This is a genomic window from Pseudomonas sp. HOU2, from assembly GCF_040729435.1.
In the GTDB taxonomy this organism is placed as follows: Bacteria; Pseudomonadota; Gammaproteobacteria; order Pseudomonadales; family Pseudomonadaceae; genus Aquipseudomonas.
Map to the genome: position 1 here is coordinate 460,683 of NZ_CP160398.1, position 57,671 is coordinate 518,353.

A 57,671-nucleotide genomic window follows, 5' to 3' on the forward strand; every position below is an offset into this window, starting at 1 on the left:
CGACATGAAAGTCTCCTACACCATGACCAACCTGACGCACATCTGGGACACCGGCAAAGGCCCATGGAATTTTGCCTCGGCAATCGGCGTTCCAGTGCAGTACACCGACATTGACGCGGCGATCACCGGCCCGCGCGGACGCACCCTCGGCACCAGCGATTCCGGGACCCAGTTCGCCGACGCGCTGGTCACGCCGATTGCCGCCGGCTACCACTTCGATGAGTTGAACCACATCGCGTTCTCCCTGCCGATCTACGTGCCGACCGGCGCCTACAACGACAATCGTCTGGCCAACCCCGGGCAGAACAATTACACGTTCATGCCCACCGTGGCCTTCACTCATCTGGACGGCAAGGGGGGCGAATTCACCCTGTCCAGTGGACTGGAGTTCTACACCGAAAACACCGCCACCGATTACCGCAACGGCAACATCTTCACCCTCGACGCCTTGTGGACTCACGGCTTCGGCAGTGGCTGGAGCGCCGGCCTGGCGGCCGGCTATATCCAGCAGGTCACCGACGACAAGGGGCAGACCGCCGACAGCCTGAATGGCTTCCGTGGCCGCTCGGTCGGCGCCGGGCCGGTGGTCGCCTGGGCCGGCAAATTCGCCGACGCCCAGGCCAACATCAGCGCGCGCTGGGTGCCAGAGTTCGACACCAAGAACCGCCCCGAAGGCAACGGGATTGCCGTCAACATGACCCTGGCGTTTTTCTAGACCGGCCACAAAGGACTGTCCCATGACCGCACTCACCGACCTCAACGCCCTGCAAGCGAGCATCGCCGAAGCCGTACTCGGCCAGGATCAGGTCATTCGGCAGATCCTCCTCGGCCTGTTGGCCAACGGGCATTTGCTCCTGGAAAGTCTGCCGGGGCTGGCCAAGACGCGCACGGTCAAGGCGCTGGCCACGCACCTGGACGCGAAGATGAGCCGCATCCAGTTCACCCCCGACTTGCTGCCCTCGGACATCACCGGCGCCGAAGTGCTGCATCAGGTCGCCGGGCAAAACGAGATCCGCTTCCAGCCCGGTCCACTGTTCGGCAATCTGATCCTCGCCGACGAGATCAACCGTGCCCCGGCCAAGGTCCAGGCGGCGCTGCTGGAAGCCATGGAGGAACGGCAGATTACCGTGGCCGGCACCAGTCATGTGCTGCCGGAGCTGTTCATCGTGGTCGCCACACAGAACCCGATCGAGCAGGAAGGCACTTATCCCTTGCCGGAAGCGCAGATGGACCGGTTCCTGATGAAGGTGCTGCTGGATTACCCCAGCGCCGACAACGAAAGCCAGGTGCTGCGTCTGTTGCGCGCCGAAGAATTTGCCCAGGGCGCGAACACCGCGCCGGGCAAGGGCTTCAGCCTGTCACAGGAAGTGATCTTCGCTGCGCGCAAGGAGGTCAGCGCGGTGCACGTATCACCAGCCATCGACCGCTATCTGATCGACCTGATCAACGCCACTCGCCACCCGGCCGATTACGACGAAGACCTCGGACGCTGGATCAGCATCGGTGCCAGTCCCCGTGGCGGCATCGGCCTGGATCGTTGTGCGCGGGCCGATGCGTGGTTGCAGGGCCAGGATTTCGTCTCGCCGGATAACGTGCGCGCCGTGGTGCATCCGGTGCTGCGTCATCGCCTGCAATTGAGCTACGACGCGGTCGCGGATGGCGTGACTGCCGATCAGGTGCTCGACCGCTTGCTGGATAAAGTGGCGATTCCGGCATGAACACGGAGGGTCTGGTCTACGTGTCTCTGGCGCAATTGATGGCGCTGGAATTCAAGGCCCGTGACCTGAGTTTGCTCGCGCGTCAGCCCCAGGGCAGCATCCTGGCCGGCAAACATGCTTCGCGCCTGCGTGGCCGTGGCTTGAACTTCGATGAGTTGCGCCGCTATCAACCCGGCGACGATTTACGCCACCTCGACTGGCGCGCCTCGCTGCGCACCGGCAAACCGGTGGTACGCACTTTTACTGAAGAACGCGATCGCCCGGCGCTGATCGTGGTCGATCAGCGCATGTCGATGTTTTTCGGCTCGCAGCGCAGCTTCAAATCCGCCCTCGCCGCCGAACTCGCTGCACTGGCGGCGTGGATGGTGTTCAACGCCGGCGACCGGGTCGGCGGTCTGGTGTTCAACGATCAGCGCATCGACAGCATCGCGCCGCTGCGCAGCCGCAAACGGGTCGAAGCCTTGCTCAGCCGCGTGGCGCAACAAAATCAGACCCTGAACGCGGCCAATCCCGACGCCGAAGACGAGGATCAGTTGGACAAGGCTTTGCAGCGCTGCCTGGCACTGGCTGGTCACGACCATCTGATCTGCATCGTCAGCGACTTCGCCGGGGCGGGTGAACGCACCTTGCAACTGATGCGGCAACTGCGCGCGCACAACGACGTGATCGCCCTGCAAGTTTACGATCCACTGGCCTTGAAGCTGCCGAGCGATGGCCGGCTGCTGGTCACCCAAGGCCAATTGCAGGTGGAACTGGCTGTCGAGAAACGCAGCGTGCATCAGCCTCTGGGTGATTACCTCGGCGGCCGACTCAAGGATGTCGCCACCCTGCTGCGTCGCAGTCAAGTGCCGCTGATGATGTTCAGCACCGCCGAAGAGGCCCACGCGCAATTGCGCGCCGAGCTTGGCAAGTCTGCCGGCCCACGGCGATGAATCCGAATATCCCCGACATCAGCCAGCTCAAGGAGCTGAGCCTGCCCGCGCCGGTCAGTTATGCGCCGCAGACTTGGGGTTGGTGGCTGCTGCTGGGGCTGTTGATCGCGTTTGCGATCGTGGTTGGCGTGCGGCGTTATGTGCAGTGGCGACGGGATCAGTACCGGCGCGAAGCGCTGGTGCGATTGGCGCAGTTGCGCAGCCGCAGTGACGACCTCAATGCCCTGCGTGAGCTGCCCGAGTTGCTCAAGCGCGTGGCCCTGTCGATGCCCATACCCAACGCTCGCTGGTGGAACACAATAAATGTGGGAGCTGGCTTGCCAGCGATGAGGTCATCACCTGCAACATCCGAGCTGACTGACAGGACGCAATCGCTGGCAAGCCAGCTCCCACAGGGTCCTGCGGCGTTGGGGAGAGCGGATTGGCAGGCGTTTCTGCAGCAGCACACTAAAACCAGGCTGCCCGACGACTTCAGCGCCCAACTCGCCCAGCTCGCCTACGCTCCCGACGCCACCCTGCGCGCCCTCCCCGTCGAACAGCGTCAGGCGCTGTTCGACACCTGCCAACACTGGGTGGAGCAGCACCATGTGGCAGCTTGATTATCCGTGGTTGTTGCTCCTGCTGCCGCTGCCGTGGCTGACCTTGCGTTATCTGCCCGTGTATCAGGAAGCGCGCAGCGCCGTGCGCGTGCCGTTTTTCGGCGCCATGAGCCGTGCTGTCGGGGAAGCGCCGAGCCGGGTTGGCAATCGTCAGAACCACTGGCAACGGCTGCTGAATATGTTGGTGTGGACGTTGATCCTGCTTGCCGCCGCGCGTCCGGTGTTCGTCGAAAAACCCATCGAACGCCAGCAACCGGTGCGCGACCTGATGCTCGCCATCGACCTCTCGCAATCGATGGAAACCGCAGACTTCACCAACGCCAGCGGCCAGAAAATCAATCGCCTCGCCGCCGTCAAAGAGGTGGTGCAAGGCTTCATCGACAAGCGCAAGGACGACCGCATCGGCCTGATCGTGTTCGGCAGCGGCGCTTATCCGCAGGCGCCGCTGACCCTCGATCACGGCAGCCTCTCGCTGTTGCTGGCCGACACCGGCATCGGCATGGCCGGGCCGAACACCGCCATCGGTGATGCCATCGGTTTGAGCCTGAAGCTGCTCGACCAGGCGCACGAACAACAAAAGGTGCTGATCCTGCTCACCGACGGCAACGACACCAGCAGCGCGATCACTCCCGATCACGCCGCGGAAATGGCCGCCAACAAGGGCGTGGTCATTCACACCATCGGCATCGGCGACCCGACGGCGTCCGGCGAGGCGCAGGTCAATCTGCGCGGGCTGCAACAGATCGCCCAAACCACTGGCGGGCAGTTCTTCCGCGCCGAAGATCGTACGGCACTGGATCAGGTCTACAGCACCCTCGACCGCCTCACCCCGCATCAAGTGAAAACCCTCAGCCATCAGCCGCAACGCGAGTTGTTTCATTGGCCGCTGGGCGCGGCGCTGACGCTGTTGGCGCTGTATCACCTCGGTGCCCTGCTGCGCCCGCGCCTGGCGCTGGCCCGCCAGCGGCAGGAGGCCTGAGATGGAGATCAATCTCAGTGAGTTGCACTTTTTGCGTCCGCTGTGGCTGCTGCTCGCACTGTTCGCCGCGCTGCTGCCACTGCTCTGGCGCCGCGGCCGCGACTTGCAGCGCCGGCTGCGCAGCAACATTGCCGAACACTTGCTGCCGCACCTGCTGGTCACCCCAACGGATCAGCAGCGCCTGCGCCCGGTGCACTGGCTGTGCGCGGTATTGGCACTCGGGGCGATCGCCGCCGCCGGGCCGACCTGGGAGCAGGATCGCCCGGATTTTCTGGACAATCGTGCACCGCTGATCGTCGCCGTGGATCTGTCGCCGTCGATGGATGCCAGTGACGTACCACCGACGCGCCTGCAAGCGGTCAAAAACAAACTGCATGACCTGATCCAGCGTCGCGCCGGCGCCCGAACCGCGTTGATCGCTTATGCCGGCAGCGCGCATCTGGTGTTGCCGCCGACTGACGATCCGGCGTTGCTCGACACGTTCATTCAAGCGCTGGGCACTGGCCTCATCGACAAACCCGGCAAGGACGTTACCGCCGTCATCGAGCAGGCCAAGCGCCTGCTCAGCGCCGAGAACACTCCGGGCAGCCTGCTGTTGATCACCGACGGCGCTGACACCACGCAACTCGATGACCTCGACCAGCGACTCAAAGGCAGCAAATTACAAGTGTTGGTATTGGCGGTCGGCAACGCGGATGGCGGGGTGATTCAGGGCGCCAACGGCCAGCCGGCAGTCGACAGCAACGGGCGCCCGCTGCTCGGCCGTTTCGATCCGGCGGCACTCAAGCAATTGGCCACCGCCCTTGACGCGCCGCTGGGCAGCCTCACCCTCGACGACAATGATCTGGACTGGATCGAGTTGCACGCCCAACAACACTTCCAGAGTGCCAGCGCCGAACAACAGCAATTGCACTGGAAGGACGCCGGTTACTGGCTGTGCTGGCCGCTTCTATTGTTGGCGCTGCTCGGTGTGCGCAAGGGCTGGAGCGTCAACTGGGTACCGGCGCTGCTGTTGGCCACAAGCCTTGGCTGGCCTGCCGCCCCCGCCCAGGCCAGTGCACTGACCGACGCGTTTTTCACCCGCGATCAGCAAGGGCGCTGGGCCGCCGAGCATGAGCATTGGCCGCAAGCGGCGGCGCTGTTTGTCGATCCGTACTGGAAAGGCGTCGCGGCCTATCACGCAGCAGACTACGACCTCGCACTGGCGACCTTTGCCCGGCTGGACACGGCGCAAGCGTGGTTTTACCTGGGCAACATCTACGTGCGGCGTTTCAAGTTCGATCAGGCGATCGCCGCCTACACCCAAGCCTTGCAGCGGCAGCCGCAATTCCCCGAAGCCACGGCCAATCTGGCGCTGGCGCAGGCGTTGCTCAAGGACACCGACAGCGCCGAAAAGAACGCCCCCGAGACCAAACCGGACGAAGTGAAATTCGACAAGGCGCCGGGCAAGGGCCAGAGCAAAAAGGTCGAGACCGAACAGGCGGCTTCTGACGCGTTGTGGCTGCAGAACCTGAGCACCTCGCCGGCGAAGTTTCTCAAGCAGAAATTCAGCTTGCAGGATCAATCGGGGGCCAAACCATGAACCGGGTTGGCTTCATCGCTGGCAAGCCAGCTCCCACAAGGTTTTGCGCTGTTAACTCGATTGGCGAAAACACAGACACCCCCTGTGGGAGCTGGCTTGCCAGCGATGAGGCCAGATCTGCCAGCAAAAAAATCTGCACCTTGCTCATGACCGGCTTGCTCAGCCTGACTGCCTCTGCCGCCGAACCCCAACTGAAAATCCAGGCCCACCTGCAACCCGCCGAAGGCGCGATGGTCGGCGGGCTGGTCGAGCTGCAAGTCGACGTGCTCACCGACACCTGGTTCACCAGCGCTGCCACCCTGCCCGAGCTGAAACTCGATGGCGCCCTGGTCACGCCTCCGGACGGCCAGGCTCAACACCTGAATCAGACCATCGACGGACAATCCTTCAGCGGTTTGCGCTACAGCTACCTGATCACCCCGAATGTCGCCCGCCGCTTCGACATTCCGCCGTTGACGGTGAGTGCGACACCGGGTCAGGCCAGCACAGCGCTCAGCGCCCAAAGCCAACCGTTGCACTTCAGCGCCGCCCAGCCACCCGGCTTCAAACCCGGAGAAACGCCGCTGGTGGCCAGCGGTGTGCGCCTGAGCCAAAGCCTGATCAACTCGGCAACTCCGTTGAAAACCGGCGACAGCATCACCCGCCAACTGACCCTGCAGGCCGATGGCGCACTGGCGATGGCGCTGCCGGTTCCGCCACTGGGTGACGTGGCCGGCCTGAGTCGTTACCTGCAGGCCCCACAAATCACCCGCCTGGACGACGGTCGCGGCAACGTGCTCGGTGGTCAGCGGATCGACGCCGTCATCTACCGCATCGACAAGGCCGGCGCCTACACCCTGCCAGCCATCGCGGTGAAATGGTGGGACGTGAAAACGCAGCAGAGCCGAACTGCGCAAGTGCCGGCGGTAACCTTCGAAGCCGCAGCCAACAGCGCTTACAAACCGGTGTTTTCGATTACCGATGATCTCCGGCAGCTCGGCCGCAACAACCCGTACTTTTCCACACGCGGGCTGCTGTGGCTGGCGCTGCTCGCCGTGTGCATTGGCGTCGGTTATTGGCTGCGTCCGGCGCTGTTGCGTGCCCGACTCCAATGGCAGGCGCACAAGCACGCGCGGCAACTGGCCTGGGAGCAATCGGCGGACTTCGCCTGGCAGCAGATCAACCCGCAACTGCAGGCTCGACCGGCGCAATTGAGCGCCTTGTATCTGTGGCTGCGGCGCAGTCGGTTGGGGCTGCAACTGGTGAATACAGGCCCGCGCCTGCAAGGCTTGTTGCGCGGACTTTACGGACGTGATCCGCAGACTGCACAAACACTCGCTCAACTGCGTGAATCGTTGACTACGCTTCACAGTCAGGCCGAACAACAGGCGCACAAACCGGCGTCGGCCCTGCGCCCGCTCAACCCCGTTCATGAAAGGGATTTCCCATGACCAATCCACCGCAGCAGCGTCAACGTTTCAGCCTTGCGCTGTGGTTTGCGCTGGCATTGCCACTGCTGGCCCAGGCCAGCGAGCCACTGCCGTCATGGAATGATGGCCGGCCAAAAAACACATCATCGAGTTTGTGCAAGCCGTCACCGACCAGTCTGGCAAAGACTTCGTCAAACCCGCCGATCGCATTGCCGTGTTCGACAACGACGGCACCCTGTGGAGCGAGCAGCCGATGTATTTCGAGCTGCTGTTCGCCCTCGACGAGGTCAAGCGCAATGCGCCGCAGCACCCGGAATGGCAAACCACCCAGCCGTTCAAAGCGGTGCTGGAAAACGACCACCAGGCCCTGGCCGCTGCTGGCATGGACGGGATTATCAAGATCTTCGGCGCCACCCACACCGGCATGACCACCGAGGCTTTCGACGACTACGCCAAGACCTGGCTGAGCCAGGCACGACATCCGAAGACCGGCAAGCCCTACACCGAAATGATCTTCCAGCCGATGCTGGAAATGCTCGACTACCTGCGCAGCCAGGATTTCAAGACCTACATCGTCTCCGGCGGCGACACCGCGTTCATGCGCGCCTTCGCCGAGAAGGTCTACGGCATCCCGCCGGAACAGGTGATCGGCACCACGTTCGTCACCGCGTTCCAGTTCAAGGACGGCAAGGCCTCGATCCTGCGCACCCGAAAACTGGCACACAACGACGACGGCCCCGGCAAACCGGAGAGCATTGATGCAGTGATCGGCAAACGGCCGATCCTCGCGTTCGGCAACTCCGACGGCGACCTGCAGATGCTGCAGTGGACCGCCGCCGGCCCCGGCAAACGCTTCATGGGACTGGTGCATCACACCGATGCGCAGCGCGAGTGGGCCTATGACCGAAAATCCGATATCGGGCGACTCGACAAAGCCCTCGACGAAGCGAATTCCCGTGGCTGGACCGTGGTGGACATGGCGACCGAGTGGCGCCGGATCTACCCGTTCGATCCACCGGCAACCGGGCAGGTGCAATAAGAAAAAGCGTGATGCAGGACTGCAAGAAACGTAAGTCGCAACAACGACCCCCGCGATAAGGAGCAAGTCAGATGACTCGCATACGCAAGTGGCTACCGAAACTCGCCCTGGTGGCAACCTCGGTGATGGCGCTGTCGGCAACCGCCACAGCGGCTGAGAAACCCAACATTCTCGTCATCTTTGGTGATGACATCGGCCAGACCAATATCAGCGCCTATTCCATGGGCGTGGTCGGCTACAAGACCCCGAACATCGACCGGATTGCCAAAGAAGGCATGATGTTCACCGACTACTACGCGGAAAACAGCTGCACCGCCGGTCGATCCTCGTTCATCACCGGCCAGACGCCACTGCGTACCGGCCTGTCGAAAGTCGGCATTCCGGGTGCACCGGTCGGCCTGCAGAAACGTGACATCACCATCGCCCAGGCGCTCAAGGGCCTGGGTTATGCCACCGGGCAATTCGGCAAGAACCACCTCGGTGACCGCGACGAATACCTGCCGACCAATCATGGTTTCGACGAGTTCTTCGGCAACCTCTACCACCTCAACGCCGAGGAAGAGCCGGAACGTCCGTACTGGCCGAAAGACGACGCCGCCTTCGTCAAGGCCAACTCGCCACGCGGGGTGATCCACAGCTTCGCCGACGGCAAGATCGAAGACACCGGTGCGCTGACCACCAAGCGCATGGAAACCATCGACGACGAAACCACCGCCGCCGCACAAGCGTTCATCGAGAAACAGGCCAAGGCCGACAAGCCGTTCTTCGTCTGGATGAACACCACGCGCATGCACGTGTTCACCCACGTACGTGATTCGATGAAGGGCCAGAGCGGCATGCCCGGCAACGAATACGCCGACGGCATGCTCGAGCACGACGCCGACGTCGGCAAACTGCTGAAAACCATCGACGACCTGAAAATCGCCGACAACACGATCATCGTCTACACCACCGACAACGGCCCGAACCAGTTCTCCTGGCCGGACGCGGCAACCACGCCGTTCCGCAACGAGAAGAACTCCAACTGGGAAGGTGCGTATCGCGTACCGGCGATGATCCGCTGGCCGGGCAAGATCAAGCCGGGTGAGGTCTCCAACGAGCTGTTCTCGGGCATGGACTGGTTCCCGACCCTGCTCGCGGCGGCTGGCGAAACCGACGTGAAAGACAAGCTGCTCAAGGGCTGGGCACCGACGTCCGGCGGCACCAGCTTCAAGGTGCATCTGGACGGCTACAACCAGTTGCCCTACCTGACCGGCCAGCAGCCCAAGGGCGAGCGCAAGGAGTTCTACTACTTCAACGACGACGGCGTGCTGGTTTCGATGCGTTTCGACAACTGGAAAGTGGTGTTCTGCGAACAGCGTCAGCCTGGCGGTTTCCGGGTCTGGAGCGAACCGTTCGTGTGCCTGCGCGTACCGAAGATCCTCAACCTGAGGATGGACCCGTATGAGCGAGCGGACGTGGTGTCTGACCAGTTCTATGACTGGAACACCAAAAACGTTTATCTGGCCGGTGTCGCGGTGACCAAGTCGGCAGAGTTCCTGCAGACCTTCATCGAATACCCGCCAAGCCAGAAACCGGCGAGCTTCAGCATCGACCAGATTCGTGCGGCGGTTGACGCCAAGATCGCGGAAAAAATGAAAGCGGCTCCGGCTGCACAGTAAGACTGTTGAACCGCCGCTCGCCCTCATCGGCGGGCGGCCCTGTTTCCACCTGAGACCGCGCCAGCCCCAATCGCTGGCAAGCCAGCTCCCACAGGTATTTCTGTCGACCACAACATGAGTGTTCACTGAAAACCCCTGTGGGAGCTGGCTTGCCAGCGATGAGGCCCGCACCGTCACGAATATTGTGTGATTTGAACAAGGTCCCCCGCATGTCCTCACGTATCGCCAGCAAGCCGTCGGCCATACCCACCACCCAAGCCGCCACCCCGGCGCTGCTGATCCCCGCCCTGCTGCTGTGCATCTCCGGCGCCGCTGCGCTGGTGTATCAGGTGCTGTGGATCAAGCAGTTGTCGCTGGTGGTCGGGGTCGAGGTCTATGCCATCACCACCGGCATCAGCGCGTTTTTCGCCGGGCTGGCGATCGGTGGCTGGCTGTTCGGGCGCTGGGCTGATCGCTTGCAGCAACCGGTGCTGCTCTACGCCGGGCTGGAAGTACTGGTGGCGATTCTTGGTGTTGGCGCGACGGTTGCGATGAGCCTGGCGGCCAGCCCGTTTGCCTGGCTGCAAGGTCATGTCGGCCTGCTGGCCTGGCTGTTGCCATTCGCACTGGTGGGCATTCCGGCGGTGTTGATGGGCGGCACGCTCCCGGTATTGGTGCGCTCGCTGGCGGCGGATCCGGGCAGGGCCGGCGGTCAGCTGTATGCGGCCAACACCCTCGGCGCGATTGTCGGCACCCTGCTCGCCGCGTTCGTGCTGATCGCCACCCTCGGCGTGCGCGGCAGTGCGCTGTTTGCCGCAATGCTCAATCTGCTGGCCGCCGCCGCTGCGCTGTGGTTGCAGCGTCAACAGCCGACGTCGGTGGCGGCTGCGGTCAAACATCACACCGAGAAAGCTGCGGACCATACCGCACTGTGGCTGTACTCCATCGCCGGCGGCGTGGCGCTCGGTTATGAAGTGGTCTGGTCGCAATCGATCGTGCAGTTCATGAGCACCCGCACCTACGCGTTCGCCGTGGTGCTCGCGACGTACCTGACCGGGCTGTTCATCGGCAGCGCCCTGCTCGCCCGTCGCGTCGAGCGCATTCGCGATCCGTGGGGCGTGTTCGGTCTGTTGATTGCCGGTGCCGGGCTGATCGCCTTGCTGGAAATCGCCGTGCTCGGGCGCTGGCTGGTATTGGCCCAGAGTCAGGCCGAGAGCTGGCTGCTGGCCTTGGGCGCCAGCGAACTGGCCGGTATGAGCGCACGTTTTGCAGTGGCGGCGCTGAGCATCGTGTTCGTGCCGACGCTGTTGCTCGGCGCGGCATTTCCACTGGCCCTGCGCTTGAGTGTGGGGCGCGAGCGGGTCGGTCGCGACGTCGGTGCGGTGGTCGCGTTCAACACCCTGGGCGGGATTGTCGGGGTGATGCTCTGCGGTTTTCTGCTGATCCCGCTGCTGGGTCTGGTGCGCACGCTGGGTTTGCTGGCGATCATAGCTGCCGGCATCGGCTACGTGGCCGTCCGCAAGGGTCATCACGTCAAAAAAGGCCGGCGTCAGGCCGTGGTCGCGCTGGGGCTGCTGTCGGTCGTGCTCGCCGTGCTGACGCCAGTGGACAAACTCGCCAGTCTGCTGCCCGGTGCGCGTAACGGCACGCTGGCGTTTTATGAAGAAGGCCGTGGCGGCACCGTGGCGGTGGTCGCTCAGGGCCGTGGTGAGAACAGCTTCCACCGCTTGTACATTCAGGGCGTGTCCAATACCGGCGATGCCATGCCGTCGCTGCGCTACATGCGTATCCAGGCGCTGCTGCCGTTGCTGATCCACAACGGCACGCCGCGCTCGACGCTGGTGATCGGCTTCGGCACCGGGATCACCGCCGGCGCCCTGCTGCGCTATCCGGGGCTGGAACATCGGGTGGTCGCCGAGCTGCTGCCATCGGTGATCAAGGCTGCGCCCCTGTTCAAGGGCAACTTCAATGCCGCCAGCGATCCCGGCGTCGATGTGCGCCTGCGCGATGGCCGCCAGGAACTGCTGCGCAGTCCACAGACCTACGACCTGATCACCCTCGAACCGCCACCGCCATCGGCGGCCGGTGTGGTCAATCTGTACTCGCGGGACTTCTACCAATTGGCGGCCCGTCGCCTCGAGCAACAAGGCATCGTCGCACAGTGGCTGCCGCTGCCGACCCAGAACATCGACGACTCGCGCTCACTGGTGCGCAGCTTCCTCGACGTGTTCCCGCATGCCTCGCTGTGGACAAGCGAGTTCCACGAAATGCTGCTGGTGGGCTCGCTGCAGCCGATGGAACTGGACGCGACGAAAATCACCGAGCGCTTCCAGCAGGCCAGCGTGCGCAGCACTTTGCAGGATGTCGGGATTGGTTCGGCGGCGGCGTTGCTCGCGACCTGGGTCACCGACCGCGCAGGCCTTGAACGCTTCGCGGCAAATGCCCCGGCGGTGACGGACGATCAGCCCCGCATCGAATACGCGCCGTGGGTGCGCAGCCAGGAAATTACCCGGGTGCTGCCGGCGTTGCTGGATCTGTATGTGCCGCCGCCGCTGGTGAATGCCGATGCCGGTTTTACCGAGCGAATGGACACGCACCGCCAGCGCCTGATGCAGTTCTACCGCGCCAGCCTGCATGCGTATGACGGTGATCGGGATGCCTGGGGGCGGGATATGCGTGAAGTGATGCGTTGGGAGGGTGGCAATCCGTACTTCCGCTGGTTTACCGGGCAGTAATGCTGCCCCCTGTAGGAGCTGCCGCAGGCTGCGATCTTTTGATCTTGTTTTTACAAAATCAAAGTCAAAAGATCGTCCGATCGCGGCCCGAGCCTGCGGCAGCTCCTACAGAGGCCCCGGGTTATTTACCGGCCTTGAGCTTCACATACATCTGATGCATGTCATTCGCCCAGCCATCGATCACCGGTTTGACGTCGTTGGCGGTCATCGCCTGGGTGTCGTTTTCCAGCGGTTTGCCGGTGCCTTTGCGCACCACTTGTGCCACGACCTTGTTGGTCGCGCCATCGAGGAACACCGCTTCGGTGGCCAGGGTGGTTTCCTGATCGCGGATACCGCTGGCGGTGCTGACCGCTGCCGCGACCAGAGCGACCGGGATCACTTCATACGCGTGCAGGCCTTCGGTCTTGCTGCTCACGGCGGTGATCGCCGCCCGCACCACGATCACGCCCGGGCCTGGACCGCTGGCCAACGGCATGTCTTTGCTGATTTCACGCTTGAGGGCCTGATCGTAGTAGGAAGTGATGCCGTTGAGGGTCTGTTGGGAAATCTTTGCGGTCGGTTGCGGCTTGGGATAGAGCTGGGTCGGTTCGATGTAGGCGCTGGTGAATTTGCTGACATCCACCTTCGGATCGATCCAGCGCATCACCTCGGCACCGGAGGGCGATTTGGCCTCCTTGAGCTGGCTGTAGTCCTTGAGAAAGCCGGAATACTCATCGGGAGCGACGGTTTTGCTGGAGCAGCCCACCACGCCGAGGGTGGCGATGCAGAGGGTGCCCATCATTACTGCTAGCTTCATGCTGTAACTCCTGTCAGAAGGCCTGAATGTATTGCGTATGGGGGAGTTACAGGTATAGCTAAAACCCCGCCGATTGCGCTGCAAAACCGGAAAATTCACACAACTTCGGGGGCTGCTTCACAACCGACGTTTGACAGACGCCGGGCATCCGGCAAAGCTGCATCGAGCTTGAACGCATGCCAGCAGGCCAATGCATCTGACCACGGAAGTCGTAATGCCCAAGCATAAAAATAAAGTCGTACAGCCTGATCCTGATTCATCCCGACAGCCCCTTTCACGTTACCTGTTCCCCCTCACCATCGGCGTGCTGCTGGCCGCTGTGGCGGGGATTGGCTGGTTTCTGTTCAGCCCCGCGCCCGCGCCGTACACGGCCCCGCCGATCAGCGCGGCGGCGCCTGTCGTCGCCAGACCGCAACCTGTGGCGCAGCAGCCCGCGACCATGGTCGATGAGCAACAATGTCAGGGCTGCCACACCGAGCAGGTCAAGGACTGGCAAGGCTCGCATCACCAATTGGCGATGCAGGCCGCGAATGGCGAAACCCTGCTCGGCGACTTCAACAACGTCACCTTCAAGGCCGAAAACGAGACCACCCGCTTCTCACGCAAGGGTGATGAGTTCTGGGTCAATACGCCGGGCATCGATGGCAAGAACGCTGACTTCAAAGTTGCCTACACCTTCGGCATTGCGCCGTTGCAGCAATACCTGATCGAGGTCGGCGAAGGCCGTTTGCAAGCACTCGGCGTGGCGTGGGATACCGAGAAACACCGCTGGTTTCACCTCTACCCCGGCCAGGGCGTGAACTTCAAGAATCCGCTGCACTGGAGCAAGCCCAGTCAGAACGCCAACTTCATGTGCGTCGAGTGCCACACCACCGGGTACAAGCGCAATTTCGATGCGGCCAGCAACACCTTCAACAGTCAATGGAACAGCCTCGGCGTCGGCTGTCAGGCCTGCCACGGTCCGGCATCCAATCACCTGGAGTGGACGCAGAAAAAAGACGACCTGATCCACAAGGGTTTTGCCGTCGATCTCAAGGACAAGAACGCCAGCGTCGAAATCGAAACCTGTGCCCGCTGCCATGCGCGCCGTGCGCCGTTGGACGATGGCTACACCGTCGGTAAACGGCTGATGGACGACTACCTGCCAAGCACCCTCACCCGTGAACTGTATGCGCTGGACGGCAAGATCAAGGATGAAGTGTTCGAACACGGCTCATTCCTGCAGAGCAAAATGTTCGACAAGGGTGTGCGCTGCAGCAACTGCCACAATCCGCACAGCAGCGAACTGAAGGCACCGGGCAACGCGGTGTGCCTGCAATGCCACAACACCGCTGGCAAGACTTCGGTCGCAGGCGTCGACGGCAAGGGCCTGCAAGCGAAGAACTACGATTCCATCGAACACACGCGCCACACCATGGGCCAGCCCGGCTCACAGTGCGTGGATTGCCACATGCCCGGCAAGTTCTACATGGGCAACGACTGGCGGCATGACCACAGTTTCAGCATCCCCAACCCGGAGCGTGCGCAAAAACTCGGTACCCCGGATGCCTGTCTGAGCTGCCATCAGGGCAAGGCAGGCGACAAGGTCACTGCACAGTTCAAGTTGTGGAATGCCTCCGCCACCGCCCCGCAGGCCCCGCGTTATGACGAAAGCCTGTGGCTGATCCGCAACGGTCAACCGGGCGCTGCCAACGCCTTGTATGAGCAGCTGCAACGCAGCGATCTGCCGGCGATCCGGCGCGCGACCTTGCTGGCCGAACTGCCGTTGTACCCCAGCGATCAGGCCTTGAAACTGGCGACACTCGACCTGAAAAACCGGGAGCCGCGGGTGCGTGAAAGTGCGGTGCGCGCCATCAGTGCCTTCCTGCCGCCAGCGGAGCGCGCTGCGTTGCTGACGCCAATGCTCAACGATCCGGTGAAAGCCGTGCGCATTGTCGCCGCGCGGGACCTGCTCAACGTTGCGCGCAACAACGGCCTGGGCGCCGCGCAAACCAATTGGGACGCGGCGATTGCCGAGTACGAAGCGGTGCAGAACAGTCTCGCGGAACGGGCAGAAGCCAACCTGAATCTGGCGATGCTGTATCAAGCCAGCGGGCGTGCTTCCGAGGTTGAAGGATTGCTGCGCACGGCACTCAAGCGCGATCCGGACTTTTACCCGGCACTGGTGACGCTGGTGCAATGGCTGGAGGCCAATGGTCGTGGGCAAGAGGCGCAAACGCTGCTGGACGACAGCCTCAAGGCGTACCCGGAGGCTGCGTTGTTGCAGCACACCCGTGGCCTGTCATTGATCCGCGCCGGCAAGACGGCAGAAGCCATGACCGCCCTGCACAAAGCCGCGCAACTGGAGCCGCAGAACCCGCAGTACGGTTATGTGCTGGCGGTGGCGCTGCACGACAGTGGCAAGGTGACTGAAGCGTGTGATGAGCTGGAGCGTTTGCTCAAGATCCAACCGGCGAACCGCAATGCGCGGCTGTCGTTGATCCAGTACTACCTGGAAAACGGCCAGGAACCGAAAGCGCAGGTGCTGTTGCAGGGCTGGAAGAAGATGAACATGGGCGATCCGGCGCTGAAATAACCCTGAATACCTGTGGCGAGGGAGCTTGCTCCCGCTGGGTGGCGCAGCCACCCCAAAAACAGACATTGCGATTTATCTGGCTGACTCATCATGTCTGTTGGGGAGTGCTGCGCACTCCAGCGGGAGCAAGCTCCCTCGCCACAAAATCTGCGCTTACCAGGACGACGTCGCCCCGCTCTTCAAAGCCATCTCGCGGCGGCTGTTGGCGCGCATCGCCTTGATCAGCGATACCGAGCCCACCAGCAGAATCGCCGCGCCGAACAGGAAGTCGATGTTGTACAGCTGGAAATCCTGCACCGGCCCGACCAGCAGTACCCGCACTACGGCAATCGCCACCAGCGTCGCGAGGAAGTCGATCCCGGGTTCGTCGCGGTAGAACACATGCAGCAATGGCAGGCACAACACCAGCAGCAGCAACAGCACCACGACCTTGAACGAGCCTTTGCGCTCGACGCTGAACGCGCATTCGTGCGGGCCGTAGGCTTTGTAGTCCTCGTCGCGGATCATCGAGTTTTTCTCGTTGATGTACTCGACGCGGTTGTACTTCTGGATCGGCGTGAAGGTGTTGGACATGTCCATCAGCGTGGTGATGTTCTTGAAGCGCAGGTCGATGCGCTCGCTGCCCTTGAGGTAATACAGCACCGGTTTGTAGCCGTAGCGATAGGTGTCGAAGGGGAACTCGGTGACCTGGCCCTGCACGCCAATCGGCCGTGGCTCAAGCTCGGCGTAGGCACTTTTGGTCGGCGAGGCGAGGTTGCGGCTCAGCGGCTGAACCTTGACCTGTTCGAGGAAGATCGGCGTCACGCCGTAGGACCACTGCAAGGGTTCCAGGCGCAGACGCAGTTCGTTGCGACCCAGATCGTAGCGGTTGAAGGTGCGTTCGGAGACCACCAGCGAGCCACTGAGCATGAACTCGCCGCGCAGGTTATTGGTGACGCGCAAGGTCAGTTGATCCTTGCCCAACAGCGCCGCTTCGGTGGACGGCGGCGCGCCGCACCACGCGGTGCTTTCACCGGCGCCGCCCAACTGGCCGTCGCGGTTTTCCTTGAACACATAAAAGTAACTGGCCCACAGCGTCAGCATCAAAAGCAACGCGGTGAGGCCCAAAATCTTTTTGCCCGCACTCACTACCCAGACTCCCTTCTTCGTTCCATCGTCCAGCCGAAAACCCGCTGGCGACGGCGACTCTACCAAAAGGCCAGCATCGACCCAAGGAAAAATCCGGGAATGCTGCGGAATGTAAGGGTTTCCCTTGCATGTCACCGCAAAACACCTGTGGCGAGGGAGCTTGCTCCCGCCGGGTGGCGAAGCCGCCCCAAACCAGACAACGCGACTTATCTGTCGGATCGCATCATGCCTGTTTGGGAGTGCTGCGCACTCCAGCGGGAGCAAGCTCCCTCGCCACAGAGTCTTCAGCGTCTACGGAACAAGGGGCGTGGTTCTATCACCGAGCGCCCGTACAACACGCTCATCCCCGCCAAGCCCTTGAGCGCATCTTCAGCCGATTTGTCCTCGCGCACCGCAAAGCTGTCGAACCCGCACTGACGCATGTGGCTGAGCTGATCACGCAGCACATCGCCAATCGCCCGCAACTCGCCGGCCCAGCCAAACCGGCTGCGTAGCAGGTACGCCTGGCTGTAGGCGCGGCCGTCGCGCAAGCTCGGGAAGTCCAGGGCAATCAGCGGCAGCGAGGCCAGCCACGGCACCACGCTTTCAACTTCATCGTCCGGCCCCAGCCACACCGCGTGGGTCGAGGGCGATTGCAGCCAGTGCGCCAATGGCAGGATCAACAATCCTTGCGGCCTGCCCTGCTCCGGCTCGCGGATCAGCGTCCACGGATCGTCTTCGATCAGCCGCGCAACACCCTGCTCCAAGCGCAGCAGATTATTCATGCCGATACCTCCAGCGCTTTCGGGTAGACCCGCTCCTTGAACGGCTCCAGGCCAATGCGCGCCACGGTGTCGACAAACAGCTCCTCGCTTTCGCGGTAACGCACGAAAGTGCCAATGATCCGCTCGATCACCTGCGGCACCTCAGCCGCGCTGAAGGACGGGCCGATGACTTTGCCCAATGCGCTGTTTTTGCCCTGCGCGCCACCGAGGGTGATCTGGTACCACTCGCTGCCGTTTTTATCGACGCCGAGAATGCCGATATTGCCGATGTGGTGATGGCCGCAGGCGTTCATGCAACCGGAGATGTTCAGGCTGATGTCGCCCAGATCGTGCAGGTAATCGAGGTTGTCGAAACGCGCCTGAATCGCCTGGGCAATCGGGATCGACTTGGCGTTGGCCAGCGCACAGAAATCGCCACCCGGGCAGGCGATGATGTCGGTCAGCAGGCCGACGTTGGCGCTGCCCAGATTGCGCTCGCAGGCCAGTCGCCAGAGTTCATACAGGTCAGACTTTTGCACGTCGGGCAGGACGATGTTCTGCTCGTGGGCAATGCGAATCTCGCCGAAACCGAAGCGCTCCGCCCAGTCGGCCACCGCCAGCATTTGCAACCCGGTGACATCCCCCGGCGGTGCACTCAGTCCCGGTTTGGTCGACAGCACTACGCTGGTGTAACCGGGTTTCTTGTGGGGCTGCACGTTGCGCGCGACCCAACGGGCGAACGCCGGGCTTTCGGCCAGACGGGTGCCGAACTCCAGATCGGTGTCGGCCAGGGTGTGATAGATCGGCGGCACGAAGGCACTGGCGACCCGCTCGTATTCAGCCTCGGTCAGTTGCGCCGGGCCGTTCTTGAGGTGTTGCCATTCTTCTTCGACCTCCTTGGCGAACGCCTCGATGCCCAGCGCCTTGACCAGAATCTTGATCCGCGCCTTGTACTTGTTGTCGCGCCGGCCGTGACGGTTGTAGACCCGCAGGATCGCCTCGACATAGGACAGCAGATGCTGCCACGGCAAGCCTTCGCGAATCTGCAGACCGAGGATCGGCGTGCGCCCCAACCCGCCGCCGACCATCACCCGCAACAGCATCTGCCCGCCGCGCCCGGGGTAAAGATACAGGCCGATGTCATGCATCATGATCGCCGCACGATCCTGCTTCGCCGAGCAGATGGCGATCTTGAACTTGCGTGGCAAGAAGAGGAATTCCGGGTTGATCGTCGACCATTGCCGCAGGATCTCGGCCAACGGGCGCGGGTCGATCATTTCGTCCGCCGCGACCCCGGCGAAGGCTTCGGTGGTGATGTTGCGTACGCAGTTGCCGGAGGTCTGGATCGCGTGCATGTCGACCTGCGCCAGGCGCTCAAGGATGTCCGGCACCTGGGCCAGTTCGATCCAGTTGAATTGCAGGTTCTGCCGGGTGGTGAAGTGGCCGTAGCCGCGATCGTAATCGGCGGCGATGCTCGCCAGCGTGCGCATCTGCCCGGCACTCAGGGTGCCGTAGGGAATCGCCACCCGCAGCATGTACGCGTGCTTCTGCATATACAGACCGTTTTGCAGGCGCAGCGGCAGGAACTCTTCTTCGCTCAACTCGCCAGCCATGAAGCGCTCGACCTGATCGCGAAACTGCGCAACGCGCTCGAACACCAGTGCGCGGTCGTAATCGTCGTATTGGTACATGCAGCGGCCACCCCATCAGAATTGTGCGCAATTCCTGTAGGAGTGAGCCTGCTCGCGATTGCGGTGTGTCAGGCAACTGCTTTGTTGACTGACACACCGCAATCGCGAGCAGGCTCACTCCTACAGATTTTGCCAGCACTATGGACGAGCAGCGCAGCACGCAACAGATTCACCTGAAACGATAAAAACCGTATCAGGGCGCGGCAGAACGCCGCAGGCAGCACTCTAATCTGATCCGTACAAATCAAAGATTCCTGAGCCTGTTTTGTTTCCGGCGCTGTTCCTACAGTGCAGCTCGTGCCAGACCAGGGTGGCCTGGCAAGACTTTGCAACCGTGGATGAACTGACCATGAGCACAGCAACAATCGGACAGGCTTATAACTACAAGGTCGTCCGCCAATTCGTTATCGCGACGGTTTTCTGGGGCGTCGTGGGCATGGCGATGGGGGTCTGGATCGCCTCGCAACTGGTGTGGCCGGACATGAACCTCGACCTGCCCTGGACCACCTTCGGCCGCTTGCGGCCATTGCACACCAGCCTGGTGATTTTCGGTTTCGCCGGCAGCGCCCAATTCGCCGCCAGTTACTACGCGGTGCAGCGCACCTGCCAAGTGCGGCTGTATTCGGACAAGCTCGCGGCCTTCACTTTCTGGGGCTGGCAATCGGTGATCGTGATCATGCTGATCACCCTGCCGCTGGGCTACACCACCACCAAGGAATACGCCGAGATCGAATTCTCCGGCGCGGTGTGGATGGCGGTGGTCTGGGTCGCGTACGCCATCGTGTTTTTCACCACCGTGGTGCAGCGCAAGACCAAACACATCTACGTCGGCAACTGGTTCTTCGGCGCGTTCATTCTGGTGATCGCCATGCTGCACGTGGTCAATCACCTGTCGATCCCGGTGGACTGGTTCAAATCCTATCCGGTGTATTCCGGGGCGACCGACGCCATGGTGCAGTGGTGGTACGGGCATAACGCGGTGGGTTTCTTCCTGACCACCGGCTTCCTCGGGATGATGTATTACTTCGTGCCGAAGCAGGTCAACCGCCCGGTGTATTCGTACCGGTTGTCGATCGTGCATTTCTGGGCGCTGATCACCCTGTACATCTGGGCCGGCCCGCATCACCTGCACTACACCGCGCTGCCGGACTGGGCGCAGTCGCTGGGCATGGCAATGTCGCTGATCCTGCTGGCGCCGAGCTGGGGCGGGATGATCAACGGCATGATGACCTTGTCCGGCGCCTGGCATAAGTTGCGCACCGACCCGATTCTGCGCTTCCTGGTGCTGTCGCTGGCGTTCTACGGCATGTCGACGTTCGAAGGCCCGATGATGGCGATCAAAACCGTCAACGCCCTCTCCCACTACACCGACTGGACCATCGGCCATGTTCACGCCGGGGCCTTGGGCTGGGTGGCGATGATCACCTTCGGCGCGACGTATCACATGGTGCCGAAAGTCTTTGGCCGCGAGCAAATGTACAGCACGCCGCTGATCAACCTGCACTTCTGGCTGGCGACCATCGGCACCGTGTTGTACATCGCCTCGATGTGGGTCAACGGCATCACGCAGGGCCTTATGTGGCGCGCGATCAACGAGGACGGCACGCTGACCTACTCCTTCGTCGAAGCACTGCAGGCCAGTCATCCAGGGTTCATCGTGCGTTTTGCCGGCGGAGTGTTCTTCCTCAGCGGCATGCTGCTGATGGCCTACAACGTCTGGCGCACGGTGCGGGTCGCCGACGTGGCGCTGGCCCGCAGCCAGGCGCAGATCGCCTGAGGCAGGGAGCCGAAGAGGATGGAGATTTTCTTGAACGTGTTGGGGGTGGTGTTTCTGTGGCTGGCGGTGGAGTACTGCCTGCGCCATCAGACGACTGAAAGCCTCGATGACGCGAGCATGGTGCCGTTTGCCGATGATCCGGAGGTGGCACGGCGGGTGGAACTGGCGACGGGTAAACCCGTGAAAGCGGTGGCGCCGGAAGAGGCGAAACCGGGCTGGATCAACCTCGATATGTAACACACCGCGCCCCTTGTAGGAGCTGCCGCAGGCTGCGATCTTTTGATCTTGTTTTTAGAAAATCAAAGTCAAAAGATCGCAGCCTGCGGCAGCTCCTACATGGCAGGTCAGGCGCGATCGCGGGGAATCAGGCTCTGCAACTGCTGTGCGAGAAAATTCGCATCAAACACGAACGTGTCCGGATCCTTCAAGCCATTGGTCTTGCGCCATTGCCACTCACCACTCGCCAAGCCCACCAGCGAAATGCTGCCATAGCGCGCCGCCGTCAGGCCCATCACCGCCAGGGAAATCTGCCCGGCGCTGCCCATCACGTCCGGCACGAATTCCACCGGTTTGCCGGCGATCACGATGCTCAGTTTCTCGGTCTTGAAAGTTGAGGTTTCAACCGGCGTGCTCGGCCCGAACGCGACGTAAGCCTCGCGGCTCACCTCCAGCAGGTTCGGCGCCTGCACCGGCTCCAGCCATTGCTGGATCTGGCCGAACAGTTCGCTGATCCGTGCGGCCCAGGTCTGCGACTGGGTTTCGAACAGTTGCTTCTTGTGCGCTTCACTCTCGGCATAGTGACGAAGCATTTCGCCCAGTTGTTGTACGTCGTTCATCGGTACGTTCCTCGGGGGAGAGCCTGCGATAGTCGATAGTGACAGATCGAGGCGCCGGCGTACGTTAAACCTCGAAAACCGGCACCGGGACACTTGGCAACAGGATCAACGGTACAGTTGCTTTGTACTGGCATCCGACGTTGAACCGATGGACACTCGGCCGGAGCCCGACTTTTCCAATACGGGCCATCGTTCGAGGAATTTCAATGCGCACCATCGGCCTGATCGGCGGAATGAGCTGGGAATCCAGCGCTGAATATTATCGTCTCATCAATCAACAGATCCGCGACCGCCTCGGCTCGCTGCGCTCGGCGCAAATCCTGATGTACAGCGTCGACTTCGGCCCGGTCGAGCAGGCCCAGCACGCCGGGCGTTGGGATGATGCGGCGGCGATTCTGGTGGATGCCGCACGCAGGCTGCAGGCCGGCGGCGCCGATTGCGTGGTGCTGTGTACCAACACCATGCACAAGGTCGCAGAGCAGATTCAAACGGCGATCAGCATTCCGTTCCTGCACATCGCCGAACCCGCGGCGCAGGCAGCATTGGCGATTGATGCACGCACAGTCGGCCTGCTCGGCACGGCGTTCACCATGGAGCAGGATTTTCTCAAGCAGCGCCTGATTGCGCAGGGTTTGACGGTACTGGTGCCGGACGCCGCCGAGCGCAAGGACGTGCACCGGATCATCTATGACGAATTGTGCGTCGGGGTGATCAGTGACGAATCGCGAAAAATCTATCAACAGGTGATCGAATCACTGACCGCGCGCGGCGCCCAGGCGATCATCCTCGGCTGCACGGAAATCGGTCTGCTGGTCAAACCCGAACACAGCGCCCTGCCCCTGCTCGACACCACCGAACTGCATGCGCAGGCGGCGGTGGCGTTTGCCTTGGGCGACTGACTCCACAGAACCTGTGGGAGCGTGGCTTGCCCGCGAAGAACGATGACGCGTAATACCTGAAAACCGCGGTGAATTTGTCGAGGGCAAGCCACGATCCCGGAGGATTTTTGGTTTATCGACGACGCAGACGGGCCATGCTCAGGGTATCAACCCATTGCCCGTCGCGCACCGCGTAGTCACGGAACAGGCCTTCGGTCTCGAAGCCGAACTTGCGGTACAGACCGATGGCCGCCTCGTTGTCGGCGTACACCGAAAGTTCGACCCGGTGCAGGTTCATCCAGTTGTCGGCGACGTCCAGCGCCGCCGCCAGCAGCTTCGACCCGACACCCTTGCCCTGCCAGGCCACAGCGACGGCCATGCCGACACTGCCGGCGTGGGCGCGGCGGATCCGTGAATAGTTTTCCAGCCCGAGATGACCGACCACCACGCCCTGATGCAGCGCCACCAGTTTGACCATCCGCTCGTTCTCCGCCAGCAACCGCTGGCGCCAGATCTCAGTGGACTGAAACGGCATCTGCAGCACCTGGCGAGTCACGGCCGGATCGTTGTACAGCGCGGTGACGGCCTCGATATGGGATTCGTTGAAGCGTTCGAGGGTGATGGCGGGGTTGTGGTCGGGCATGGCGGATCCTTCCTGGATCGATGTGTGGCCTGACACTCTAAACTGCTTGTTCAAACACGTACAAACTGTAGGAGCTGCCGCAGGCTCGGGCCGCGATCGGACGATCTTTTGATCTTGCTTCTAAAAATCAAAGTCAAAAGATCGCAGCCTGCGGCAGCTCCTACAGGGGATGGCGTACGCAGGTCAGGTCTGGAACCATTCCTGGCGTTCGTTGAAGGTGTGGTGGATGAGTTCGACCAGTGTGCGGACTTCTTCTATCGCCTGGGATTCAACGTTGACCGCCAGCCATGCCTGCAACTGCATCGGCTCGTCAAACAGCCCCGGCAGCGCAATCAGCCCGCGATCGAAGCGGCTCATGTACGCCGGCAGCAAACCGATACAGGCGCTGCAGCGGATCATTTCCAGCATCAGCTCATAGGACTGCATCTGCACCACGCCGGCCAGACGCTGTTCGACCAGGTGATTCCACGGCCGGAAGCTGTCGATGTGCCGATCGTGCTGCCATTGCACCAGCATGAAATCGCTGAGGTCGTCGGCACTCGCCGGGCGCGCGGTGACGCGGGAATAGCGTTTGGCGATATGCGGCAGATAGTCCAGGCGCGCCAGCGCCTGCGGCTGGCTGGTGGCGAAGGTCGGGCCGGGGCTCGGGGTGTCGCCATGGGCCAGCCACAGCACCACGTCGGCACTGACGGCGCGCAATGAAAGTTCACTGTCCAGCGCAATGATCTCCAGACGCACGCTGGCATTGCGCCGCAACAGGGCGATCAGGTCGCGACCGAGGATGTCATGCAGAATCGACTCGGCAACCGCCAGGCGAATCAACGGCTGCTCGACCACCGGCAGTTTGCGCTCGTGGGCCAGAGCGACCAGTTGCGCCTGCAACTGCTGACCCTCGCGGGTCAGGCTCAGGGCGCTGCCCTGAAAGCTGAACAGCGAGTGCTGCAGTTCCTGCTCAAGCTGCGCCAACTGCTTGCGCAACAAGGTCGAGCGCACGTTGAGGCTGCGCGCCGCCTGCATGAAACAGCCGCAACGGGCACTGACCAGAAAGTATTGCGCGACGTCGGCATCGATGGTCGCGGCTTGCGCCAGCCACGGCTCGCGCTCGCCCTGTGCCCAGCGGTAATCGGGGCTACCCTGTCGTCCTGCAGGTTCGGTGAATGACATCGATGACTCCCTGTCGATCTTTGTTGGTGATGGCTTCCAGCGCGGTATGAAACTTCTGAACCTGTGAAGATCCTGTGGGAGCTGGCTTGCCAGCGATAGGGCACTCACATCCAGCCCCTGTGTTGTCTGACACTCCGCCATCGCTGGCAAGCCAGCTCCCACAGGGTTATTGGTTGGTTTCGAGGACCTTGTTCAGCTCGGCCCCATCAATACTCAGCGTTGCGGTATTGAGCATCCCGTCCAGATACGCCTGGGCAATCTGCTCCTGGCGTTGCGCACGCAAGGCCTGGGTCAGTTGATCGCGCAGTTCGTCGAGCGTCGCGGTACGTGCCGGTTGCTGTTCAGTGAGTTTGATCACATGGAAGCCAGCCGCGCCTTGCACTGGATCAGACACCGCGCCGACCTTCAACTTCGCCACCGCACCCCGTACCTCCGGCACCAGTTGCTGCAGTGGTTGCAGCCCGGTGTCGCCGCCGCGTTCGGCGGTCAGACGATCCTGCGAATACTGAGTCGCCAGTGCGGCAAAATCCGCCGGCGTGCTCTGGGCTTTCTTGCTCAGCTCGGTCGCCTGTTTGCGCACGCTTTCCAGGCTTTGCGCATCCGGCACCGCGAGGAAAATCTGGCTCACCCGATACAACGCCGGAGTCTGCCAGTTGGCCTTGCCAGCGTCGTACGCCTGTTGCAGCTCGGCCGCACTCGGGTAGTCCGCCGGCACGCTGCTGACCGAACGCAGGTAATCGCGAAACACGATTTGTTCGCTGGCCGCGCGGGTTTGCCGCACCACGTCCGGGCGCTGCGCCCAGCCCTGAGCATCGGCCTGTTCCAGCACGGCTTTCTCCGCCAACCGCGCACGAATCCAGCGTTCCAGCGCTTCACGGTTGCCGCGCAGTTGCTCGCGAGTCGCCGGCGGGACGGTCGCCAGCAGCGCCTGCAACTCCTGCGGCGTCACCTGCTGATTGCCCAAGCGCGCCACTGCCGGCCCCGCAGCAACCGCCGCCAACGGCGACGATTGTTGCGCTGCGACCGGGTCAGCACCCGGTCGCAGCACCAGCGCCACGGCTACCACCAACAGCGCCACTGCCCCGGCGCCGATCACCATGGCAGGTTTTTTCACAGCGCGACTTCCTCTTGCTCAGCGGTAGCGACTTTGGCCGTCGAGGCTTGCGCGGCCTGGCTGAAATCACGCAGGTAGACGATGAACTCCTGCAACAGGCGATCCCACAACTCCAGATTGCCGCGCAGGTGATCGTTGCTCACACCGGCCGCCAGCACCACGTCCATTTCCATCACCAGAAACTCGCCCTGCAACGACAACCGCGCAAAACGCCGGGTGGCGTTCCACTGTTCGGCCACACCTTGTGGCAACTCACCTTGCACCCGCAGCGCACAGCTGAACGTGAAGTCGACGTAGCTGCCCTGCTCCACCGCCGGGTTGCCGAAACGCACGGCATAACCGATGCCCTGACTGGCGCTGAGCAACTGGACGATGCCGTTCTGTTCGGTCTGGTTGACGCGATAACCGGCGGCTTGCAGGACTTCGGTCAGGGATTGTGGGGACACATGGCTGATCAATTGAGTCATTATTTCTTCCTTGTTTATCAGTGCGCGAGCGCAGCTTGCGGCGCGTCGAATTGAGTCTTGTAAAGCTCGTCACCAAACCCCTGGGCCAGTTCATCGAACTTGACCCGGGCGCTGCCCGCGAAGGGCTGGCGGATCTTCATCACCTCGGCGACATCGATGTTTTCGTAGGCGGTGAGGATCTGCTTGGCGACGCCGTACATCTGCTGATTCTTGACTGAACATTGCTGCACTTGTGTGTCACGTTCAGCCAATTGCGCTTGAAGCTTAGACCGTTCTGCCTCTTTGGCACGGGCCATGACCAGCAACTCGTCGTAGGCCTTCTTGAACTTGCCGACCTGCTCGTTGCTGGCGGCCACTTGCGCCTGGGCCTGGCTGTGCAGATTCTGCTGCTGGCCGGCCAACTGCTCGGCGAGGCCTTTGGCCTTGGCCAGTTCGGCGCTCAATTGCTTGATCTGCGCCTGCGCGGCCTTGGCCTCGTTCTGCGCCGCCAGTTGCGCGGCGCTGGCCTGAGCCTGCTGACTCTGCAGGGCCTGCAACTGCTGAGTGGTGCTGCGCAACTGGGTACGCAGACGCTCTTCCATGCCTTCGGCATGCGCGCCATGTGCGATGAAAAAACTCAGCCCCAACAGTAAAACTCGTGCGTGCATGACCGTACTCCCGGCGCCTTAGAAGCGCGTGTTGATCTCAAGCTGCAAGACGTCGATGTCGAACGGCGCGCCGTACACGGCTTCGGTGCTCATCCAGCGGCCGGTGGCGTAGACGTTCTTTGCCAGACCGTAATTGCCGCCGAGGATATAGCCCTTGGCGTTGGTGCCGCCGAGGTGGAACGAGGAGTCGTTGAAGCCGTCGGGCAAGGCATCCGGCTGGATGTACTTGTAGCCGGCGAACAGGTTCCAGTCGCCCTGCTTCTTCAGGTCCAGCGCGTTGCCGAGGGTGAACTGCACCATCCACGCATTGGCACCGCTTTCGATCTGGCCGTTGCTGTCGAGGTTGTTGACGATCTGTCCCTCGGAACGCTTGCGCATGTCGCCTTCGTCGTAACCGAGGTTGTGGATGTAGTTGCCCTGGCTGCGCAATTTGAAGTCTTGCGGCAGGTCGGCGTCCCACACCAGGTTCAGGTCGAGCAGGTTGAACTCCGACGCAAGACCGACGAATTGCGGTTGCGGCGTGGTGGTCGGGTTGGCCGGGTTCGGTGTGATGTCGCGCAGCAGGAACACGCTGTTGCCCTTCTGCATGAACGCCGCACGGGTGCCGTCGGTGTCGCAGCCCGGGGCGCCAGCCCACGGTTCGCAAGGGCTGGAGCGCTGGCCCTGAATGTCGTCGAAACGGTAGTAGGCCAACGCGCCCTTGAGACGATTGTTGCTGTTGATCGCCCACTTGGCGCCGATCTGCGCACCGTACAGCCACTTGTTGTCGCTTTCTTCCTTGTCGAAACCGTTGCTGGTGGTGGTGTCGTTGGTGTAATCCACCGGGAACGCGCCGACGGTGCCGAACACACCCCAGTCGCGATTGAGCTTGTGGTCGAAGATCGCTGCCACGCCGTCGAAGTTGAGGTCGTTGGAATACAGCATGTCGGTGGACATGAACGGGTTGGCGAAACGCCCGCCGGTCAGGGTCAGCTCGTCGGTGGGCTTCCAGTTCAGGTAGCCCTGATCAAGCCAGATGTCTTTCTTGGCGAAGCCGCCGCCGAGGTTCTGCGTGGTCGATACCGGGTTGTTGTCCGAGCCGGTGCCGATGCGGATGCCGGCGGTCCATTCCGGCGAAATCACCGCTTTCATGCCCAACCGCGCACGCAAGCGGAACAGGTTGGTGCGGTCTTCCCGGGTGTTGAGCAGCGGCGGCAGGCTGGTGCTGCTGTTGGGGTTTACGTCGTACGGGCCATTGTTATTGAGCTTGGCGAAGTCGACGATTTCGTTGCTGTTGCTGCCCGAGTAGTAACGCGATTCATCGCGCAGGCGGATGTCGCCGTCGAAGCTGATGCGCGAAGCCCAGTCCGGGAAGGTGTTGGGCGCTGCCCAGTTTTCCTGCTTGGCGGTGGCCATGACTTCGGCCTTGACCTGATCGCGGATCTGATCGCGCACCGCGGCCGGCACGTACTGCACGCGCACATCCCCGGGTGCCGCCACCGGTCCGGCCGCTATGGCGGTGGAAGCGGCGGCCTGCTTGGCTTGCGCCGCTTCGTTCTGCGCCTGGGCGATCAGCGCGTCGGCCTTGTCCTGTTTCAGAATGCCCTGCTCGACCAGCAAGCGGATCAGATTGATCGTGGCGTTCTCCGAGGGCGCAGGCGCTGCCGCGGCCTGACCGACCAGGGTCGCGATGACCATGCCGACCGCCAGGGACAATCGATTCACGTTGGAAATCATCTGCACACAACTCCTTTTCATACAGCTTTATGAATTCGGTTAACCCGGACGCCGCCCTTGCAGGGACAGGCGCACAGGCAAGGTGATGGAGGCCGGTGGCCGTTCGCTCAGGTGCGGCGCGTTACGCAATGCGGCCAGCACCTGAGTGTCGATCTCGGGCTTGCCGCTGGACTTGACCAGCTCGACCCGGGTGATTTCGCCGACGCTGCTCAGCCACACCTCGGCTTGCAGCGAAAATGCGAGGTTGCGCAGGTCGGGGTTCTCGCGCAGCAGCTTCTGAAAGGTGAACGCGAGGAACTGGCTGTAAGTGCCGGTGCCCAAACGTCCGCCACCCGCGCCGGCCATGCCGCCGCCCTTGCCGGCGCCGATGTTGAACGCGTCGTTGCCACTCTGCGCATCGCCGTCCATTTGCATCGGGTTGGCCAGATCGTCCGCCGGCGATGGTGGTGCCTCTTCCTCGGGCTTGACCTCTTGCGGCTCGGGCGTGGGTTCGGGCTCGACGACTTTTTCTTCCACCGGGGTTTCCGGCTCCGGCGGCTTTTCCGGAGGTGGCGGCGGCGGAGGCGGCAACGGAATGATCGTCGGCACCTTCGGCGCTTCACGGCGCACGCCGCTCATGTCATTGGCCCACTGCCACAGGAACCACGCGGCGAGCGCGCCGAGCAGCAGCCCGGCGCCCCACTTCAGATAACGCAACGGCGAACGCTTCACCGGCAGCGGCTCGATCGGGAGTTGTGCGGTCATCACTCAGCCCTGCGTCGGTTTGCCGGTCACCAGACCGACCTGAGACAGTTCGAGCCGGCGCAACAGATCCAGCACTTCGATGACCTTCTGGTACTGCACCGTGGCGTCGCCGCGCACGATCACCGGAAAATCCGGGCTCTGCGCCTTCTCGATGCGCAGGCGGTCTTCCAGCTCGGCGAGGGTCACCGGGTAGGCGTCGAGAAACACCTGACCGCCGTCGTTGACCGAAATCGCTTTGGTCTTGGCCTCCGACAGCGACACCGAGGCGCTGGCCTTGGGCAGGTTGATCTGGATCCCGGAGACCTGCGCGGTGGCGGTGAGGATGAACATCACCAGCACCACCATCAGCACGTCGACCAGCGGGGTGATGTTGATGCTGTCCACCGCTGCATCTTCGTCATCGTCGTGGGAGGCATTTACGGACGCCATGGCAGTGCTCCTCAGGCCGGTACAGAGTGGTTGGCGTGATGGCCGCGCTGATGCGCCGCTTCACTGGACTGGCCTTCGCCGTGCATCTCCGCCAGACGGGTGATGAACTCGTCGACGAACACTCGCATGTCGGCGCTGACTTCCTTGTTGCGGGTGATCAGGCGGTTGTAGCCAAACAGCGCCGGGATCGCGACGAACAGGCCCATGGCCGTGGCGAGCAATGCCGCAGCCATGCCTGGCGCGATGGCATTGATGTTGACGTCGCCGGCAATGGCGGTGCCGAGGAACACCACCATGATCCCCAGCACGGTGCCGAGCAGGCCGATGTACGGGCCGCCGGCGATGGCGTTGGACAGGGTCGAAAGTTTCGAGCTGAGCGCCTGGTTCTCACGAGTGCGTACGCCGTCCATCGAGCAACGGATGGCTTCGATAGTTGCTGCGGAAACCGAAGAGGTATCGGCGCCCTGCTCGCGGCGGGTGCGGATTTCCTTGACCGCCACCGCGTACAGGCGCCACAGCGGCGAGTGCTGCAGACGCTGGGCCAGTTGCGCGTCGTCGGCGAACATCTCCAGGCGCGTACCGACCTTGGCGAACTGCTCGCGGAAATCCTCGTTGGCCTTGCTCACACGGCTGAGGGTGCGGTTCTTGCGCAGCATGATGATCCACGACTGGAACATCATCAGCACCAGCACGGCGATGATCACCCAGGCGTCCACCGGTACGGCGTTGAGCAGGAAACCGAGGCTGCCGAAACCGAAGCCGGACTGCTCTTCGTCGACGCCGTAGGCCAGCAGTTTCGACTCCGCGCCTTGCGAGGTGGCGTCGGCCAGCAGCAACGGCGCGGGACGCGCGACTTTCGACAGGCGCAGTTCGTCGATGGCACCCACGAAAGGCTGGAAAGGACCCGCGGCCAGATCGCCGCCAATCGCCATCACCGAATTGAACGCCGGCATCGCTTGAGCGAGGGTCGCACTCTCACGACCGTTGATGTACAGGCTGACTTTCGAACCTTCAGCGGTCAGCGCGAGGTGCTGCCATTGGCCTGGATTCAGCGGCTGAGTAGCGACCGCACGCTGGCCGTCGATCTCCACGAACGGCACGCCTTGATTGACCCCGACCAGCAGGCTGTTGGCGCCTTCGCGGCGGGCCAGAATCAACTGCTCGCCACTGGCCTGATCCAGCCGCAGCCACGCACTGAAGGTGAACGCGCTGCCCGCGTTGTGCTGCAACGACGGACTGGCCGGCAGCAGTAGCGGCTGGCCGCTGAACTGCAAGGCGCGCCCCACTACACCGTCAATCGCCGCGCCGGTGGCGCTTTGTGCGGTGTTGCCGTAGGCGGTAGTGTCTTTGGCCGGGGTGCCGGTGGCGCCGTCGAAGTGATAGAGCGCGGTGTAATTCGGGTCGAAGGTCAACTGGCCGTTGCCGGTGGCCGGCGCCTTCTGATTGCCGTAGTACATCCAGATGTCCTGACGCTGCCCGCCCTCGACATTCGGCACGTCGACCCAGATCAGCGCCATGCCCATCAGCGCATCGAAGCTTTCGATCTGGTGGTTGAGCACGGTCTTGTCGTCGGCGGCGACGAAGCGCAGGTCCGAGCCGTCTTCCTTGACCCCGTCGAAGGTGAAGTTGCCGGTGTGCAAGCGCACCAGCAGCGCGGTGCGACCGAGGGCCTGATTGATCCCGGCGCCCTGCGGCGTGGTGTCGACGGCGATCTGTTTGCGGTAATGCCAGTCGTCCTGCCACCAGGCCTGCGCCGTGGCCGGGAGCACGAAGCCCAGGCAGATCAACAACGAAAGAATGAGGCGCTGCATGAACGTGCTCCTTTAGAAAGTGGCTTGAAGGTTGAAGTGCAGGCGCGATTCCTGCTTCGAGGTGTTCGGCCCTTCGAGTAGCGGATAACCCCAGTCGAGGCTGCCGGACAGCCATTTGCTGAGGCTGGCGCGGGTGCCGAGGCCGACGCTGGCCAGGGCGTAACTGGCGTCCTGATCCGGCAACTCGTCGCGCAGATACAGTTGCGCGCCTTCGGCAAAGGCGTAGAAGCGCCATTCCTGCATCCAGCTGCCGGCGTATTTCGCCAGCGACGGCGTGCGCAGTTCCTGACTGAGCAGCACGCCGTCATCGCCAGTGCGTTCCGCCGCCAGATAGCCGCGTACGGAAGTAGCGCCGCCGGCGGAAAACTGTTCGTTGGAGACCAGTGGCCCCGACGCCAATTGGAACGCGCCTTTGCTCGCGCTCTGCCAGTCGTTGTCGAAGGTCCAGGTGAAGTTGCTGTCGCCCTTGAGCACGGCGAAGCTCGGATTGGCGCGGTAGCGTTTGTAGTCGAAGTCTTCGTCGGAACTGCCGTAACCGAAAATGCTGCGGGTGGCCGCCACCAGGCTCAGGCCGAGGCCGAGCTGGCTCTTTTCGGTGTAACGGAAGCCGTTGTAGGCGAAGGTGAACGGCGCGTATTTCAGCGGCACCTTGTCGCTCTCGCCGGACAGGGTCAGGCGTTCGTCGAAGTCCTTGAAGTCGATGCCGGCCGACAGCGAGTTCGACCAGTTGCCACTGGACGGCAGCGTGTAGATCGCCGACACGCCGTAGGAGTGCCCCTTGCCCAACACGTTACTGCCGCCGATGGTGGCGACGTTGCTGTCGGACTGATAACCGGAGAACTGCACGCTCCAGCGCTCGCTCAGCGGCGCGGTGTAGGAAACCGACCAGAACTTGGCGTTGTCGGTGTCCTGCGGCGCGGTGAAGTAGGTCAGGTTGATACTGTGGCCGAGTTGCCAGAGGTTGTTGTAGCCGAGGCTGGTCACGGCGCGCAGCTTTTCGGTGTCGGCGCTGTAATCGTTGTTGAGGCCGACGCTGGCGCTCCACGGGTTCTGGTCTTCAACCTGCAAATCGACGTCCATGGTGCCGGGGCGCTGACCTTCGCGCACCAGCGGCATGACCTGGCGGCCCGGGGTTTTATTCAGCTGCGCCAGTTCGCCCTGAACCTTGGCGAAGTCCGGCACCTCGCCTTCTTTCAGCGCCGGGACGTTGTCGCGGATGTCCAGCGGCGAATAGTGTTTGGCCCCAACCACACGCACCCGGCCGACCTTGGTTTCGCTGACTTGCAGGTAGACGATGCCGTCCGCCACCGCTTGCTCCGGCAACTCGACGAACACCGATTGGTAGCCGCGCTCCTGATAAGCCTTCTGCAACGCATCGCGGGCGCCTTCGATGTCAGTCATGGCTTTTTGCGGGCCGAGAAACGGGTACACCGCCTCTTCGATCGCCCGGGCGTCGAGCACGGTGTTGCCGCGCACGAAGTATTCGTTGACGTCCACCAGACGTTGCGGCGCAGCAGCTTCGGCAGCCTCTTCGGCGAATGCCGGTTGCGCGCCGGCCGTCACCAGCAGCCAGCCCCACAGCGCCAGCCGTGACGTGAAAATCTGATCCACACTACCCCCTGAATTCGCGATGACCTGTTGGCGCTGTCGCGCGCCTTGTGTGTTGCGTCAGTTGCTGACTGTCGAGGCACCGCTGTGCTTGCCGAGCCAGGTGTGCAGCAGCGCGAAGTTCAACGAGAACTCGGGCATTTGCAGCAAGGCACCGCAGAACACTTCGCCGATGATTTTCTGAATGAGCAGCACCGCACGCGGGTTGTTGAGCAGCGTGGCGATGTCGCGACTGAGGACGTTGAAGCTCCAGACTTTCTGGTTCAGGCCCAGGCCGACGAACCAGCGGAACAGCAGGTTGTAATTGAGCTGTTCATACAGTTGCTGCTCGCTGGGCACCGAATACAGCAGTTGCAGGAGCAGGATGTGCATGACGGTTTGCGCGGGGATGAGCATGCCCGGTTCGGCATTCAGCTCGTGCAGGAGGCCTTGGTGGGCATCGAGCAAGTCGTCGATCTGCGGGCGCAGCAACACCAGCGAATGGCCGGGCGGAATGTAGCTGGAGACCTCTTTCAAGGCGCCCTGCCAGTCATCCTGCGACACGATCCAGACCCACGGCGCACCGTAGCGATACACCGAAACCGGCTTCTTGCGCGCGGCCTCGACGATCTTCGACAGGCGCTGATCGAGTTCCTGCATGCCCACTTTCGAGTAGCGTTCCATAGTCCCCATTGCCTCACTCCCGGCGTCCCGCCTCGGCTTGTGAAAAGCGCCCCGTTGGGCCCCTCAAGCGCGTTACATAGGCATGACCGGACTGGCTATGTGCTACCGAACTTTTGTCATGAAAGCTTCATGCTGAAATTGGTGGGAGAGCAAAATCAAAAGATCGCAGCCTTCGGCAGCTCCTACACCGGGATTGAGTACTCCCTGTAGGAGCTGCCGAAGGCTGCGATCTTTTGCTTCAGGAATAAACCGGCCAGGTGTCGACGATCTTGCCGCCACGCACCGCCAGCAGATCGCCGAATTGCAGGAGCACGGCTTCGGTCTGGGTGGGTCGCAGGAACACTTGATCTTCAACGGTCAGGCCCACGGCATTCGAACCGTTGACCATCTCCTGATTCGAACTGCGGCCATACACGCCATTACTCTGCAAACCGGCGGGCGATTCGAACTCGGCCATCCAGTTGCCGCCGTAAATGAAAAAGGTTTGGCGCTGGTTGGCGTCCCACCACGAGAACAACTTCGACTTGTCGTCCAGCGCCGGGATGTTCACCGCACCGGTGCTCTTCAGCACTGGCGTGGCGATGTAGGTCGCCGGCACGTGCTCAGCCAGCGACGGCAAGTCGTAATGCGTCGGTTTGAGCATCGCCGTGCCCACCGACACCTCGGTGCTGAGCTTCTCGTTTTCGTGGATGCGGTAACTCGGGCTGCCAGCGGTGTTCAGGCACAGGTTTTCGTTCCACAACGCCGGAAACTGCTGCCGGGTGAAATCGACGCAGCGCTGATAAATCAGCATGACCTTGGCGAACAGCTCCTCGGGCGATCCGAGAATCCCCGGCACGCCCATGCCCACGAACGGGTCGTAGCCCATGAACCCGGCGAACTCCAAGTGCTGCGAGTTGGCGCTGATCAGCGTCAGCATCTGCCCCAACACATTCACATCACTGACCCCGCCGCGATGCAGGCCGACATCCAGTTCGATGTTGATGCGCATCCGCGTGCCGAGCCCCTGCGCCAACGCCAGGTATTGCTGCAGACGTTCGGGGTTATCGATCAGCCATTGCAACTGCCTGGAAGGGTCGAACGGGCCTTTGTGAGTTTGATAGAACAGCTCGGCCGAACGCACCGGCAACGGCTTGCCGAGCAGGATGTCGGACCGGGGAAACGTGAGCGCATCGTGATTGAGAAACGGCTGATGAAACGACATGAGTTTTTGCGTCCCGGACCGTTGCGCGATGTAGCTCAGCAAGCCCGGCGACGGCAGGGATTTTTCCACCAGACGCAATTGCTTGCCGCCACGTTTGACCGACTGCATCACCACGTCGATGTTGTGATCGAGGCGATCCAGATCGATCAGCAGCACCGGGCGCATCGGGCCTTTGTCCTTCAGTTCTTTATTCAGCGCGCGGAAATACTCGCTGTACGGCGCACCGCGATCACCCGGCCGCAGCCAGGCGCCCACGCCCACCAATAAAGCGCCGACACCCAAAGTGCCGAGAAGAAAATTACGTCGATTGACCGCCATCAGCTCACCCCCAGAATCGACGCCAGATGCGCGTTGAGAAAACGTCTGCTCGGATCCAGCGCCTGACGTACGTCGACAAATTCGCGCCAACGCGGATACAGCGGCTGCAGACTCTTCGCGTTAAGCGTGTGCAACTTGCCCCAGTGCGGGCGGCCGTTGTACTTCCAGAAAATCGGCTCGACCGCGGCGAAAAAGTTGTGGTGATCCATCTGGTAATGCTGGTGCACCGAGATCGAACAGCTGTCGCGGCCCTCGAACATGCTCAGCGGAATGTCGTCGGCCTTGACGTAGCGGTACTCGATGGGAAACCAGGTGCGCAGGTTCTTGTCCTGAATCAGCTTGAGGATTTCACGCAGGCAGGCCGGGCCGTGCTCGGCGGGCACCGAGTATTCCATCTCGTTGAAGCGCACGGTGCGCACGTTGGCGTAGATGTCGAACGAGTCGCCGACCCGATCATCGAAACTCGCCAGATGCCGCAGGCTGTTGAGCAGCGTGCGGCGAAGCTCGGGGAAGTCGCTGCCGTATTTGTCGATCTTCTCGATCAGGGTCACGAACTCGTTACCGCCCTCCTCTTCGGGGGGAATCGGCGGCGTGGCCGGGTCATTGGTTTCGTTGAGGGCGATGGACAAGGCGTAATCGGAATGGGTGACCACGAGCATTTCCCAGTGCTGGTTTTCGCTGGTGTTCTTGTCGAGGTCTTCGAGCAGCTCTTCGGTCTTGGCGATCCACTGGCGTTCGCGCAGGCGGTAGGCCGGGCGGTTTTGCAGACGGATTTTCGTCGCCACGCCCAGTGCTCCGAGCGACACCCGCGCGGCGTTGAACACTTCGGGGTGATGCTGACTGTCGCAGTCCAGCACCTCGCCGCTGGCCGTCACCAGTTGCAGGCCGCAGACGTGTGCCGAATAGGACTGAAAGGTTTTGCCGGTGCCGTGGGTCGAGGTGGAAATCGCCCCGGCGAGGGTCTGGTAGTCGATATCGGCCATGTTCTGCAGGGCCTGGCCGACGTCCTTGAGCGGCACGCCCATGCGTGACATCGGCGTGCCGGCGCCGAATTCCGCCTGCAGGGTTTTCGGATCGTGGTCGAGCAAACCGGTGAAGTAGCTCAGCGACAGCAGCGTGCCGTCGGTGGGCACCAGGGCGCTGAACGAATGTGCCGAACCGACCGGGCGGATCTTGCCCTGGGCCTGACGAATCGCAGCGCTCAGTTCATCAAGATTCTTCGGCGCCAGTCGCGCCGCCGGCAGGCAACTCTGCCCGCCCGACCAGTTGCGCCAGGGAATCAGCCGCGGTGCACGCATCAACTGCCCCAGCGCGGGGTTGGCCGTCATTGCGGTGAAAGCGCCGACGATGCTTGCCCGTTGCAACAACTGACGCCGTGTCAGATCCATGCTCATGCGCGCGCCCTTATTGTGGGAGGGGCTGGTCGGCCATGAAGCCGATCAGTTGCAGGAATTGTTCTTCGCTGCACTCGACGCACTGGCCCATCGGCGGCATGCCGTTATAGCCGTTGATGGCGTGGTCGAGCAGCGTGTCGGTGCCCTGGCGGATGCGCGGTTCCCAGGCTTGGCGGTCACCGGTGAGCGGTGCGTTCGCCGCCGGGTTGGCGTGGCACAGCTGGCAGCTGTTGGAATAGATCTGCGCCAGTGCCGGGTCGGTGGGTGTGGCGTTGCGAGTAGCTGCCGGTGGTTTGGTTTTCTCACCACAACCGAACAGCGTCATCAACAGCGCCAGCAGTAAAGTGAATGGGATTGCCCGCATAAGGATCCTCGCCTGGGTACCGCTTATTGTTGTGAGCACACCTTAAGGCAGGCACGGCAGCGGGTTGAGGGCATTGCGGGACAACGAGGGGGCCAAACGGGGCCAGCCAGGATTGAGCTGGGGCTCGGACAGCACCACAAAACCTGTGGGAGCTGGCTTGCCAGCGATAGCGGAGTGTCAGCCAATGAAAGCCGCGGGAGTGCCGGCCTAATCGCTGGCAAGCCAGCTCCCACAGGGTAAACGGCGTAGCTGATCCCCCTCTGTTCCGCATCTCTGCGTGACATTCGCGTGACATTCGCGGGTTTAAATGTCGGCGTATTCAGGCGTATAACCTGTAAAGACTTTTTGATCTGTATACGGACATCAACACGGGGTAGCGACATGACCACAGCAAACATCCTTGGCAATCTGTTCCCTTCTGTCAGCGACATCCCGGAAAAATACCGCCTCGACGCTCAGGTCGAGCAACGCGAATACCTCGTCGATGGCCAACTGCGGCGCTGGGACGGCCCGCTCGCCACCGTGCGCAGCCCGGTGTACCTGCACGGCGAAAACGGTGATGAACAAGTGATTCTCGGCAGCACCCCGCTGCTCGACGCCGACACCGCGCTCACCGCCCTCGACGCCGCGGTGCGTGCCTACGATCGCGGTCAGGGCCTGTGGCCGACCCTGCGCGTGGCCGAACGGATCCAGCACGTCGAAGCGTTCCTCGGTCGCATGCGCCAGCAGCGCGAAGCCGTGGTCAAGCTGCTGATGTGGGAGATCGGCAAGAACCTCAAGGACTCGGAAAAAGAGTTCGACCGCACCTGTGACTACATCGTCGACACCATCAATGCACTGAAAGAACTCGACCGCCGTTCCAGCCGTTTCGAACTGGAACAGGACACCCTCGGCCAGATCCGCCGCGTACCGCTCGGCGTGGCACTGTGCATGGGGCCTTACAACTATCCGCTTAACGAAACCTTCACCACGCTGATTCCGGCACTGATCATGGGCAACACCGTGGTGTTCAAACCGGCCAAGCTCGGCGTGCTGCTGATCCGTCCTCTGCTTGAAGCCTTTCGCGACAGTTTCCCGAGCGGCGTGATCAACGTGATCTACGGCAGCGGCCGCGAAACCGTCAGCGCCCTCATGGCCAGCGGCAAGATCGACATCTTCGCCTTCATCGGCACCAACAAGGCCGCCAGCGACCTGAAAAAACTGCACCCGAAACCACACCGCTTGCGCGCCGCGCTGGGCCTGGACGCGAAGAACCCCGGGATCGTGCTGCCGGAAGTCGATCTGGACAATGCGGTCAATGAAGCGGTGACCGGTTCGCTGTCGTTCAACGGCCAACGCTGCACCGCGCTGAAAATTCTCTTTGTGCATGAAGACGTGGTCGACAGCTTCATCGAAAAATTCAACGCCAAACTGGCTACGCTGAAACCGGGCATGCCGTGGGACAGCGGCGTGGCGCTGACGCCATTGCCGGAGTCGGGCAAGGTCGATTACCTGCACGGTCTGGTGGCCGACGCACAAAGCAAGGGCGCCAAAGTGGTCAACCCCAATGGCGGCGAAGCGCGGGAGTCGTTCTTCTACCCCGCCGTGCTGTACCCGGTGACGCCGCAAATGCGCGTCTACAACGAGGAGCAGTTCGGCCCGGTGGTGCCAATCGTGCCGTACCGGCATCTCGATACCGTGATCGATTACGTGCTGGAATCGGACTTCGGCCAGCAACTGAGCCTGTTCGGCACCAACCCGGTGGCGATCGGCCGACTGGTTGATACCTTCGCCAACCAGGTCGGGCGGATCAACCTCAACGCCCAGTGCCAGCGCGGCCCGGACACTTACCCGTTCAACGGGCGCAAGAACTCCGCCGAAGGCACGCTGTCGGTACACGATGCCCTGCGGGTGTTTTCGATCCGCACACTGGTGGCAACCAAGTTCCAGGACAGCAACAAGGACCTGATCAGCGAAATCATTCGCGGCCGCGATTCGAGCTTCCTCACCACCGATTACATCTTCTGACGAGGACTTTGCACTGAGCACCTTCAGCACCCAACGACTGCCACCGCTGCTGCGGCGAATCCTGCGTCCGTTGCTGGACCCGTACCGCCGCTACCAGCACGCCCGACTGATTCACGCGGTGCGGGTAGCGCTGGGGCTGCTGGCGACCATCCTGCTGACCACCGGCATCAATCTGCCCCACGGCGAGTGGGCGTCGGTGACCATGCTGGTGGTGATCGGTGGCCTGCAACACCACGGCAACATCGGCAAGAAAGCCGCCGAACGCGCCACCGGCACTTTGATCGGTGCCGGCGTCGGTCTGCTGCTGGTGGCGCAGCAGGCGTGGCTGGGCCTGCCGTGGCTGACCTACTTTGCCATGGCGGTGGTCTGCGGCTTCTTTTCCTATCACGCGATCGGCAAGGGTGGGTACACCGCCCTGCTCTCGGCGATTACCGTGTTCATCGTTGCCGGACATGGTGACAACCCGATCACCGACGGCTTGTGGCGCGGGGTCGACATCCTGATCGGCATCGCCCTGGCCCTGGCGTTTTCCTTCGCCCTGCCGCTGTACGCGGTGTACTCGTGGCGCTACAACCTGGCCGATGCCTTGCGCGACTGCGCCACGTTGTACGGGCGGATCATTGGCGGCCAACCGGTCAGCGCCGATGAACACCTGAAGCTGATGGGCCGGGTGACCACGGTGATGGTGCAGCTGCGCTCGCTGATGCCTTCGGTGTCCAAGGAAGTGAAAATCTCCATGACCGAACTGGACGCGATTCAACGCAACCTGCGCATGTGCGTCAGTACCCTGGAAATCCTCGGCAACACCCGCCCGGATGCCAACGACCCCGAAGCCATGGCGCACCTGCAATCGGCGCTACGGGCCGAACACCGGGTGATCCGCGTGCAGCTGATCGGCATGGCCCGGGCCTTGAAGTCCGGCGCCACGCAACGCCTGCAGCGCCCGCTGGAGTTGCCGGACGCCAGTCTCGACACACCGGTCTACAACACGCTGGACGGCTACCGCTTGCTGACCCGCCAACTGGCCGCGAACATTGGCGAGCTGCGCCAGCGCCTGGCGATCACGGCGCCGCGCTGGAACATCTGAATCAGCGGAAAAATCCATGTAACAAAGCCGACATCATCACTACAATGCGCCGCACAACGGATGTGACATGGACGCATAAATGCAATTCAGGAAGAGTATCAACGCCCTGCGGGCACTGGCCGTGCTCGCGGTCGTGCTGTTTCATTTCAAGGTGCCAGGGTTTGAGGGCGGATTCGTCGGCGTAGACGTGTTTTTCGTCATTTCCGGCTTCCTGATGACCGGCATCATCGTCAATGGCGTGCAGCAGCAGAACTTTTCCCTCCTCGGTTTCTACGCCTCCCGCGCCCGACGCATCATTCCCGCCCTGCTGGTTTTGTGCGTTGCGCTGCTGGTCTTCGGCTACCTTTATCTACCGCTGGACGACTTGCGCGAAACCATCCGCACGATCAAGAGCAGCCTGCTGTTCAGCTCGAACTTCAGCTTTGCCGAAAGCGGCAATTACTTCGCGGCGCCGCTGCATGAAAACTGGTTGCTGCACACCTGGTCGCTGTCGGTGGAGTGGCAGTTCTACCTGCTCTATCCCGTGCTGATCATGGGGCTGCACACGTTTTTCGGTGCCGACAAAAGCCGATTTGCCCTGGTTGCCCTGGCGTTGATTTCGCTCGCCGCGTCCATCGTCGTGACCCGCGTCAACCCGACGTTCGCCTTCTACATGCTGCCCACCCGCGCCTGGGAAATGATCGCTGGCGGGCTGGTCTTTCTGTTTCCCTTGCGGCTCAGCCAGCGCGGTGCTGCGATTTGCGAAGGGCTCGGCCTGTTGGCCATTGCCGTCAGCGTGCTGGGCTTTTCTGAAGCGGATCTGTGGCCCGGTTATCTGGCACTGCTGCCGGTGCTGGGGACAATGCTGGTGATTCACGGCAACACCCGGTCGGTGTTCAGCAGCAATTCTGCGCTGCAGTTTGTCGGGAGCATTTCCTACTCGGTGTACCTGTGGCACTGGCCGCTGGTGGTGCTGCTGTACCTGTGCGGCCTGCTGAACAGTTGGCCACACGTGATCGGCGCGATAATCGCCTCGTTCGCCCTCGGCACCCTGTCCTTCTACCTGATTGAATCCAAGGTAAAAAAAGGTACGACCGCCACACGCACGGTGATCAAGTTCGCAGCGCTGACGGTGGCTATGGTTGCGGTGTCGGCAGTAACGTCGTCGCTGGTCAAGCAACACCCCGACTGGCGCCCGGCGCTGGTCGAACTGGGGCAGCCGCAATACACCAGCAAACTGTATCCGCAGGAGTGCTACCCCAACGCCTATGCGGCGGCGGATTGCAAGTTGGGCACAGGCGAGGTGTCAGTGATTCTGTATGGCGACAGTCACGCGCAATCCACCGCAGCAGCGGTGCAAATGCACAACCCGCAGGCGGCGCTGTCCTGGTCACGGGGCGGTTGCCCGACCCTGGCGCACTTCGCCATGCACGACAAGACCGTCGAAAGCCAGTGCCGGGGCTTCAATCAGGAAAAGCTGCAACAACTGAAAACCGCCTACGCCGGGATCCCGGTGGTGCTGTTCAGTCGCGCGGCGCTGTACGCGGATTCGGGTCGGGAAAACAGCTACCGGATTTCCTTTCCCGAGCGCCAGGCCGGGTTTGCCGAAGCCTATACCGAAGAGTACGTCAGCACGGTCTGCTCGATCGCTGAAAACCATCCGGTGTACATCGTCAAACCGATCCCGGAAATGCCCTTCAGCGTCTACAAGGGTCTGAATCTGAATCAGCGATTGTTCCGGCAAACCACGGACATTTCTCTGCCGTTGCAGGCATACGAGAAACGCAACCGCGTCGCCATCGCAACCATCGAAGCCGCCGCCAGCCGCTGCAACGCGACGGTGATCGATCCGACGCCGTACCTGTGCCCCAACGGCAACTGCATGGGTTCCATGGACGGCGTGCCGCTGTACTTTGACGACAACCATCTGGTGGATGCCGGCAATCAGCAGCTCAAAGGCCTGTTCAAGGATCTGATCAAGCCGATTTGAGCTGGCGCCGGGCTTTCAGGCCCCAGCCCTGTTGCATCCCGGCGGCGGCCAGCAGAATCGCTGCCACACCGACCCATTGCAGGATCTCCAGGCGATGGCCGAAAGCGAACCAGTCGACGAAAATCGCCGCAATCGGGTAGATGAAGGACAGCGCACCGGTCAGGGCAGTCGGCAATTTCTGGATCGCGCCGTACAGCAGCACATACATCAGACCGGTGTGGACGATGCCCAGCGTCACCAGACTGGCCCAGGCGCCGCCGGTTTGCGGCAAGCCGTTGAAGTGCGCGAACGGCGCGAGCAACAGCACTCCGGTGCAGACCTGGATCAGCGCGATCAGGTGCGGCGGCGTGCCGGTCAGGCGCTTGATGATCAGCGCTGCAATCGCGTAGAGCAACGCTGCACCCAGTGCCAGCGCGATGCCCAACAGGTAATCGCTACCACTCTCGCCCTGCCCGCCATGGGCGCTGACAATCGCCAGCATGCCGAGAAAGGAAATCGCCAGCCAGAACAGCTTCTGCAAGGTGATTTTCTCGCCGAGAAACAGCGCCGCCAAACCGACCAGCATGAACGGCTGCACGTTATAGACCGCCGTGCCGATGGCGATCGAGGCCCGGGAATATGAGCCGAACAACAACACCCAATTGCCGACAATCGCCACTCCGCTGAGCACCGCCAGCAGGAACGTGGTGCGGGTCAAAATGCCCGGACGCAAGAAGCCGAAAGCCGCGCATATCAGCAGCAAGGTGCCGGCGCCGAACACGCAACGCCAGAACACCACATCCAGCACCGGTTGCCCGGACACCAGCACGAACCAGCCGATGGTCCCGGAAATCAGCATGGCGGCGGTCATTTCCAATGAACCACGGCGGATTGTGTTGCCCATCATCGATCTCCCTAAGCATTTGACGAAAGCGTGGCAAAAGTATGCCAAGCCAACACCCCACGCCTCCAGCGCAAAAAGCAGGCTAAACTCGACTTCTGCCTTTTTTATCGCGGGTGGTTTACCGCAAGTGCCTAATCCCGGAGTTGCGCCATGACCGACGATATCGACCAGATCCTCATCAGCGCCTTGATGGACGACTCGCGCCGCTCGCTCAAGGCATTGGCGCAGATCAGCGGCCTGTCGTCACCCAGCGTGGCCGAACGGTTGCGCCGGCTGGAAGAGCGCGGCGTGCTCAAGGGCTACACCGTCGAAATCGATCCCAAGTGTTTCGGCTATCAACTGCAGGCGATCGTCCGGGTACGTCCGCTGCCGGGGCAACTGCAGGAAGTGGAACGCCAGATCCTGTCGATCCCCGAATTTACCGAGTGCGACAAGGTCACCGGAGAAGACTGCTTCATCGCCCGCCTGCACGTGCGCTCGATGGAACAGCTGGACACCCTGCTCGACCGCCTCAATACGCTGGCCGAAACCAACACCGCGATCGTCAAGAAAACCCCGGTCAAACGCCGGTTACCGCCGATGGCGTGAGTGCTTTTTGCGCCTGCTCGGCGTAGATTAAGGTTTTTCCGGCGAAGGATTGGCGGTAATGAGAACTCAGGCAGTGATGCTGGCGTTGTTGATGCTCGGCGGGTGCGGTACGGTGCAGACCGTTGTGCTTAGCGACAAGGCTTCCGTGGATCAACTGAAAACCAAGAAAAGCTACTGCGGCGCGGTGCCGCGCATCTACAGCGGTGCAACCTACGACTTCTGCATGCTGCACGCCGAAAAGCCGGATGACGTCGACGCGTTCAATTACCACAACGCTTCCTTTGGTTTGGTGGTCGATGCGGCAGTTTCCGGCGTGTTGGATACGTTTCTGCTGCCCTACACGATTTACAAGCAACAGGCCGATGGCAGCATCGTGATCAACTGATCCGCTTTTCGCAGACAACAAAAAACCCGCCGAAGCGGGTTTTTTGTTGATTCACAAACAGCGATCAGTCGTCGCGGCTCATGATGCCGAAGATCTGCAACAGGCTGATGAACAGGTTGTAGATCGATACATACAGGCTGATGGTTGCCATGATGTAGTTGCGCTCGCCACCGTGGATGATCGCGCTGGTCTGGAACAGAATGCACACCGACGAGAACAGCACGAAACCGGCGCTGATCGCCAGTTGCAGGCCGCTGATCTGGAAGAACATGCTCGCCAGCGTTGCACCCAGCAACACGAAGAAACCGGCGGTGATGAAACCACCGAGGAAGCTCATATCCTTGCGGGTGATCAGCACGTAGGCCGACAGACCACCGAACACCAGCGCGGTCATCGCAAATGCCGAGCTGACCACTTCAGCGCCGCCCTGCATGCCCAGGTAACGGTTGAGGATCGGGCCGAGCAGGAAACCCATGAAACCGGTCAGCGCAAAGGCGGACACCAGGCCCCACGCGGAATCACGGAGTTTGTTGGTGAGGAAGAACAGCCCGTAGAAACCGATCAGCACCACGAAAATGTTCGGGTAGCCGACGCGCATCTGCTGCGCCACGAACGCCATCACACCGCTGAATGCGAGGGTGAGCGCCAGTAGACCGTAAGTGTTGCGCAGGACGCGGCTAACCTCTAGCTGCTCAGCCTGCACGCTGTTGTGAACTGCGTAATCCTGTTCGCGCATGGCGACACTCCTGTTGGTTTGAAACGTTCAGTGGCAAAGATCATAACAGACGCTCTGTAACAAGCCATGCACAGAGTTTGACAGTGTGTTTCATTCAGGTATTATGGCGCCCGCAACGCAAACGGAGGTGTGGCCGAGTGGTTTAAGGCAACGGTCTTGAAAACCGTCGACTGTAACAGGTCCATGAGTTCGAATCCCATCGCCTCCGCCATCTTATGTATGACAAAGCCCTGATTATTCAGGGCTTTGTCGTTTCTGGCGTCCTGAAAAGTGACCGCTATCGGCTGTGAATTCAACCATCCGCTTCTGGCCGTTAGCTACCCAAGGCATAGAGATATCTCGAATTTCAGGTCGCACCTCTTCGCTGCGATCGCCTTGACCTCCCTCCCTCTTCACCTACACTCCCCGGCACCGGCAGTAAGCTCGTATCGGTGTTTTCCTGGACAATCATCTCAATGCAGTCAGGGATGAACGGAAAACTATTCAGGAAATGGATTCCGGAAACCATTGAATAAACGGGGCGTACTCCGAAAAGCCAAACGAGTAGGAATTTAAATAGGGAGATTTAATTCATGACAGCTCAAGAACATCTTGTTGGTGGATGGACCCCTTACCACAAACTGACTCCCAAGGATCAGGAAGTCTTCAAAGAAGCACTGGCCGGCTTCGTTGGCGTGAGCTACACGCCCGAAGAGGTTTCCAGCCAAGTCGTTAATGGCACCAACTATCGCTACAAGTCGAAAGCCACGCTTCCGGGTTCGCCAAACGGCTGGCAAGCGATCGTAGAGATCTACGCGCCAACTAATGGCAAGCCGCACATCACTCAGATCCATCGGATCTAAAAAAAGCTCCAATCTTCGGGTCTTCGCAGTCTAAGGCCCGAAGATCGATCAAGCCATCCCGCTACCGCGATCAAGAGTTTCTACAGCACTCCGTTGAGGTCGAAGTGGCTGGTCACTGTTCTGAATGCAACCCGCATTTCTCAATTGACGACACATTGGGCCATCGATGTCATCGCGCATCGGCCAAATGAAGTACGCCCCCCTCGCACGTCGACAAGTTGATGCTACAAACCCAGACCGACGCCAGTAGCGGATCGGGGTGATTTGCATATCAATCAGGTAGAAAAATTGAATTAGCCAGTTGTCCTCTTGGTCAAGAATTATGAACGCAGAAAATCTGACGAGGTGACAGCAATGACTATCCAGGCAGAGACACTCGTACAACTGACCGAAGCGCTTCAAGAGCAAGGAATGAATCTGGTTTCAGATGTTCACTTCACTCGCGCGCCATACCGGCAGAACCACCGCTGGATTTGCATCGTAGAGTAACCATGCTCGTTGCCGGTGGCTCGGACCAAGACTCCACCGCCGGCTCCCTATCCCGCTACGCCTTTTCCCTTCCGCCCACCCGCGCGCGACTGACACGCAGCTCAAGGCCGCGAAAGCGTTTTCAGCCGCTCAACCAAAGCCGCTTCAAAAATGACGTAAAGCCTTTCAGCATCGCCGGCACGTAAAACCCCGCTGGTTTCCAGCCCAAGCACGAAGCCATCCGCACGAGCGCCCGCCTTCACCGCGATAATCATCGAGTCTGCCCGGACAATCTGCGCCAGAAGCCGATCAGCTTCACGCTGCATCTTTTCGTTCAACACTACGCCTTCCACTTCCTCACCCTGCATTCAATGCGAGATCCAACAAATTGTATGATCAAGGCTACGCCGCCGATAACGGCGCCTCAAGCCGCAAACCAATGATCCTTCGCTATCGCAGCCATCAGGAACCTTTCAGGTGAACGAATTCCTTTTGCTTGATATCAAAACGGGCAGTTTCAAAAGCGTTTAGCCGTCGCCAGCTCGATCAATCATTACCGGAGAACAATGCATGCCTCTCAGTGAGACCATTCACAGAGCGTTGCTAAGCGCGGAGGAACGTTCCTCTATCGCTGAAATTGAAGCTACAACCAATATTCTGCAGCTCGTCACACGCATGACCGGAACGCGCTTCGCGGCGATCGCAAAATTCACCGACACGGAATGGATCGTCTGTTCCGCCTACGATCCGATCGAACTTGGGATCAACACCGGCGACACCCTGGAACTGGAGACCACGCTGTGCAGCGAGTTTCGCAGAGACCCTCAGGTGCTTTTCGTGCCACAGATAAGTTGCGACGGCAGGTTTTCCACACGTCCTGTGGTGAAGCAATATCTGATTGAAAGCTACGCAGGCGCGCCCATTTTCCTTCCAGACGGACAACTTTGGGGCGCGCTGTGTGCATTGGACTCCAGGGCAGTCATCTTCGACGATCCGGATCTGGCAGATACGTTAGGCCTGTTCGCGAGATTGATCGGCTGCATCTTCTACTCGAATCTGTCGGAGTCCGGCAGCGGCTACAGCAAGAACGGCTAAGGTGTTAGCGAATAACTGAAAACAGCCCTGAATGTTCAGGGTTGTTGCATTTGTCGCGTGTGTAAACAGACAAGATGCCGATACCGTGCGGGGACACCGAATCACGGCAGCGGCACTTACTCCAAGGAAGGCAGGAATCTGAACAATGTTGGAACACATCTGGCGCAGCATTCATTCACCGGGCTACTTCCCCAACGTCATGGAATGGATGGTCGATATTCTCCTCAATCCATTTATGGTAGTCATGTGCCTAATGGTTGGAGCACTCGCCGGTAGATGGTGGAGAGCCATCCCCTACGGCGGCATCACTTGTTATGTAGTGTTCTTGAGCCGGTCGTCATTCTATCGATGGTCAAGCATTTTCCCCGAAGCCGGCCTGCCTGCGCTGTTGATTGATGGTGCGCTGCTTGCCCTCCTCGGCTTTTATTTGAAAGGCGTGCTCAGAACCCGCGCAGGAGCAAAACCGGAAGGCCATTGGGTGCGTTGGCTTTACCAAAACCTGAAGGCCGTCATGCTGACAGTCGTGGTGATGTTCTGGGCACTCGTCGTGCTGTTTGTCGTGATCCTCACGGTCTCGATCGCTACCCAGCCGTCAGTGGTGAACTGAGTCTCCTTCTGCCAGGGCGGATCTGCACGAAAAGTCGTCGAATGGATTTTTTCTTACAGAAAACGCCGACACTCTCCTGCGACCCTCGGAGCAGGCAATCCCGGTGTTGCGGATCCTGCAGTCGACCCTTCTCTGTTCCCTAAGGTTTGAAAAAATTGCGCCAGGTGCTCGCCTGCCGACCGCTAGTCACTTGTGGCGCTATCACTGTGAACTTACGTTGGCCGGCAGTCCTCTCCCTCTTACATTCAGATGAAGCAAGGGGCAAGCGGTCATGAGAGCACTCACGTATCACGGCGCGCACAGCGTCAAGGTCGACACCGTTCCGGATCCGGTTATCGAGGACAATGACGACATCATTCTGCGAGTCACGGCAACGGCGATCTGCGGCTCTGACCTTCATCTCTACCGAGGAAAAATCCCAACCGTCGAGCATGGCGATATCTTCGGTCATGAGTTCATGGGAATCGTCGAGGAGGCGGGCTCGGCAGTGACCGCTGTGCAACCCGGCGACCGCGTGGTCATTCCTTTTGTCATCGCCTGCGGCAGCTGCTTCTTTTGCGCGATGGATCTGTTCGCGGCCTGCGAGACAACCAATACCGGTCGTGGAGCGATCATCAATAAAAAGGCAATACCCCCAGGCGCTGCTCTCTTCGGCTTCAGCCATATGTACGGCGGAGTGCCCGGCGGTCAGGCTGAATACGTGCGCGTACCGAAGGCCAACACCGGGCCGTTCAAAGTGCCGGGGACGCTGTCGGATGAAAAAGTCCTGTTCCTTTCCGACATTCTCCCCACTGCCTATCAGGCCGTGACCAACGCCGGCATTGGTCCCGGCTCGAGCATCGCCATTTATGGCGCAGGCCCCGTCGGTTTGCTGAGCGCGGCCTGTGCGAGGATGCTCGGGGCCGAGCAGATTTTCATGGTCGATCACCATCCTTATCGCCTGGCCTACGCGCAGAAAACCTATGGCGTAATTCCGATCAACTTCGACGAAGACGACGACCCTGCCGATACGATCATTCGGCAAACCAAAGGGATGCGCGGCGTCGACGGCGTCGTGGATGCGGTCGGGTTCGAAGCAAAGGGAAGTACGACGGAAACGGTGCTCGCGACCCTCAAACTTGAAGGCAGTAGCGGCAAAGCGCTGCGGCAGTGTATCGCTGCAGTCAGGCGTGGAGGTGTGGTCAGCGTCCCGGGCGTTTATTCCGGGTTTATTCATGGCTTCCTGTTCGGCGATGCATTCGACAAGGGATTGAGCTTCAAGATGGGGCAGACCCATGTGCACCGTTTCCTGCCTGAGCTCCTGGATCACATCGAAACGGGTCGTCTTGCACCGGAAGTCATCATCAGCCATCGCCTGTCACTGGAGCAGGCCGCCGAGGGATACAAGATTTTTGATAAAAAACAGGAGGACTGCCGAAAAGTCATTCTGACACCCGGTGACAGCCACATCGCCGTGCCACAGACCGACAGCAGTGCAACACTGTTGACGACCTGAAGCTGGCGATACGTGGATCGGACAAATCAATCCGCACGTCAAATGGCGTGCGGATTTATGCGTCAAGCCTGCCCTCGCCCGCCCGGGGCTGTATTGGGCGACGACGGCACGGCCTTCAGTGATAATCCTTACCGGCGACCGCAAGCAGATAGGCTGCGTCCGCGTCCCTTCGCAGGTCGCGTAATTCGGTCAGGGTCAACATACCCAATCGATCCATCTCGTCAGACTTGCGCAACAGTTCCTCGTGATAGGCATCGGGACAATCCATGCGCAGCTCTCGATTTTCCAACGCCCGATACCAGGCATCCAGGGCATGCAGTCGTGATTCTTGCTCAAGTGTCAGCTGATTCTTGAAAGCGTTCATTACCGTCATCCCCGAACATTTCCCGGTTGAGTAACCGGTTTCTGCTCAGGTTCAAAAGATCTGACGAAGAAACCGCGACGCCTCAGGCCTTATTGCTCCTCTCCCGGTTCCGGTTTGATATGGATCTCTTCAGGCATCTTGTCGTTGTCTTCGGCCCTGACCAGAACATTGCTGTCCTCGTCAATCTGATACGGCACGTCAGCCTCTACCCCGTCGATTCCGGTCTTGACCACCACATTGGTGTAGCGCTTGCCATCCCAGCAGCGAAAAACCAGGGTTGAATTCTCCCCGCCTGAAAGCGTTGAGCCGAGGCTGCCGATGAGTCGGCTGTCGGCACCGGCGGTCAACACGCAGTTTTTGCCGGCGGTCAGCTTGCTGCGATCCCCTGCCATCAGCACACAGTCGTCGCCAGCGGTAAGTTTGCTGCGATCGCCAGCCGTCAGGTAACTGTTGCTGCCTGCCAGGAGTTTGCTACGGTCGCCGGCTGTCTGGGTGCTGTCTGCGCCGGCAGTCAGCTTGCTGCGATCACCCGCCATCTGGATGCTGTTGGCGCCGGCGATCAACGTGCTACGCGAACCCGCTGTTTGCGAGCTGCCCTTGCCGGCGATCAACATACTTTTATGCCCGGCAATCTGCGTGCTTTCCTGACCCGCAATCAGCGAGCTCTTATGGCTGGCGATCTGGTTGCTGCCATATCCGGCTGTCAGGCTGCTGCGCATCCCGGAGGTCAGACTGCTGCCATACCCGGCAGTCAGGACGCTGTGCAGTCCACTGATCAGTGTGCTGCCGTAACCGGCGGTCAAATAGCTGCGAATGCCGCTGGTCAAGCTGCTGCCGTAACCGGCAATCAGCGAGCTGTCTTGCCCTGCAACCCCGGTGCTGCCGTAACCGGCGGTCAATGTGCTGTCACGCGCCGCCATCTGGGTACTGCCATAACCCGCGGTCAGCGTGCTCTCGTAGCCGGCGGTCTGCGAACTGCCGTAACCAGCCATCAGCGAACTGCCAGAACCTGCGATTTCCGTACTGCCGTAACCGGCGGTCAGGGTACTGCTGTCGAGTGCGGTGAGCGTGCTGCCATAACCCGCGGTCAGGATACTGTCGTCACCTGCGGTCTGTGTGCTGCCATATCCGGCGATCAGGGTGCTCTCGTACCCTGCGGTCGAAGTGCTGCCATAACCGGTGGTCAGCGAACTTTGTTCCTGAGCGGTCTGCGTACTGCCGTAGCCGGCGGTCAGGGTGCTGCCATAGCCTGCGGTTTGCGTACTGCCGTAGCCGGCAATCAACGAGCTTTGATAGCCAGCCGTCGAAGTACTGCCGTAGCCAGTGGTCAGCGAGCTGTTGTCCTGCGCGGTTTGGGTGCTGCCGTAGCCGGCAGTCAGGGTGCTCTCATACCCCGTTGTTTGCGTGCTGCCATAACCGGCGATCAGCGAACTGTTGAATCCCGCGGTTGAGGTACTGCCGTATCCCGCAGTGAGGGAACTGTCTTCCTGAGCAGTCTGGGTACTCCCGTAACCCGCGGTCAGGGTGCTTTCGTGTCCGGCAGTCTGGGTGCTTCCATAACCTGCGATCAGCGAACTGTCAGGCCCGGCGGTGCTCGTGCTGCCATAACCTGCTGTGAGCGAACTGCCTTCCTGTGCGGTCTGGGTGCTGCCGTAACCGGCAGTCATGATGCTTCCGTGGCCGGCAGTTTGCGTGCTGCCGTAACCGGCGATCAGCGAGCTGTCGTAACCCGCAGTTTCGGTGCTGCCGTAACCGGCAATGAGGTCACTGCTTTCCTGGGCAGTCTGAGTGCTGCCATAACCCGAGGTCAGAATGCTTTTGTAGCCGGCAGTCTGGGTGCTGCCATAACCGGCAATCAGAGCACTGCCATGACCGGCGGTTTGTGAGCTGCCATAACCGGCAGTCACCATGCTGTCTGGTCCGGTGGTGGCCGTGCTGCCGTAACCGGCGGTCAGATCACTGCCCTCCTGAGCCGTTTGTGTACTGCCGTAACCGGCGGTCAGTGAGCTTTCCTGCCCCGCAGTCTGCGTGCTGCCATAACCCGCAATCAGCGAACTGTCGGAGCCGGCGGTGCCGGTGCTGCCGTAACCGGCGGTGAGATCGCTACCGATCTGTGCGGTTTGCGTACTGCCATAACCGGCGGTCAGCGAGCTTTCGCCGCCCGCAGTCTGCGTACTGCCGTAACCCGCGATCAGCGAACTGTCGGAGCCGGCGGTGCTGGTGCTGCCGTAACCGGCGGTGAGATCACTGCCCTCTTGGGCTGTCTGGGTGCTGCCATAACCCGCAGTCAGAGAACTTTCTCCGCCAGCCGTTTGCGTACTGCCATACCCGGCGATCAGCGAACTGTCAGTACCGGCGGTGCTTGTGCTGCCATAGCCGGCAGTGAGATCACTGCCCTCTTGGGCTGTCTGGGTGCTGCCGTAACCGGCGGTCAGCGAGCTTTCGCCGCCAGCCGTTTGCGTGCTGCCATACCCGGCAATCAGCGAACTGTCGGAGCCGGCGGTGCCGGTGCTGCCGTAACCAGCAGTGAGATCGCTACCTGCCTTGGCAGTCTGGGTGCTGCCGTAACCCGCCATCAGCGAGCTCTCATCTCCGGCAGTTTGCGTGCTGCCGTAGCCTGCAATGATCGAACTGTCGGACCCCGAAGTTCCGGTACTGCCGTATCCGGCAATAAGTGTGCTGCTGTCTCCGGCGGTTTCAGTACTGCCATAACCGGCAATGAGCTGACTCTGACTGGCGCCCGTTAGCGTACTGCCATAAATCGCTGTTTCGAGCTTTTGCATTGCCCGGACGGTTGTACGCTGTTTGACCACATCGACAGGACCGCCAGCGATAACCGGGAGGGCGGGAAATGTCTCACTTGTCTCTGGTTGCACTTGAGGAAACACGAACGTCTCGATCAAATTCGTGGTTGACGCTTCATAATCCGCCGCATTCTCCGCGATGTAATTCAATGCGCTGTTGCGTGTACCCACATGGACGACTTCCGCACGGGAAAACTTCACGCCTTCGTCATCGTCGAGAAATATCAAGTCGCCTGCCGCCACTTCACACACAACCCATCGTGCATCCGCCTGCAGGCTCAGATGGGCGTCTGAACCCTGACCCCAAAGTACGCCTGTCAGGCCGTTTTCAAGTTTCCTCGTCGGCTCCCAAAACCGGCATTCCACCGATCCTGAAGCAGGCCATATCAGACCACAATGGTCGGCCATGTTATTGGCGCATGTCCTCAGAACCAGCACTTTTTCGGTTTTCATTTTGCAATACCTTTTACAACTTCGATCTCTAAAATCCTTTGGAGACAAACGTCCATTATGTATTTCCACACGCAAAACCCGCGCAGGTAACAGCGCTCGAATTAATGACCTAATTCGACTGCACAAGCCTTGAACAAAACATGAAATTCTGGCGAATCCAGGAAAACTGCCGCATCAAACCAATGTCGGGAAAATCTGAAAATACAGAGGAATGTCTATAACTGGCTGAGAGGCAGAAAAATGACTGCGAGCCATTTTATGGCTGCTCGGGGCGAAGAGAGAGGCCGTCTGGCCTTATCGAGTCGGCATGCGTCATGATTGGACAGATCCATCATTAAAAGAAGCAAAACGAAGTAGATTTCATCGATGATTAGAAATACTTAACGCCAAATACCACGGCGCACGCCCTCTTTATGCGACAAAGCCCTGAATAATCAGGGCTTTGTCGTTTACATCATGCGCATCTCGATTGCGCGACTCAGAATACTTGCGCGTCCTCGGCAATTACGCGGCAACACTCTCATGCTCACTCTCATGCACATAAACCCAGGAGATACCCGATGGCGACGTGGGGTCCAGCCGCATGAGCGCCGAATCGACTTTTTTCTTGGTGATGCCGTCTTTGACCAGATCAAATACCGTGAGGAAAAGATCCCCCGGCAGAGGCGTGATGGAAAGATTGATGATGTGCGATTCGGGGCTGCCAACGCGCTTGCCGTACAGTCCCCAAAGTCGCTCCCAGTAGTCCGCCCGGTCCATGATCTGACCATCCGTCAGGACCACTCGAAAGTCGTTCGCCAGCGCATCGTACAAAGGTTTGATGGCGCCCTCGGACTGGGAAGCCACACCGCGTGACCACGGAAAAAAGAGGTTGTACCAACGGTATACCTCAGCTTCGACGAGAGCGGCTTTATCGGATGTTTCGGTTACTCGGCTGATTGCCATCTGTGTTCTCCTTGACAAGCAAAAGGTGGCGGGGCCCTGCGTTACAGACCGGGAGTCTGGATACACATCGCCTGAGCGATGCACCGCGCCTTATTCAAGATCCTTCCTGAAATCAACACTTCAATAGTTCCTGGTAGCTCCTGTGATTTTATCGACCAGCCACAAAAGTAGTCGCTTGGCTGTCGGACTGCACCGGGAGCTGACCAACGGTTTTAGTTGCGCAGCATGAAAAGTTCGAATAGTTGGCACCGACGCAGATCACCAGGTTCCCTGCACAAAACGGTTGCGCCCCAGCGCCTTGGCGTTATACAGCGCCTGATCCGCCCCCTCGATCAACCCTCGCAGGGTTTCCAGTTGCGACCCCGAGGCCGTAGCGATGCCGATACTCACACTCAGCCGGCCGAACGGGCTGGACGGGTGCGGGATGTGCTCCTGCTGCAAGCGATCGAGGATCATCTGCGCCACCACCGCAGCACCGTCACTGTCGGTGGCCGGCATGATCACGCTCATTTCTTCGCCGCCGTAACGTGCCACCAGATCCGACGGGCGCCGTACACAACCTTCGAGGATTGTGCCGACCTTCTGCAGGCAGGCATCGCCGGCGACATGCCCGAACGAATCGTTGAACAGCTTGAAGTAATCGATATCGATCATCAGCAACGCCAGCGTCGTGCCGTCACGTTGGGCGCGCCGGGCTTCCATGGCGAGGCTCTCATCGAAGCAGCGCCGGTTGGCCAGACCGGTCAGCGAGTCTTTCATCGCCAGCAATTCAAGCTGACGATTGGATGAGAGCAACTGCTGCTGCGTCCCGCGCAACTGGTCTTCAGCCCGGGTACGCCTGCGGATATCGAGAATCAGGAACCAGCCGATGAGCCCGGTGAGCCCCAGCAACCCCGCGACCACCACTGCCGACAGCCAGGCTTCCATGCGCCACGCAGCGAGGGCTTCGCGCTTGCCGAGGGCGACCGTGGTGATCAGCGGCAACCGGTCACTCTTGCGAAAGGCATAGAGCCGCTCGACGCCATCCAGACTGGAAGTAAACGACGCGGTACCGACCGATCGATCGACCAGATACTTCTCATAGATCGGCGACTTGGAAAAGTTGCGGCCCATGTCCTGCTCGCGGAACGGATAGCGCACCAGCAACGTACCGTCGGTGTAGGACAAGCCGATGGCACCCTCCTGCCCGACATCGATCTTGCCGAACAGACGCAGGAAGTTTTCGACCCCCAGGGTAACTGCCACCACCCCGGCAAACTCGCCGTGCGCATCGTTGAAACGGCGGCTGACGGTGATCACCCACTCCTGATTGGAGCGGCTCTGAATTGGCGGACCGATAAAGGTCTCGCGACTCGGATCGTCGCGATGATGGATGAAGTAGGCGCGATCACTGCTGTTGGCCCCGACCGGAATCGGTCGATTGGAAGACATCAGCCAACGGCCCTGATTGTCGTAGATGGTGATGCCGCTGAGCTGCGGCATCAGCGGTTCCTGACGATTGACCAGTGCGCTCAAACGCTGGATCTGCGCGGGGCCGCTGCCTTCGGTTTCCAGGCGTTCGACGAGCCCGAGCAGCAGCAACGAACTCTGGCGGACGATGCCTTCGGAGTAAGTCGCCAGCGCCTGGGTCAGGTTCAAGCCATGAACGTTGACTTCCTCCAGCGCGCGCTCTCGAGAGGCCAGCACTTTCCACACCGTCAGTGACGCGAGGGAACAACCGATCACCAACAACAAAAGCACAACCAGGCGGGTATCACGCTTCACATTACTACCTTTGGGAAAGTCCGGTTTCCGTTCCTGCGGCGGGTCGAGCGACTCGATGACTGCAGCCGCGTGTCCTTGTCGCGCGCAAGGATACAAGTAGCACTGGCTGGCTGCAGCAACAGATTATGTGGCGCAAAAAACGTACTTCCGATTTGCGCGGCGTCGCCCGGAAAAACTGTGCTAAAGACTTCAGGACAGGATTTGCGCTTGGCGAAACAACGACAAGAATGCCAGACCAAACCATCGCCAGGCTTTCAGAATCCGCTTGGCGTCACCCGCCTGAAGCCAACTTTCTGACGCCTGTTTCACGACCCTTTCCCGTTGTTTTGCCAAGCATAAAATTTTGGCACTTTTGCGCAACAAGTTGACATCCAAAAGCATGCCACGGGCCACCGATATCATTAGAGTATGCGCCCTTAAAAAGGAAAGGACTCTTGATGACTCAGTCACTCTCACGGCGCGTTGTGGCGATTACCGGCGCCCTGGGGAATCTCGGCGAGACCCTGGCGGACATGGCCGCAGCCCAGGGCGCGGATCTGGTGCTGATCGATCGGGCGACGATTACGCTGCCCAGCTCGCACAATCGACTGGTCCTGTCCGGTATCGATCTGACTTCCGTTGCCGATTGCCAGGCAGTCGCCCACCAGATCAACCGCTATTTCGGCCGTCTCGATGCACTGGTCAACGGCGCCGGCGGCTATGCGTGGGAACCGCTTTTAGGCGGCGCGTTGGAGGCCTGGGATCGGCTCTACTCGCTGAACCTTCGAACCGCATTGAACGCCAGCAAAGCCCTGCTGCCGTTGCTGCTGCAATCCTCGGCCGGACGCATCGTCAATATCGGCGCGAGCATGGCGGCGAAGGCCGGACTGGGGATGGGCGCTTACGCCGCGTCGAAATCCAGCGTCCTGCGCCTGACTGAAAGCCTCGCCGAAGAACTCAAAGACATGAGCATCACGGTCAATGCCGTGCTGCCGAGCATTCTCGACACCCCGCAAAACCGGGAAGCCATGCCCGACGCCGAGCATCAGCGCTGGGTGACACCGGCGCAGCTGGCGGCGGTGATTCTGTTTCTGATTTCGGAGCAAGCGTCGGCGGTCACCGGTACCGGCATTCCGGTGATCGGGCGCATGTAGGATCTATTGACGCCGCGCGCCTTGGCGACGTCGCTTTCTTCACCTTTCGGAAAAGCAAGATCACCGGATTACCGGACTTCCCCTCCCCCCATGCGACCCGCCACTTCCAGCGCTGCCTTCGTGAACCACATCCTTGATGTCGCCGAACAATACGGCTGCGATGTTGATTGGCTGTTGCAGCAGACCGGACTCTCACGCGAGCAGTTGTCCGACTCGATCGTGCGCATTCCCATGCGCCAACTGCGTGCCTTGCTGGAACTGGCGGCACTGAGCAGCAACCTGCCGCATTTCGGCCTGTTGGTCGGCGCCGCCGTGCGCCCGGGCACCTATGGCGTGCTGGGTTATGTGCTGATGACCAGCGCGACACTCGGCGAGTCGCTGAACATGATTTTGCGATTCGGCAAGATCGTTTACGACAGCCCGTCCAGCCAGACCCGGATCGTCATCGGTGACGGCCGCGTGACGCTCGAAGATCAACGCATCAGTGAGCTGGAGCCTTACTGCGCCCTGCATCAGGAAGCGCTGATGGTCGGCTGGGCAGCGTTCGGCCGCTGGTTGATCGCCAGCAATCAGCCCATGCTGGAAGTGCGGATGATGCATCCGGCGGTGGGCGAACCGGCGCTGTATGAACACTTCTTTGGCTGTCCGGTGCAGTTCGAGGCCGGCTGCAATGCGCTGGTGTTTGCCGAGTCGACACTCTCGA

The 57,671-nt window shown here is 61.0% G+C and carries 50 protein-coding genes, 1 tRNA gene and 1 pseudogene (2 of these 52 cut by a window edge); 26 read left to right on the top strand and 26 right to left on the bottom strand.

Annotated elements, in window-relative coordinates:
• The 10 genes and pseudogenes from ABV589_RS01990 to ABV589_RS02035 all read left to right on the top strand — a co-directional run.
• On the top strand, positions 1-715 hold the 3' portion of the coding sequence (locus ABV589_RS01990) for a transporter (RefSeq protein WP_047602192.1). 236 nt of this gene lie to the left of the window's left edge; the window shows 715 of its 951 coding nt (coding positions 237-951); its start codon lies beyond the left edge, outside the window; the stop codon is at positions 713-715.
• Between the two features lie 22 nt (positions 716-737).
• Positions 738-1,718, top strand: coding sequence for a MoxR family ATPase (locus ABV589_RS01995; protein ID WP_095135538.1), 981 nt, complete (start codon positions 738-740; stop codon positions 1,716-1,718).
• Positions 1,715-2,650 carry a DUF58 domain-containing protein gene (locus tag ABV589_RS02000; protein WP_367084652.1) on the top strand — a complete coding sequence of 312 codons (936 nt, stop codon included), beginning with the start codon at positions 1,715-1,717 and terminating at the stop codon, positions 2,648-2,650. The genes ABV589_RS01995 and ABV589_RS02000 overlap by 4 nt, the downstream gene beginning before the upstream one ends.
• A complete protein-coding gene (locus ABV589_RS02005) occupies positions 2,647-3,249 on the top strand; it encodes a DUF4381 domain-containing protein (protein WP_367084653.1) in 603 nt (200 codons plus the stop codon). Before ABV589_RS02000 ends, ABV589_RS02005 begins: the two co-directional genes overlap by 4 nt.
• Positions 3,236-4,228 (top strand): VWA domain-containing protein, encoded by a 993-nt coding sequence (locus ABV589_RS02010; protein ID WP_367084654.1) that lies wholly within the window; start codon positions 3,236-3,238, stop codon positions 4,226-4,228. Before ABV589_RS02005 ends, ABV589_RS02010 begins: the two co-directional genes overlap by 14 nt.
• Before the next feature lies 1 nt (position 4,229).
• Positions 4,230-5,810, top strand: a complete 1,581-nt coding sequence (locus tag ABV589_RS02015; protein WP_367084655.1) for a VWA domain-containing protein — start codon at positions 4,230-4,232, stop codon at positions 5,808-5,810.
• Positions 5,807-7,240 carry a hypothetical protein gene (locus tag ABV589_RS02020; RefSeq protein WP_367084656.1) on the top strand — a complete coding sequence of 478 codons (1,434 nt, stop codon included), beginning with the start codon at positions 5,807-5,809 and terminating at the stop codon, positions 7,238-7,240. The genes ABV589_RS02015 and ABV589_RS02020 overlap by 4 nt, the downstream gene beginning before the upstream one ends.
• A pseudogene (locus ABV589_RS02025) lies at positions 7,237-8,258 on the top strand (HAD family hydrolase). The gene ABV589_RS02020 and the pseudogene ABV589_RS02025 overlap by 4 nt, the downstream one beginning before the upstream one ends.
• A 71-nt stretch (positions 8,259-8,329) precedes the next feature.
• Positions 8,330-9,919 carry an arylsulfatase gene (locus ABV589_RS02030; protein WP_007969166.1) on the top strand — a complete coding sequence of 530 codons (1,590 nt, stop codon included), beginning with the start codon at positions 8,330-8,332 and terminating at the stop codon, positions 9,917-9,919.
• A gap of 209 nt (positions 9,920-10,128) precedes the next feature.
• Positions 10,129-12,633 carry a fused MFS/spermidine synthase gene (locus tag ABV589_RS02035; protein WP_367084657.1) on the top strand — a complete coding sequence of 835 codons (2,505 nt, stop codon included), beginning with the start codon at positions 10,129-10,131 and terminating at the stop codon, positions 12,631-12,633.
• A gap of 121 nt (positions 12,634-12,754) precedes the next feature.
• Here ABV589_RS02035 and ABV589_RS02040 read toward each other — a convergent pair whose 3' ends face one another.
• A complete protein-coding gene (locus ABV589_RS02040) occupies positions 12,755-13,429 on the bottom strand; it encodes a DUF3313 domain-containing protein (protein ID WP_367084658.1) in 675 nt (224 codons plus the stop codon).
• Between the two features lie 214 nt (positions 13,430-13,643).
• Between ABV589_RS02040 and ABV589_RS02045 the strand changes: the two genes are divergently transcribed.
• Positions 13,644-16,004 carry a tetratricopeptide repeat protein gene (locus ABV589_RS02045; RefSeq protein ID WP_367084659.1) on the top strand — a complete coding sequence of 787 codons (2,361 nt, stop codon included), beginning with the start codon at positions 13,644-13,646 and terminating at the stop codon, positions 16,002-16,004.
• A gap of 153 nt (positions 16,005-16,157) precedes the next feature.
• Here the strand turns inward: ABV589_RS02045 and ABV589_RS02050 are convergent, their stop codons facing one another.
• The 3 genes from ABV589_RS02050 to ABV589_RS02060 form a co-directional block, all read right to left on the bottom strand.
• Positions 16,158-17,132 carry a hypothetical protein gene (locus tag ABV589_RS02050; RefSeq protein WP_367084660.1) on the bottom strand — a complete coding sequence of 325 codons (975 nt, stop codon included), beginning with the start codon at positions 17,130-17,132 and terminating at the stop codon, positions 16,158-16,160.
• 284 nt (positions 17,133-17,416) lie between these two features.
• Positions 17,417-17,896: a DUF934 domain-containing protein gene (locus tag ABV589_RS02055; protein ID WP_367084661.1), complete on the bottom strand. Its 480-nt coding sequence runs from the start codon at positions 17,894-17,896 to the stop codon at positions 17,417-17,419.
• Entirely contained in the window at positions 17,893-19,566 is a 1,674-nt protein-coding gene (locus ABV589_RS02060) for a nitrite/sulfite reductase (protein WP_367084662.1), read from the bottom strand. Before ABV589_RS02060 ends, ABV589_RS02055 begins: the two co-directional genes overlap by 4 nt.
• A gap of 349 nt (positions 19,567-19,915) precedes the next feature.
• Between ABV589_RS02060 and ccoN the strand changes: the two genes are divergently transcribed.
• The gene (gene ccoN, locus ABV589_RS02065) at positions 19,916-21,343 is read left to right on the top strand and encodes a cytochrome-c oxidase, cbb3-type subunit I (protein WP_047294666.1); all 1,428 of its coding nucleotides are present in this window, start codon (positions 19,916-19,918) and stop codon (positions 21,341-21,343) included.
• An 18-nt stretch (positions 21,344-21,361) separates the two neighbouring features.
• Positions 21,362-21,580 (top strand): cbb3-type cytochrome c oxidase subunit 3, encoded by a 219-nt coding sequence (locus ABV589_RS02070; RefSeq protein ID WP_367084663.1) that lies wholly within the window; start codon positions 21,362-21,364, stop codon positions 21,578-21,580.
• Between the two features lie 107 nt (positions 21,581-21,687).
• On the opposite strand, the gene ABV589_RS02075 is transcribed toward ABV589_RS02070, so the two are convergent.
• Positions 21,688-22,179, bottom strand: a complete 492-nt coding sequence (locus ABV589_RS02075; RefSeq protein WP_367084664.1) for a hypothetical protein — start codon at positions 22,177-22,179, stop codon at positions 21,688-21,690.
• Between the two features lie 206 nt (positions 22,180-22,385).
• Here ABV589_RS02075 and ABV589_RS02080 point away from each other — a divergent pair, with 206 nt between their 5' ends.
• The gene (locus ABV589_RS02080) at positions 22,386-23,078 is read left to right on the top strand and encodes an aspartate/glutamate racemase family protein (RefSeq protein ID WP_367084665.1); all 693 of its coding nucleotides are present in this window, start codon (positions 22,386-22,388) and stop codon (positions 23,076-23,078) included.
• Between the two features lie 112 nt (positions 23,079-23,190).
• On the opposite strand, the gene ABV589_RS02085 is transcribed toward ABV589_RS02080, so the two are convergent.
• The 14 genes from ABV589_RS02085 to ABV589_RS02150 form a co-directional block, all read right to left on the bottom strand.
• Complete coding sequence (locus ABV589_RS02085) at positions 23,191-23,700, bottom strand: GNAT family N-acetyltransferase (protein ID WP_367084666.1); 510 nt, start codon at positions 23,698-23,700, stop codon at positions 23,191-23,193.
• Positions 23,701-23,883: 183 nt separating this feature from the next.
• Complete coding sequence (locus tag ABV589_RS02090; RefSeq protein WP_367084667.1) at positions 23,884-24,864, bottom strand: LysR family transcriptional regulator; 981 nt, start codon at positions 24,862-24,864, stop codon at positions 23,884-23,886.
• Positions 24,865-25,030: 166 nt separating this feature from the next.
• Complete coding sequence (locus ABV589_RS02095; RefSeq protein ID WP_367084668.1) at positions 25,031-25,978, bottom strand: peptidylprolyl isomerase; 948 nt, start codon at positions 25,976-25,978, stop codon at positions 25,031-25,033.
• Positions 25,975-26,445, bottom strand: a complete 471-nt coding sequence (locus ABV589_RS02100; RefSeq protein ID WP_139054507.1) for a YbjN domain-containing protein — start codon at positions 26,443-26,445, stop codon at positions 25,975-25,977. Before ABV589_RS02100 ends, ABV589_RS02095 begins: the two co-directional genes overlap by 4 nt.
• A gap of 17 nt (positions 26,446-26,462) precedes the next feature.
• Positions 26,463-27,092, bottom strand: a complete 630-nt coding sequence (locus tag ABV589_RS02105; protein WP_367084669.1) for a DNA repair protein — start codon at positions 27,090-27,092, stop codon at positions 26,463-26,465.
• An 18-nt stretch (positions 27,093-27,110) separates the two neighbouring features.
• Positions 27,111-28,808, bottom strand: coding sequence for a putative porin (locus tag ABV589_RS02110; RefSeq protein ID WP_367084670.1), 1,698 nt, complete (start codon positions 28,806-28,808; stop codon positions 27,111-27,113).
• A 39-nt stretch (positions 28,809-28,847) separates the two neighbouring features.
• The gene (locus ABV589_RS02115) at positions 28,848-29,552 is read right to left on the bottom strand and encodes an energy transducer TonB (RefSeq protein WP_367084671.1); all 705 of its coding nucleotides are present in this window, start codon (positions 29,550-29,552) and stop codon (positions 28,848-28,850) included.
• Positions 29,553-29,555: 3 nt separating this feature from the next.
• Positions 29,556-29,981, bottom strand: coding sequence for a biopolymer transporter ExbD (locus ABV589_RS02120; RefSeq protein ID WP_095135492.1), 426 nt, complete (start codon positions 29,979-29,981; stop codon positions 29,556-29,558).
• Between the two features lie 11 nt (positions 29,982-29,992).
• Positions 29,993-31,792, bottom strand: coding sequence for a DUF2341 domain-containing protein (locus tag ABV589_RS02125; protein ID WP_367084672.1), 1,800 nt, complete (start codon positions 31,790-31,792; stop codon positions 29,993-29,995).
• A gap of 12 nt (positions 31,793-31,804) precedes the next feature.
• On the bottom strand, positions 31,805-33,403 hold the full coding sequence (locus ABV589_RS02130) for a ShlB/FhaC/HecB family hemolysin secretion/activation protein (protein ID WP_367084673.1): 1,599 nt from the start codon (positions 33,401-33,403) through the stop codon (positions 31,805-31,807).
• A 57-nt stretch (positions 33,404-33,460) separates the two neighbouring features.
• Complete coding sequence (locus ABV589_RS02135; RefSeq protein WP_108590298.1) at positions 33,461-34,072, bottom strand: transposase; 612 nt, start codon at positions 34,070-34,072, stop codon at positions 33,461-33,463.
• Between the two features lie 229 nt (positions 34,073-34,301).
• Entirely contained in the window at positions 34,302-35,510 is a 1,209-nt protein-coding gene (locus ABV589_RS02140; protein ID WP_367086243.1) for a DSD1 family PLP-dependent enzyme, read from the bottom strand.
• A 74-nt stretch (positions 35,511-35,584) separates the two neighbouring features.
• Positions 35,585-36,913 (bottom strand): D-arabinono-1,4-lactone oxidase, encoded by a 1,329-nt coding sequence (locus ABV589_RS02145; RefSeq protein ID WP_367086244.1) that lies wholly within the window; start codon positions 36,911-36,913, stop codon positions 35,585-35,587.
• Between the two features lie 76 nt (positions 36,914-36,989).
• Positions 36,990-37,343, bottom strand: a complete 354-nt coding sequence (locus tag ABV589_RS02150; RefSeq protein WP_367084674.1) for a c-type cytochrome — start codon at positions 37,341-37,343, stop codon at positions 36,990-36,992.
• A 381-nt stretch (positions 37,344-37,724) separates the two neighbouring features.
• On the opposite strand from ABV589_RS02150, the gene ABV589_RS02155 reads away from it, so the two are divergent.
• The 3 genes from ABV589_RS02155 (at position 37,725) to ABV589_RS02165 (ending at position 42,406) form a co-directional block, all read left to right on the top strand.
• Positions 37,725-39,350, top strand: coding sequence for an NADP-dependent glyceraldehyde-3-phosphate dehydrogenase (locus ABV589_RS02155; protein WP_367084675.1), 1,626 nt, complete (start codon positions 37,725-37,727; stop codon positions 39,348-39,350).
• A 46-nt stretch (positions 39,351-39,396) separates the two neighbouring features.
• Positions 39,397-40,437, top strand: a complete 1,041-nt coding sequence (locus ABV589_RS02160; protein WP_367086245.1) for an FUSC family protein — start codon at positions 39,397-39,399, stop codon at positions 40,435-40,437.
• Positions 40,438-40,516: 79 nt separating this feature from the next.
• Positions 40,517-42,406 (top strand): acyltransferase family protein, encoded by a 1,890-nt coding sequence (locus ABV589_RS02165; RefSeq protein ID WP_367084676.1) that lies wholly within the window; start codon positions 40,517-40,519, stop codon positions 42,404-42,406.
• On the opposite strand, the gene ABV589_RS02170 is transcribed toward ABV589_RS02165, so the two are convergent.
• A complete protein-coding gene (locus tag ABV589_RS02170; RefSeq protein WP_367084677.1) occupies positions 42,393-43,289 on the bottom strand; it encodes a DMT family transporter in 897 nt (298 codons plus the stop codon). The two genes, ABV589_RS02165 and ABV589_RS02170, sit on opposite strands and share 14 nt — an antisense overlap.
• 150 nt (positions 43,290-43,439) lie before the next feature.
• On the opposite strand from ABV589_RS02170, the gene ABV589_RS02175 reads away from it, so the two are divergent.
• Positions 43,440-43,877 (top strand): Lrp/AsnC family transcriptional regulator, encoded by a 438-nt coding sequence (locus tag ABV589_RS02175; protein ID WP_367084678.1) that lies wholly within the window; start codon positions 43,440-43,442, stop codon positions 43,875-43,877.
• A gap of 58 nt (positions 43,878-43,935) precedes the next feature.
• Entirely contained in the window at positions 43,936-44,262 is a 327-nt protein-coding gene (locus ABV589_RS02180) for a YceK/YidQ family lipoprotein (RefSeq protein ID WP_367084679.1), read from the top strand.
• Positions 44,263-44,326: 64 nt separating this feature from the next.
• Here ABV589_RS02180 and ABV589_RS02185 read toward each other — a convergent pair whose 3' ends face one another.
• Entirely contained in the window at positions 44,327-44,998 is a 672-nt protein-coding gene (locus tag ABV589_RS02185) for a Bax inhibitor-1/YccA family protein (protein ID WP_027613775.1), read from the bottom strand.
• A 123-nt stretch (positions 44,999-45,121) separates the two neighbouring features.
• Here ABV589_RS02185 and ABV589_RS02190 point away from each other — a divergent pair.
• Together ABV589_RS02190 and ABV589_RS02195 are read left to right on the top strand one after the other, a co-directional pair.
• A tRNA-Ser gene (locus ABV589_RS02190) sits at positions 45,122-45,209 on the top strand.
• A gap of 361 nt (positions 45,210-45,570) precedes the next feature.
• Positions 45,571-45,840 carry a hypothetical protein gene (locus ABV589_RS02195; protein ID WP_007969132.1) on the top strand — a complete coding sequence of 90 codons (270 nt, stop codon included), beginning with the start codon at positions 45,571-45,573 and terminating at the stop codon, positions 45,838-45,840.
• A 590-nt stretch (positions 45,841-46,430) separates the two neighbouring features.
• Here the strand turns inward: ABV589_RS02195 and ABV589_RS02200 are convergent.
• Entirely contained in the window at positions 46,431-46,676 is a 246-nt protein-coding gene (locus ABV589_RS02200; protein WP_338801688.1) for a hypothetical protein, read from the bottom strand.
• Positions 46,677-46,878: 202 nt separating this feature from the next.
• On the opposite strand from ABV589_RS02200, the gene ABV589_RS02205 reads away from it, so the two are divergent.
• The 3 genes from ABV589_RS02205 (at position 46,879) to ABV589_RS02215 (ending at position 49,505) form a co-directional block, all read left to right on the top strand.
• Positions 46,879-47,403 (top strand): GAF domain-containing protein, encoded by a 525-nt coding sequence (locus ABV589_RS02205; RefSeq protein WP_367084680.1) that lies wholly within the window; start codon positions 46,879-46,881, stop codon positions 47,401-47,403.
• A gap of 145 nt (positions 47,404-47,548) precedes the next feature.
• Positions 47,549-48,010, top strand: coding sequence for a hypothetical protein (locus tag ABV589_RS02210; RefSeq protein ID WP_367084681.1), 462 nt, complete (start codon positions 47,549-47,551; stop codon positions 48,008-48,010).
• Positions 48,011-48,281: 271 nt separating this feature from the next.
• Positions 48,282-49,505, top strand: a complete 1,224-nt coding sequence (locus tag ABV589_RS02215; RefSeq protein WP_367084682.1) for a zinc-dependent alcohol dehydrogenase — start codon at positions 48,282-48,284, stop codon at positions 49,503-49,505.
• Positions 49,506-49,620: 115 nt separating this feature from the next.
• Here ABV589_RS02215 and ABV589_RS02220 read toward each other — a convergent pair whose 3' ends face one another.
• The 4 genes from ABV589_RS02220 to ABV589_RS02235 form a co-directional block, all read right to left on the bottom strand.
• Entirely contained in the window at positions 49,621-49,869 is a 249-nt protein-coding gene (locus ABV589_RS02220) for a hypothetical protein (RefSeq protein WP_007969102.1), read from the bottom strand.
• A gap of 89 nt (positions 49,870-49,958) precedes the next feature.
• Positions 49,959-53,126 carry an Ice nucleation protein gene (locus tag ABV589_RS02225; RefSeq protein WP_367084683.1) on the bottom strand — a complete coding sequence of 1,056 codons (3,168 nt, stop codon included), beginning with the start codon at positions 53,124-53,126 and terminating at the stop codon, positions 49,959-49,961.
• 504 nt (positions 53,127-53,630) lie between these two features.
• Positions 53,631-54,071, bottom strand: coding sequence for a hypothetical protein (locus tag ABV589_RS02230; RefSeq protein ID WP_007969289.1), 441 nt, complete (start codon positions 54,069-54,071; stop codon positions 53,631-53,633).
• Positions 54,072-54,329: 258 nt separating this feature from the next.
• A complete protein-coding gene (locus ABV589_RS02235) occupies positions 54,330-55,835 on the bottom strand; it encodes a sensor domain-containing diguanylate cyclase (RefSeq protein ID WP_367084684.1) in 1,506 nt (501 codons plus the stop codon).
• A 437-nt stretch (positions 55,836-56,272) separates the two neighbouring features.
• Here ABV589_RS02235 and ABV589_RS02240 point away from each other — a divergent pair, with 437 nt between their 5' ends.
• Together ABV589_RS02240 and ABV589_RS02245 are read left to right on the top strand one after the other, a co-directional pair.
• Positions 56,273-56,968, top strand: a complete 696-nt coding sequence (locus ABV589_RS02240; RefSeq protein WP_367084685.1) for an SDR family NAD(P)-dependent oxidoreductase — start codon at positions 56,273-56,275, stop codon at positions 56,966-56,968.
• 90 nt (positions 56,969-57,058) lie between these two features.
• Positions 57,059-57,671 carry the 5' portion of an AraC family transcriptional regulator gene (locus ABV589_RS02245; RefSeq protein WP_367084686.1) on the top strand. The gene runs 407 nt beyond the window's last position, so the window shows 613 of its 1,020 coding nt (coding positions 1-613); its start codon is at positions 57,059-57,061; its stop codon lies beyond the right edge, outside the window.

Bases quoted from the DNA above. Each gene is read 5' to 3' on its own strand.
- ABV589_RS02145 (WP_367086244.1), bottom strand. From the start codon at position 36,913: ATGACGGCCAACCCCGCGCTGGGGCAGTTGATGCGTGCACCGCGGCTG.
- ABV589_RS02115 (WP_367084671.1), bottom strand. From the start codon at position 29,552: ATGACCGCACAACTCCCGATCGAGCCGCTGCCGGTGAAGCGTTCGCCG.
- ABV589_RS02180 (WP_367084679.1), top strand. From the start codon at position 43,936: ATGAGAACTCAGGCAGTGATGCTGGCGTTGTTGATGCTCGGCGGGTGC.
- ABV589_RS02195 (WP_007969132.1), top strand. From the start codon at position 45,571: ATGACAGCTCAAGAACATCTTGTTGGTGGATGGACCCCTTACCACAAA.
- ABV589_RS02010 (WP_367084654.1), top strand. From the start codon at position 3,236: ATGTGGCAGCTTGATTATCCGTGGTTGTTGCTCCTGCTGCCGCTGCCG.
- ABV589_RS02240 (WP_367084685.1), top strand. From the start codon at position 56,273: ATGACTCAGTCACTCTCACGGCGCGTTGTGGCGATTACCGGCGCCCTG.
- ABV589_RS02040 (WP_367084658.1), bottom strand. From the start codon at position 13,429: ATGAAGCTAGCAGTAATGATGGGCACCCTCTGCATCGCCACCCTCGGC.
- ABV589_RS02005 (WP_367084653.1), top strand. From the start codon at position 2,647: ATGAATCCGAATATCCCCGACATCAGCCAGCTCAAGGAGCTGAGCCTG.
- ABV589_RS02150 (WP_367084674.1), bottom strand. From the start codon at position 37,343: ATGCGGGCAATCCCATTCACTTTACTGCTGGCGCTGTTGATGACGCTG.
- ABV589_RS02070 (WP_367084663.1), top strand. From the start codon at position 21,362: ATGGAGATTTTCTTGAACGTGTTGGGGGTGGTGTTTCTGTGGCTGGCG.
- ABV589_RS02205 (WP_367084680.1), top strand. From the start codon at position 46,879: ATGCCTCTCAGTGAGACCATTCACAGAGCGTTGCTAAGCGCGGAGGAA.
- ccoN (WP_047294666.1), top strand. From the start codon at position 19,916: ATGAGCACAGCAACAATCGGACAGGCTTATAACTACAAGGTCGTCCGC.
- ABV589_RS02175 (WP_367084678.1), top strand. From the start codon at position 43,440: ATGACCGACGATATCGACCAGATCCTCATCAGCGCCTTGATGGACGAC.
- ABV589_RS02035 (WP_367084657.1), top strand. From the start codon at position 10,129: ATGTCCTCACGTATCGCCAGCAAGCCGTCGGCCATACCCACCACCCAA.
- ABV589_RS02230 (WP_007969289.1), bottom strand. From the start codon at position 54,071: ATGGCAATCAGCCGAGTAACCGAAACATCCGATAAAGCCGCTCTCGTC.
- ABV589_RS02200 (WP_338801688.1), bottom strand. From the start codon at position 46,676: ATGCAGGGTGAGGAAGTGGAAGGCGTAGTGTTGAACGAAAAGATGCAG.
- ABV589_RS02090 (WP_367084667.1), bottom strand. From the start codon at position 24,864: ATGTCATTCACCGAACCTGCAGGACGACAGGGTAGCCCCGATTACCGC.
- ABV589_RS02135 (WP_108590298.1), bottom strand. From the start codon at position 34,072: ATGGGGACTATGGAACGCTACTCGAAAGTGGGCATGCAGGAACTCGAT.
- ABV589_RS02000 (WP_367084652.1), top strand. From the start codon at position 1,715: ATGAACACGGAGGGTCTGGTCTACGTGTCTCTGGCGCAATTGATGGCG.
- ABV589_RS02080 (WP_367084665.1), top strand. From the start codon at position 22,386: ATGCGCACCATCGGCCTGATCGGCGGAATGAGCTGGGAATCCAGCGCT.
- ABV589_RS02075 (WP_367084664.1), bottom strand. From the start codon at position 22,179: ATGAACGACGTACAACAACTGGGCGAAATGCTTCGTCACTATGCCGAG.
- ABV589_RS02060 (WP_367084662.1), bottom strand. From the start codon at position 19,566: ATGTACCAATACGACGATTACGACCGCGCACTGGTGTTCGAGCGCGTT.
- ABV589_RS02120 (WP_095135492.1), bottom strand. From the start codon at position 29,981: ATGGCGTCCGTAAATGCCTCCCACGACGATGACGAAGATGCAGCGGTG.
- ABV589_RS02015 (WP_367084655.1), top strand. From the start codon at position 4,230: ATGGAGATCAATCTCAGTGAGTTGCACTTTTTGCGTCCGCTGTGGCTG.
- ABV589_RS02220 (WP_007969102.1), bottom strand. From the start codon at position 49,869: ATGAACGCTTTCAAGAATCAGCTGACACTTGAGCAAGAATCACGACTG.
- ABV589_RS02030 (WP_007969166.1), top strand. From the start codon at position 8,330: ATGACTCGCATACGCAAGTGGCTACCGAAACTCGCCCTGGTGGCAACC.
- ABV589_RS02105 (WP_367084669.1), bottom strand. From the start codon at position 27,092: ATGCACGCACGAGTTTTACTGTTGGGGCTGAGTTTTTTCATCGCACAT.
- ABV589_RS01995 (WP_095135538.1), top strand. From the start codon at position 738: ATGACCGCACTCACCGACCTCAACGCCCTGCAAGCGAGCATCGCCGAA.
- ABV589_RS02045 (WP_367084659.1), top strand. From the start codon at position 13,644: ATGCCCAAGCATAAAAATAAAGTCGTACAGCCTGATCCTGATTCATCC.
- ABV589_RS02020 (WP_367084656.1), top strand. From the start codon at position 5,807: ATGAACCGGGTTGGCTTCATCGCTGGCAAGCCAGCTCCCACAAGGTTT.
- ABV589_RS02215 (WP_367084682.1), top strand. From the start codon at position 48,282: ATGAGAGCACTCACGTATCACGGCGCGCACAGCGTCAAGGTCGACACC.
- ABV589_RS02170 (WP_367084677.1), bottom strand. From the start codon at position 43,289: ATGGGCAACACAATCCGCCGTGGTTCATTGGAAATGACCGCCGCCATG.
- ABV589_RS02125 (WP_367084672.1), bottom strand. From the start codon at position 31,792: ATGCAGCGCCTCATTCTTTCGTTGTTGATCTGCCTGGGCTTCGTGCTC.
- ABV589_RS02100 (WP_139054507.1), bottom strand. From the start codon at position 26,445: ATGACTCAATTGATCAGCCATGTGTCCCCACAATCCCTGACCGAAGTC.
- ABV589_RS02110 (WP_367084670.1), bottom strand. From the start codon at position 28,808: ATGATTTCCAACGTGAATCGATTGTCCCTGGCGGTCGGCATGGTCATC.
- ABV589_RS02165 (WP_367084676.1), top strand. From the start codon at position 40,517: ATGCAATTCAGGAAGAGTATCAACGCCCTGCGGGCACTGGCCGTGCTC.
- ABV589_RS02225 (WP_367084683.1), bottom strand. From the start codon at position 53,126: ATGAAAACCGAAAAAGTGCTGGTTCTGAGGACATGCGCCAATAACATG.
- ABV589_RS02085 (WP_367084666.1), bottom strand. From the start codon at position 23,700: ATGCCCGACCACAACCCCGCCATCACCCTCGAACGCTTCAACGAATCC.
- ABV589_RS02185 (WP_027613775.1), bottom strand. From the start codon at position 44,998: ATGCGCGAACAGGATTACGCAGTTCACAACAGCGTGCAGGCTGAGCAG.
- ABV589_RS02210 (WP_367084681.1), top strand. From the start codon at position 47,549: ATGTTGGAACACATCTGGCGCAGCATTCATTCACCGGGCTACTTCCCC.
- ABV589_RS02155 (WP_367084675.1), top strand. From the start codon at position 37,725: ATGACCACAGCAAACATCCTTGGCAATCTGTTCCCTTCTGTCAGCGAC.
- ABV589_RS02055 (WP_367084661.1), bottom strand. From the start codon at position 17,896: ATGAATAATCTGCTGCGCTTGGAGCAGGGTGTTGCGCGGCTGATCGAA.